The sequence below is a fragment of the Pseudomonas songnenensis genome (assembly GCF_003696315.1).
In the GTDB taxonomy this organism is placed as follows: Bacteria; Pseudomonadota; Gammaproteobacteria; order Pseudomonadales; family Pseudomonadaceae; genus Stutzerimonas; species Stutzerimonas songnenensis.
In genome coordinates, this window is record NZ_RFFN01000003.1 from 399320 (window position 1) to 456575 (window position 57256).

Below are 57256 nucleotides of genomic sequence, written 5' to 3' on the forward strand. Positions count from 1 at the left end.
CCGCCATGGCCGCGCTGTTCGCCAACGCCAAGCAGCTGAGGAAGTAAGCATGAGCGTTCAAGTCGAGGCGGTGGGCAGCTCCAGCGCCTTCGGCCGCCTGCTCGGCCTGGAAATTCACCAGGTCGGCAACGGCGAGGCGGTGCTCGGCCTGACCATGCACGATGGCTTGCGCAATCTGCATGGCAAGCTGCACGGTGGCGCGTTGTTCTCGCTGATCGACACCGCCATGGGCCAGGCCAGCCACAGCCTCGGCGATGGCTCGCCGAACAGCGTGACGCTGGAATGCAAGGTCAACTACATCCGCCCGGTGAGCGACGGCGAGCTGCGTTGCCGCGCCTGGGTGGTGCATGGCGGCCGGCGCACCCAGGTGCTGGAAGCCGAGGTCCATCAGGGCGAAAAACTGATCGCCAAGGCCCAGGCGACCTTCGCCTGCCTCTAGTGGCCGTTCGCGGAGCCGGCACGCGTCGACAGCGGTCGAAGCAACGCTGCCTCTTGTGAAGCGGCGCTTCCATCCCCATATTGGGCCGACTGTCGCGTGAAGGAATCCACAAGTTGAGCGCACTTCTCTCCCATCGCCTGGCATTGCTGGCCGAGCCCACCCACCTGCCACTGCTCAGCCAATGCCTGCACGGGATCGAACGCGAATGCCTGCGCGTCGACGCTCGCGGCCAGCTGGCGATGACGCCGCACCCCATCGCGCTGGGTTCGGCGCTGACTCACCCGCAGATCACCACCGATTATTCGGAAGCGCTGCTGGAGTTCATCACCGGCACCGACCAGGACCCGCAGAACACCCTGGCCGAACTCGAAGCGATCCACCGCTTCACCTATGCCAAGCTCGACGACGAATTCCTCTGGAGCCCTTCGATGCCCTGCCCGCTGCCAAGCGAGGCGGACATCCCGATCGCCGAATACGGCAGCTCCAATATCGGCCGGCTCAAGCACGTCTACCGCCAGGGTCTGGCCCTGCGCTACGGCAAGACCATGCAGTGCATCGCCGGCATCCACTACAACTTCTCGCTGCCCGAGGCGCTGTGGCCGGTGCTGCAGGCCGATGACGGCGACGCAAGTTCGGCGCAGGACTACCGTTCGACGCGCTACATCGCGGTGATCCGCAACTTCCGCCGTTACAGCTGGCTGCTGATGTACCTGTTCGGCGCGTCGCCGGCGCTGGATGCCGGTTTCCTGCGAGGGCGTGCGCATCAGCTGGAATCCCTCGACGCCGACACCCTGTATCTGCCTTACGCCACCAGCCTGCGCATGAGCGACCTGGGCTACCAGAACAACGCCCAGGCCGGCCTCACGCCCTGCTATGACAACCTGGAAAGCTACACCGAAAGCCTCTTCCGCGCCGTGTCCACGCCGTACGCCCCCTATGCGGCGATGGGCATCAAGGATGCCGCCGGCAACTGGCAGCAGCTCAACACCAACGTGCTGCAGATCGAAAACGAGTACTACTCCAACATCCGTCCCAAGCGCGTCACCGCCACCGGCGAGCGCCCGCTGCAGGCCCTGCGCGCCCGCGGCATCCAATACATCGAAGTGCGCTGCCTGGACATCAATCCATTCCTGCCGCTGGGCATCGACGCCAGCGAAGCGCATTTCCTCGATGCCTTCCTGCTGTTCTGTGCCCTGAATGACAGCCCCTGCCTTGCCGACGGCGAATGCGGCGTGGCCACCGACAACTTCCTCAAAGTGGTCAAGGAAGGCCGTCGGCCAGGACTCGAACTGCAACGCTGCGGCGAGAACGTGCTGCTGAGCGACTGGGCCAGGCAACTGCTCGACGAGATCGCTCAGGTCGCTGCCCTCCTCGATCGCAGCCATGGCGACGCTCGCCACGCCACGGCGCTTGCCGAGCAACGGGCCAAGGTCGCCGACAGCAGCCTGACGCCCTCGGCGCGCGTGCTCGACGAGCTGCGCCGCAACGGCGAGAGCTTCAGCCAGTTCGCCCTGCGCCAGACCCGGGCTCATGCCGACTACTTCCGCAGCCGGGCTCCGAGTGCCGCCGAGCTGGCGCAGTTCGAAGCCGCCGCACGGCAGTCCCTGGAGCGGCAGGCCGCAATGGAAGCGGCAGACGAACTGGATTTCGACAGCTTCGTCGCCGAATACCAGCGCAGCCTCAGCCTCTGACTGCCAGCCATCATCAGCCAGGCTTATAGGGCGTCATAGACGCTCTAGCCTAAGCGCCGCGTGGGCAGCCCCGCGCGGCGACGCCGCTCTACGAAATTTTCCCCGCCCAGCTTCGCTCTAACGTCCGGTCATGCGTACATCCGGGGCGCCTCGCCGCGTCTGCCCGGTCGACCGAAACAAGCCAGAACAACAACAAAAAGAGGTGCGTTATGTCCCTGCATTCGATGCTGCGCCGCCTGCGTGGCACATCCGTCGCCGTCCTGCTGGGTAGTCTGCTGGGGTTGAGCCAGCCTGCCACCGTCGACGCCGCCAGCCCCCCGATCGCCGGTGCGATCAGCGGCGGCGGGCCGGCACTCTCGGCCCTGCGCTACGACCTGACCATCACATCCTTCGATGGCACCCCGCTAGCAGTCACTGTCTTCCAGCCTGCACTGAGCAAAGGCCAGGCCGCGCCACTGCTGATGTACAGCCATGGCTGGGGCGGCAGCCGTTCCACCGATCTCAGCGAAAGCGACTCGCTAACCGCCACGGCACGCAAGGCCTGGGAGAACGGCTACTTCGTCATGACATTCGACCAGCGCGGGTTCGGCGAAAGCGGCGGTCGGGCTAACGTTCAGGATCCGCAGATCGAAGGACGCGACATCAAGACCCTGCTCGACTGGGCCGAGGGCGCGCTGACGCCGCATTTGGCCTATCTGCGTGGCGACCCGCTGGTGGGTGGCATCGGTCTGAGCTACGGCGGCGGCTTCCAGCTGATCGGCGCAGGTGTCGATCCGCGCTTCGATGCGCTGGTGCCGATGATCACCTGGAATGACCTGTCCTACAGCCTGACGCCCGGCACGGTTCCGAAAACCCTCTGGCTGACCTTCCTCAGCGCGATCGCGATCAACGACCAGGCGCCCTGGGTCACTCAGGCCTACGCCCAGTCGCTGGGCGGCAACGTCGACGAAAGCACCCGCCAGCGTCTGGCCGGTCACGGCCTCGGGGCATTCTGTGGCATGAACACGCCACGGGTGGATGCCTTCATCATTCAGGGCATCAACGACACCCTGTTCAACGGCAACGAGGCGGTGTGGAACTACAACTGCCTGCGCGAAGCCGGCAATGATGCCTATCTGCTGATGTCCGACGGTGGCCACGTACTGCCGGGCCTGCAGATCGGCCAGATCGGCTCGGTGGCCGCCCAGGTGCGCTGCGGCGCGCAGGACTATCAGGTCGCTGATCTGGCGTATGGCTTTCTCGATGGCAAGCTGCGCAAGCTGCAACAGCGCATCGAGATGCCGCGGGTGTGCTTCACCCAAGGCAACGAGCACGGCGTGATTGGCGATGAGGTCATGCGCGGCGGCCAGCGCTTCGCCACGCAGAGCGGCAGTCTGCTGGTCGGTCCGCCGTCCATCGATCTGGTGCTGAACCTGCTGCGCAAGCTCGATCCGGCGACGCTGTCGGACGTCCTCAGCCGCGTCTCGGCAGACGCGGTACGCGTACTGCTCGGGGCGCTGAGCGGGATCGGTTCCGGCAGTCCGGATCAGGTCAGCAAGATCCTCACCGAACTGGTCACCACGCTGCCTCCGCATCTGATCGCCGAACTCGGTACCGCACCACGCTTCGTGCCGCTGTACCAGGCCAGTGGCGAGCAGACCCTGGCAGGCATTCCCCTGGCAGACTTCAAAGTGGAAGGTCTCGGCAAGCTGGATCCGCGCGTGTTCGTCGGCATCGGTGTGAAGCGCATGGGCAGCGGCCGCACCGAACTGCTGAACGATCAGGTGCTACCGCTGCGCGGAGTCGGCAGCCGACAGACCGAGCTGATCGGCGTCAGCACGCGCCTCAATCACGGCGATCAGGTGGGGCTGATGCTTTATGGCTTCCATCCCCAGTACACGCTGAGCTTCTCCCGCGTACCGAGTACCGTGCAACTGAGCGGAACGGTCGAACTGCCCCTGCACTGACGGAAAAGGCGGGCCCATGGGCCCGCCTTCGGTTCAGAGCGGCTTCTCGAAGATCTTCGAGTTGCGCTGGAAGTTGTACAGCGAGGCGCGCGCGGCCGGCAGGCGATCGACGCTGATCGGCTCGAAGCCACGCTCGCGGAACCAGTGCGCGGTACGGGTGGTGAGGACGATGAGTTTCTTCAACCCCAGCGCCCGGGCGCGCTCCTCGATGCGTTCGAGCAGCTCGTCGCCGCGCCCGCCGTGACGGTACTCCGGATTGACCGCCAGACAGGCCAGCTCGCCGGCATCCGAATCGGCGATCGGATAAAGCGCCGCGCAGGCGATGATCAGCCCGTCGCGCTCGACGATGCTGAACTGCTCGACTTCCCGCTCCAGCACTTCGCGCGAGCGCCGTACCAGAATGCCCTGCTCTTCCAGTGGCGTGATCAGATCGATGAGACCGCCGACGTCCTCGATGGTCGCCTCGCGCAGCTGCTCGAACTGCTCCTGGGTCACCAGCGTGCCGCCGCCATCGCGGGTGAACAGTTCGTTGAGCAAGGCTCCGTCGTCGGCATAGCTGACCACATGACTGCGCCGCACACCGCCGCGGCACGCCTGCGCGGCGGCATCCAGCAGCTCGGCCTGGTACTGGCTGCCGAGGCGCTCGACGTAGGCCGGGATCTGTTGCGGGCGCAGCTCGCGCACCAGCTTGCCGCTCTCGTCGAGCAGGCCGGGCTCGGCGCCGTAGAGCACCAGCTTGTCGGCCTGCAGATCGATGGCCGCACGGGTGGCAACGTCTTCGCAGGCGAGGTTGAAGATCTCCCCGGTCGGCGAATAACCCAGCGGCGAGAGCAACACGATGGTGCGCTCGTCCAGCAATCGGCCGATGCCCTTGCGGTCGATACGGCGCACCTCGCCGGTGTGATGCAGGTCGACGCCATCGAGCACGCCGATCGGCCGCGCGGTAACGAAGTTGCCACCGGCCACGCGCAGCCGCGCGCCCTGCATCGGCGAGGCAGCCATGTCCATCGACAGACGTGCCTCGAGGGCGATGCGCAGCTGCCCGACCGCGTCGATCACGCATTCCATGGTCGGCGCATCGGTGACGCGCAGGTCGCGGTGGAAGCGCGGCTCGATGCCTCGCGCGGCCAGGCGCGCCTCGATCTGCGGACGCGAGCCGAACACCAGCACCAGGCGCACGCCGAGGCTGTGCAGCAGCACCAGGTCGTGGACGATGTTGGCGAAGTTGGCATGCTCCAGGCCATCGCCCGGCAGCATGACAACGAAGGTGCGGTCACGGTGCGAATTGATGTAGGGCGAGGAGTCGCGAAGCCAGGTGACGTAGTCGTGCATGAAAAAGCCTTCGTGGCGGTCTTGTTCGTCTGAAAGTAATCAGTTCGGGGCGGTCTGCGGCTGCAGGCAGTAGTGCTCGATCATCCGACGCAGCAGCTGCAGGGTCGGCTCGATGCGGTCGAGTTGCAGGTACTCGTCGGGCTGGTGCGCGCAGGCGATGTCACCCGGGCCCAGCACCAGCGTTTCGCAGCCGAGCTGCTGAAGATAAGGCGCTTCGGTGGCAAACGCCACCGCCTCGGCACGGTGACCGGTGAGACGCTCGGCCAGGCGCACCAGCTCGCTTTGCGCGGCCTGCTCGAACGGCGGCACCGCGGGGAACAGCGGCGCCAGGTCGATCTTCACCTGATGCTGCTCGGCCAGTGGCTGCAACCGCTGGCGGATGCTGGCACGCAGCTGTTGCGGGTCCATGCCCGGCAGCGGGCGCAGGTCGAACTCCAGCGAACACTGGCCGCAGATGCGGTTGGGGTTGTCGCCGCCGTGGATGCAGCCGAAGTTGAGTGTCGGCTTGGGCACGTCGAACAGCGGATTGTCGTATTCGCCCTGCCACTGCCGGCGCAGCGTCATCATCTCGCCCATCACGCCGTGCATCGCCTCCAGGGCACTGTGGCCGTAGGCCGGATTCGACGAATGACCGCTCTGCCCGAGGATGTCGATGCGCTCCATCATGATGCCCTTGTGCAGGCGTACCGGGCGCAGGCCGGTGGGCTCGCCGATCACCGCGGCGCGCCCGAGCGGCTTTCCGGCTTCGGCCAGGGCACGGGCGCCGGACATCGAGCTCTCTTCATCGCAGGTGGCGAGAATCAGCAATGGGCGGCGGAACGGCTGCTCCAGCAGCGGCCGAACCGCCTCGATGATCAGGGCGAAGAAACCCTTCATGTCACAGCTACCCAGGCCGTACCAGCGGCCGTCGGCCTCACGCAGCCTGAGCGGATCGGACGTCCACAACCCGGCATCGAACGGCACGGTATCGCTGTGCCCGGCCAGCACCAGCCCGCCCGGGCCGCTGCCGTAACTGGCCAGCAGGTTGAACTTGCCGGGCGCCACTTCCGGCGTTTCGCAGGCAAAGCCCAGCTCACCGAGCCAGGCCGCGAGCAGCTCGATCACCGGGCGGTTGCTCTGGTCCCAGCCAGGCTGCGTGCAGCTGACCGAAGGTGCCGCGAGGAGCTGCGCGAACTGCTCCTTGAACGAGGGAATAGGCACCGCTTACCTCCGTGATGCAATCGGAACGAGCCTGCAGTGAAGCATGAAACGCGCCACGGCGGGACCCGCAAACGAAAACGCCCCGTCAGATCGACGGGGCGTTTCGGCAGTCACGAGCCGCGCGAGGCGTCAGGTGAAGATGGCGCGCAGAATGAGGAAGAACACGATGGCCAGGCCGGCACCCACCGGCAGGGTCACCAGCCAGGACATGAAGATCTTGCCGACCACCCCCAGATTCAGCGCACCGATACCGCGAGCGATACCCACACCGAGCACCGCACCGACCAGCGTATGGGTGGTGGACACCGGCAGGCCGATGGCCGAGGCGCCGACCACGGTGGTGGCAGTAGCCAGTTCGGCGGCGAAACCGCGGCTTGGCGTCAGCTCGGTGATCTGCTTGCCGATGGTGGCGATCACCTTGTAACCGTAGGTCGCCAGGCCGATGACGATACCGATCGCGCCCAGCAGCAGCACCCAGCCCGGCACAGCGGCCTTGGCACCAATGGCGGCAGTACCTTCCGACTGCAGCACGCCAACCACTGCCGCCAGCGGACCCACCGCGTTGGCCACATCATTGGAGCCGTGGGCGAAGGCCATGGAACAGGCGGTGAAGATCATCAGTACGGCGAAGACCTTCTCCACGCTGGAGAAGTGGAACGCCTTGTCGGCTTCCACGTCGACCTTGATCCGCGTCAGCAAGGCGATACCGATCAGCATCACCAGTGCGCCGACGCCGACCGCCAACATGAAGCTCTGCCCGCTGCTCAGGTCCAGGCCGATGTGCTTGAGGCCCTTGGAAAGGGTCATCAGCGCAACCATGAAACCGGTGAGGAACATGTACAGCGGCACGAAACGCTTGGCGTTCTGGAACGGCTCATCGGTATCGATGATCAGGCGCTGCACGCTGATGAACAGACCGAAGGCGATGGTGCCCGAGAGCATGGGCGAGACGACCCAGCTGGCGACGATGGGGCCCACGCCGCTCCAGTGCACCGCATCCACCGAAATGCCCACCGCGGCGAAGCCGATCACGGCACCGACGATGGAGTGCGTGGTCGATACCGGCCAGCCCTTGACCGAGGCGATCAGCAGCCAGGTACCGGCTGCCAGCAGTGCCGACATCATGCCCAGCACCATCAGTTCCGGCGGAATGGCCGACGCGTCGACGATGCCGCTCTTGATCGTTTCGGTGACCTGGCCACCGGCCAGATACGCGCCGCAGAACTCGAAGACCATCGCCACGACGATCGCCTGCTTGATGGTCAGCGCGCGGGAGCCTACCGAGGTGCCCATGGCGTTGGCCACGTCGTTGGCGCCCACGCCCCAGGCCATGAAGAAACCGAACATGCAGGCGAGCACCAGGAGTACGAAGCCGTAATCCGCGATAAAGGACATAAGAATTACCTGTTGAACCCAGAAAGGACGCTGGCGCCTTAGCGCGCCAGCAATTGTTCCAGACGGTTGCCGACGCGCTCGGCGCGGTCGGCTACATCACCGATCCATTCGATGATCTTGTAGAGAAAGATCACGTCGACTGCTGGCAAGTCCTTTTCCAGATTGAACAGGGCACGGCGAACCGTGATCTGCATGCGGTCGGTTTCACGCTCGATTTCCTCGAGCTCCTCGACCATTTTTTCGACGAGAGTGGCTTCGCGGCCGCTGAAGCCGGTTTCCAGCAGCGAGTCCAGCTCTTTCAACGCCTTGAGCGCCTGGGCGCTGGCGTCGACGGTGCGCTGAACATAAGCCAGCATCTGCGGTTGCAGCGGCTGCGGGATGGTCATGCAGCGGCCCAGCATCAGGCCGGCGATGTCCTTGGCACGATTGGCGATCTTGTCCTGTACACTCAGCAGATCAAGAAGATCGGAACGCGGCACCGGCAGAAACAGGCTTTTCGGCAGGTGCTGACGGACGCTCTTCTTCAGCTTGTCGGCCTCGTTTTCCAGCTGCGCCATCTGCTGCTGGATCTGCTCGACCTTCTCCCAGTCTTCGGCCATGACCGCCTGGAACAGCGGTACCAGGTTCGCCGCACACTCATGCGACTTGGCCATATGCTGCTGCATCGGGCCGATTGGCGAACGTCCGAACAAGCTGACGAAAGGATTGACTGGCATAGGGTAAAGCCCCGGCTTGAAAGAGGCGGCAAGTATACGGACAGGCCATCACGCCTGCTACCGTGTGTCATCAGGCGGCAACACCAACACATCATAGGCACCCAGTCGGCATCATGCAGAAAGAAACCGAAATCAAGCTACGCGCCAGCCGCGAAACCCTGCTCGCCCTGCGCGAACACCCGTTGCTGAAGAAGCGCAACAAGAGCGGCTGGTCGCGCCATGAGCTGTTCAACCAGTATTACGACACCGCCGACCGCGCGCTTGCCCAGGCCCGCGTCGCGCTGCGCTTGCGCCGCGATGGCGAGCAGTTCATCCAGACCTTGAAGAGCCGCGGTCAAAGTGTCGCAGGCCTTTCCGAGCGCAACGAATGGGACTGGTATCTGGACAAGGCCAAGCTCGACATCAAGAAGCTCGGCGACGACTGCTGGCCGGCCAGCCTCGCCGAACTGGACAAGAAGACCCTGAAACCGATCTTCACCACCGACTTCGTTCGCGAAAAGGCCGAGATCGCCTGGGGCCGTGGCAAGACCAGGGTGATCATCGAGGCCGCGCTGGACCTGGGCCAGGTCAAGGCCGGCAAGCAGTCCGAGGAGATCTGCGAGCTGGAACTCGAACTGCGCCAGGGCGATCCCGAAGCGCTGTTGGAGCTGGCCGCCGAGCTGGCTGCCGACCTGCCGCTGATGCCCTGCGATATCAGCAAGGCTGAACGCGGCTATCGCCTGCACGACGCGGATGGCTACAGCCTGCAACTGCCGGCACCGGAACTCGACGCCACGATGCCGCTGGACGATGCGGTGGTCGCCCTGGGCTGGCAGCTGCTGGGTAACAGCCAGCGCCTGGCCGAACAGTACCGTTTCAATGGCCGCTGGAAACTGCTCGGCGAATGGCTGCAGCAGCTGATCGAGTTGCGCGCGCTGCTCGGCAGCCTCGGCCAGGCCGCCCCGCGCGCCAGCAGCCGCGAACTGCGCGAGCTGCTCGACGCGCTGATCCAGGACTGGCGCCCGCGTGTCGAGGCCGGCCAGGACGACGAGGGTCTGCGCAAGGCTGCGCCAGGACAGTTCGCCGAAGAACTTGGGCAGACCCGCTGGGGCCTGCTGTCGCTGAAAACCTCGCTGTGGCTGCTGCAACGCAGTTGGACCGAAGGCCGCAACGCCCGTGGCGACCGCCAGGGTGCGGCCGAGCTGGGCAAATGGCTGCTGCATCTGCTGGCCGAGGAAGCCAAGGCGCTGCAACTTCCGCGTTACCAGCAGCAACCCGAGGACCTCGCCGAACAGAGCCCGCGCATGGAGCGTCTGCTGGTCTGGCTGCACATGGCGCGCAGCGTGCTGGAGCTGCCTGAGGTCGATCGTCTGTATGGCGAGCTGGCCAAATTGCATGAGTTGGCCCGGCAACCGCTGGTCGAGGACGCGCTGGAGCGGCGCGTCGAGCAGGCGCACCTGGTCTGGACGCTCAAGGCCTGGAAGCTGCTGGAGAAATAAACGCCAGGACCGAGCCGGCTGCACAAAGTTGAATCCCGGCGGCAGACAACGCCGGGTATTTAGCGGCAAGCTTGGATTTCCCCGCCGCCGCATCGAAGGAATCCCATGTCCGTGTTGAACGCCCCCGCCCAGGACCGCCCTCTCGATCTCAACGATCTGTTGCGCGAGCTGGTCGCCCAGGGGCGGGTCGCACAGGACAGCGCCGAGCAATGCCTGACGGTCCGCCGCAGCGCGGTGGCCAACCAGCAGCATCCGCTGGAATTCCTCGCCGCGCAGCAGCTCGACGACCTGCAGCGGCCGGGCAAGAAGCTCGATCTGGAAACGCTGACCGTCTGGCTGGCAGAGCGTGCCGGTCAGCCTTACCTGCGCATCGATCCGCTGAAGATCGACGTCGCTGCCGTCACCCCGCTGATGTCCTATGCCTTTGCCCAGCGCCACAGCATCCTCGCCGTGGCGGTGGACGCCAGCGCCGTGACCATCGCCAGCAGCCAGCCGTTCGTGCACGGCTGGGAAGCCAACCTGACCCACGTGCTCAAGCGGCCGATCAAGCGCGTGGTGGCCAACCCGACGGACATCCAGCGCTTCACCGTCGAGTTCTACCGCCTGGCCAAGTCGGTCAGCGGCGCCAGCGGCACGGACCAGAAGATCAGCGGCGTCGGCAACTTCGAGCAATTGCTCAACCTCGGCGCCAGCGATCAGGAGCCGGACGCCAACGACTCGCACATCGTCAATATCGTCGACTGGCTGTTCCAGTACGCCTTCCAGCAGCGCGCCAGCGATATCCACATCGAACCGCGCCGCGAGCAGGGCACGGTGCGTTTCCGTATCGATGGCGTGCTGCACAACGTCTACCAGTTCCCGCCGCAGGTCACGATGGCGGTGGTCAGCCGGCTGAAGTCCCTCGGCCGCATGAACGTCGCCGAGAAGCGCAAGCCGCAGGACGGCCGGGTCAAGACCAAGACGCCGGACGGCGGCGAAGTCGAGCTGCGCCTGTCGACACTACCGACCGCCTTCGGCGAGAAGATGGTGATGCGCATCTTCGACCCCGAGGTGCTGCTCAAGGGCTTCGACCAGCTGGGCTTTTCCGCCGATGACCTGCGCCGCTGGCAGAGCATGACCAGCCAGCCCAACGGCATCATCCTGGTCACCGGGCCGACCGGTTCGGGCAAGACCACCACGCTCTACACCACGCTCAAGCAGCTGGCCACGCCGGAGGTGAACGTCTGCACCATCGAGGACCCGATCGAGATGATCGAGGGCGCCTTCAACCAGATGCAGGTGCAGCACAACATCGAGCTGACCTTCGCCAGCGGCGTGCGCGCGCTGATGCGTCAGGACCCGGACATCATCATGGTCGGCGAGATCCGCGACCTGGAAACCGCGGAGATGGCCATCCAGGCCGCGCTGACCGGCCACCTGGTGCTCTCCACGCTGCACACCAACGACGCGCCCAGCGCGATCACCCGCCTCCTGGAACTGGGTGTACCGCACTACCTGCTCAAGGCCACCCTGCTCGGCGTCATGGCCCAACGCCTGGTGCGCACGCTGTGCCCGCACTGCAAGGCGCCGATGCAGCTCGATGCAGACGACTGGGCCGCGCTGACCAAGCCCTGGAACGCCCCGCTGCCGACCACCGCGCAGCAGGCGGTGGGCTGCCTGGAATGTCGCGACACGGGCTTCCGCGGCCGGGCTGGGGTTTACGAGATCATGCTGCTGAACGATGCGATCAAACCGCTGATCACCGCCGATACCGATATCGTTGCCCTGCGCCGCCAGGCCTTCAAGGACGGCATGCGCAGCCTGCGCCTGTCCGGTGCGCAGAAGATCGCCGCCGGCCTGACCACCGTCGAAGAAGTGCTACGGGTGACGCCGCAGAGCGAGCAGAAGTAAACACAGGAAAGCCGGGCAGGCCCCACGGGCCTGCCAGCAAGCGCCTGCTCAGCCCTGGGCCGCGGCGAGAATGCTCGCCACCTGATTGGGCTTGCAGTTGAGATACGCCGAAGACTGCAACCATTGCTGATCGGGGTACCAGGAGAACATGAACTGGCCGCCCTTGAGGCTATCGACCACCATCCGCGCCACTTCGGGGCGAACCGCCGGGCAACCCTGGCTGCGACCGATGCGGCCTTGGGTGGCGATCCAGGACGGATTCACGTAGTCGGCCGGATGAATGACGATGGCCCGTTCGCGGGCGCGATCGTTGATGCCCGGCTCCAGCCCGTCCATGCGCAGCGAGTAGCCATGTTTGCCGCTGTAGCTTTCGGCGGTGCGGAACAGACCTATGCTGGACTGGTGACTGCCAACCGTATTGGAGAACTGGGTGGCGTGGTTGTCGCCAGACTTCTGCCCGTGGGCGACCAGGTCCTCGAGCAGCAACTGCTCCTTCTCCAGATCGAATATCCACAGACGGCGTTCGCTGGAAGGCAGCGAGAAGTCGATCACCGCCAGACGCTGGGCAGCACTCGCGCCATTGTTGACCGCGCACTGCATGGCGGCGACCGCGTGGGTCAGCACCTGCTTATCGAGCTTCGGTGCCAGCCGGGCCAGGCTGTCGACCATCGGCTGATACGATGCGTTGGCCGCCCATACAGGCGAGACGAAGACGAAAAGACCTGCAGCCAGGCAGGCGCGTCGAAGCATGGACATCATGAGCAAGCAACCTCATCGGGCACGGCGTGACGACTTCCTGTCCGGCCGGCGCCTTATACTCGCCGCAGCAGCAGCGCACACGAAGCCGGGCGGGATGAACGGCACCCCATGTCCGGCGCGATATGTTTTTATGATTCGAGTGGCCAACGGCGCTGCCGCGGCCACAGCCTCACAAGGGCGCAGTCTAGCAGCGACCGGAACGGTCTGGAGCGAAACATTGGTTAAAAAATGTGCACCCCGCCTGGCCATCTGGCTCTGCCTCATCACGGGCGCAGCCGTCGCCGAGCCAGTCGTCAGCCAGCCGACGCCGCTGGCAGTGTCGCTGCAAAGCCTGCCGCAGAGCTGCCCGTCACTGTCGGGCACGCTTGAACCGGACACGCTGCAGCGACTCTCGGCGTTCTACCAGGCCGTGCATCATCAGCCGGTATGGAATGCCTACGCCATGCTCGACGGCCTGCTGCAGCAACTGGCATCACTGGCCGACGATGGCCTGGACCCCGCGCAGTATCAGCCGGAGCGCATTCGCGCGCAGTTGCAGCGATCCCCGTCCGCACCGCTGCAGCGCGAGTGCAGCGATATCCTCGCCAGCCATGCCTACCTTGAAGCGCTCTATCACCTGTCCCATGGCCGTCTGCGTCAGGCGGACGTCGAACCGATCTGGCGCGATCCCGACATGCCGGAACCCGATGACACCGAACAGCTGGTGCAGATCGCCGTACAGGGCCTCAGCGACCTGCCGAGCGCCTTCGATCGCGCCCGCCCGGAGCATGCGCTCTACCGCGATCTGCGCGCAGCTTATGCGGCCGCGCGTCAGAACCCGCTGCCAGCCTGGCGACCCCTGCCGACCGGCCCGACGCTACGACCGGGGATGAGCGATGCGCGGGTGCCCCTGCTGCGCGAACTGCTGCTCGCCGGCGCCGGCAGTACGCCCGCCATGGAGCTGCGTTACGACGACGAGCTGGTCGAAGCGGTGAAGGGCTTCCAGCTGCAACACGGGCTGGAGGATGACGGCATCGTCGGTGCCGCCACGCTGGCCGCACTGAACGTCAGCCCGGCCAGCCGCCTGGACCAGCTGCGCATCAACCTCGAGCGGTTGCGCTGGATCACTGGCGACCTCGAGCCACAGTCGCTGCTGGTGGATATCGCCGGCGCGCGGTTGATCTATTTCCGCGACAGCTGCCCCTTCTGGCAGACCCGTACCCAGGTCGGGCGCGAGGCGCGCCAGACACCGCCACTCAAATCACGAGTCACGCGCCTGACGTTGAACCCCACCTGGACGGTGCCACCGACCATCCTGCGTCAGGACAAGCTGCCCCTTATCCGTCAGGACGTCAGCTACCTGGCGCGCCATCAGATGCGCGTACTCGACGCACAAGGCAACAGCCTGGACCCGCATAGCGTCGACTGGAACAACCCGCACGGCATTCTCCTGCGCCAGGATGCCGGCCCGGACAATCCGCTTGGCCAGGTGGCCATCCGTTTCGCCAACCCATTCTCCGTGTACCTGCACGACACACCGAGCCAGCCGCTGTTCGATCGTGCCTCGCGAGCGTTCAGCTCCGGCTGCGTACGGGTTGAAGCCGCCATGCAGCTGGCTGATCTGCTGCTCGAGCCCGGCGAACGGGAAACCGTTGCCGCGCTGTTGCAGACCGGCAAGACGCACGAATATCGACTGGCACGCCCGACGCCGATCCTGATGGCCTACTGGACAGCCGACACCGACGAGAATGGCCACCCGGTATACCGCCCGGACATCTACAAGCGTGATGCCGCGCTGCTGCGGGCATTGAATGCCGCGCGGCGGCTTTAGCCAGAAAGCGGCCGGTCGGCCGGCCAAAGGCCGCGCCGTTCGTCGGGGATTTTCTCGCCCGCCGTCTGAACCTCGTGCCCTCGGCGTAGTCTTTTGCTGACCCCTCGACAGCGGCTCCCGCTGCCGGGGGGGTTCTTACGAGACCCGTCTGAATTACTCAGCGCCATGGACAGCCGAGCAGGACATTTTGAACGCCGATTACAGCGCCCCCGCAGCGACCTGGAACGAAGCTGAACGGCTGGCCGCACTGGCTCGCTATCCCGCGCTGGACGACGCCTCCGACGCGGACTTTGCCGAGCTCGCCGCCATGGCTGCGCAGCTGTGTGCCTGTCCGGCCGCAGCGATCCACTTCATCGATGCACAGCTCCAGCACTGCAAGGCCGCCATCGGCCTGGCGCAGCTGCCGCTGGCTCGCGAACGTGCGCTGTGCGCCGAGGCCATTTTGCAAGCTGGGCCGCTGGTGGTGCACTGTGCACCCGGCACGGCCAGCCAGCTGGAATTGCCGCGTTTCGCCGATGGCGAAATTGCCGGCTTCTATGCCGCAGCCATCTTGCGTGACGACAACGGCCTGCCGCTGGGCACCCTCTGTGTCTGCGATCGCCAGCCTCGCGAGCTGACCGCCGGCCAGGCCGCACAGCTGCAGGCCGTGGCACGGCAGGTAATGGCATTGCTGGAGTTGCGCCGGCTACGCGCCGAGGAGGAGCGCAGCCGGCAGATCATCGACAGCGCTCAGGATTACGCCATCCTCGCCACCGACGCGAACGGCTACATCACCAGCTGGAACAGCGGTGCCCAGTTGCTGCTCGGCTGGTCCGCCGACGAAGCCTTCGGTCAGCACGCCAGCCTGATCTTCACCGACGAGGACCGCGCACGGAAGGTCGACGAACAGGAGATGCGTGCAGCACTCGAGCATGGCCGAGCCATCGATGAGCGCTGGCACCAGCGCAGTGACGGCTCACGCTTCTGGGGCAGCGGCATCCTCACCCCCCTTCTGGCCGATGGCCGCCCGCGGGGGTTCGTGAAGATTCTGCGCGACCTCACCGAAAGCCGCTTGCAACAGGCCCGAACGCGCGAAACCGAAGAGCGCTACCGCACCCTGGTCGATCTCAGCCCACAGATGGTCTGGCAGTGCGATGCGCAGGGACAGTTGAGTTTCTGTAACAGCTACTGGTGCGAGTTCACCGGGCTCGACCAGGCGCAATCGCTCGGTGAAGGCTGGCTGGCCGCGATTGCAGCCAGCGAGCGCGAGGCAACTGCCGAGCAATGGCGGCAGGCCATGCGCCGTGAGCTGCCATGCCGGCTCGAGCTGCCGCTACAAGATGTCGATGGCAGCCTGCGCTGGTTTCAGGCCAATGCCGCCCCCGTCTACGACGCGGATGGCTGCCTGCTGCACTGGATCTGCGTGGCTCAGGACGTCGACAGTCGCCGGCGTTCGGAAATGCAGCGCCTGGAAAGCGAGGCCTTCACCCGTCTGCTGCTCGACTCGGCCAACGAAGGTTTCTACTCCATCGACCGCAGCGGGGCGGTCACCCTGTGCAACGATGCCTTCCTCAACCTGCTCGGCTTCACCAGCCGGGACGAGGTACTTGGCCGCCAGCTGCACCAACTGATCCACCATAGCCATCCCGACGGCAGCCCGTACCCGGCCCAGGACTGCCCGATCCAGCATACGGCGATCACCGGCGAACCCCGCCATGTCGAACACGAGCTGTTCTTTCGCGTCGATGGCAGCAGCCTGCCGGTGGAGTATCGCGTCGCGCCGATCTACCGCGACGGCGAGCTGCAGGGTGCGATCTGCACGTTCAGCGACATCAGCGAGCGTACCCAGCATCAGGCCCTGCAGGCCTTCCTGCTGGAACTGAGCGATTGCCTGCAGGCGGAAAACGAACGCGTCGATCTCTGCTGCGTGCTCGACGAACGCTTGGCGCGGCTGACCCGTTGCGACTGCATCGCCTGGGGCCATGTCGAGAATGACGAGCTGATCGTGCAGCAGGAGTGGCTTGCGGCGGACGCACCGAGCCGTCTGGGTCATCACAGGCTGCAGGCGGACGCCATGCAGCAGCTCACCCGGCTGCCGCATGAACACATCATCGTGCCCGATGCCGGACAGGCCCTGCACCAGAGCCTTGCCAGCGCCACGCTGCTGATCAGCGAGCTGCCGACCGTCGACGCCGCCAAGCCGCAGGCAGTGCTCATCTTCGCCCGCAGCCAGGCACAGCCCTGGAGCCCGGACGACATCGCCCTGGCTCGCGAAGTGCTGGAGCGCCTGCGTGGTACCGCCGAACGCATACGGGCGAACAAGGCACTGCGCGACGCGGAGCAGCGCATCAGCCTGGCCAACGAGATCGCCTCGATCGGCGTCTGGGAATACCGCGACAGCCAGCATTCATTGCACTGGGATACCCAGCTCAAGGCCATGGCCGGGATACCGCCCGACCAGCCGGGACTGGACGTGCACGAAATTCTTGCCCGGGTGCACCCGGACGATCGCGGCAAGCTGCTCAAGGCGCTGGGCGACACCCTGGCCGGCAAAGGCGACGGCGAGTTCCAGCTCGACTACCGCATCTTCGATACCCGCATCAACGAGTTCGTCTGGCTGGCCAATCGGGGTCGCCGGCTGTTGGACCCCAGCGGTGCGGTGCGCATTCTCGGCACCGCGCGCAACATCACCGCCGAACGCAAAGCAGCCGAGCGCATGCTGCGCATGAACGAGATGCTCGAAGAGCAGATCAGGGACCGCCAGCAGGCCGAGCAACGGCAAACGGCGCTGATCGAGCTGGGAGATCTGCTGCGCGAACAGCATGACAGCCAGACCATCGCCCATGCCGCGGTCAGCGTGATCGGTCGCACCACCGGTGCCTCGCGTGTCCTGTTCGCCAGCGTCGACGCCTCCAGCCAGCGTGCCACCATCGAGCGCTACTGGAGTGACGGCAGCTCCGACAGCAGCACCGAGGTGGTGAATTTCGCCGATTATGGCGACTTCTTTTACGACCTCCAGGAAAACGAACTGGTGGTCATCGAGGACGTGCTGCATGACGCGCGTACCGCCAGTCACGCCGAGAACTTCGCCGAAAGCCAGATACGCAGCCTCGTCTGCGTGCCGCTGTTCGAGCAGGGACGCATTTCCGCCGTGTTCATGCTGCTGGAGGAACAGCCGCGCGGCTGGTTCGACGACGACATCTCGTTCATCCGCGAAGTCGCCGACCGCGCCTGGACCGCCGACGAACGCATGCGTGCCGAACGCGCCCTGCGCGAAAGCGAGGAGCAGTTCCGCACCCTGGCCGACAACATGAGCCAGTTCGCCTGGATGGCCGATCCCGCCGGGCGCATCTACTGGTACAACAAGCGCTGGTACGACTACACCGGCACCACCAGCGAGGCCATGCGCGCCCTGGGCTGGCGCGCCGTGAACCACCCGGATCACCATGAGCGGGTCAGTGCCTCGATGAAGCGCGCCTTCGCCATCGGCTCGATCTGGGAAGAAACCTTTCCGCTGCGCGGCAAGGACGGCAAATACCGCTGGTTCCTCTCCCGTGCACTGCCGATTCGCGACGATTTCGGCCAGGTTACCCACTGGTTCGGCACCAATACCGACGTCACCGCCCAGGTCGCGGCCGAAGAGGCGCTACGCGAACTCAACGACAGCCTCGAGCGCCGCGTGGCAGAGCGGACCCGCGAGCTGGCCGCGATCAATAGCCGTCTGCATATCGAAATGGCCGAGCGCGAGCGCGCCGAGGATGCGCTGCGCCACGCGCAGAAGATGGAAGCCATCGGCCAGCTCACCGGTGGTCTGGCGCACGATTTCAACAACATGCTGACCGGTGTGCTCGGCGCCCTCGACCTGATCCAGCGGCGCGTTGCCAACGGCGTGACAGGCGATCTGGATCGCTACATCGACGCCGCGACCACCTCGGCCAACCGCGCCGCCGCGCTGACGCATCGCCTGCTGGCCTTCGCGCGGCGGCAGTCGCTGGACCCCAGGCCGGTGGATGTGAATTTGCTGGTCGTGTCGATGGAGGACATGCTGCGTCGCACCATGGGTGAGCATATCCAGCTGGAAGTCGAGCTGCAGGCCGATGCCTGGATCGCCTATACCGACGGCCATCAGCTGGAGAATGCGCTGCTCAATCTGGTGATCAATGCCAGAGACGCGATGCCCGACGGTGGGCGGCTCGGCGTCAACACCTGCAATGTGCGTATCCAGCGTCACCAGCCGGACGCACCGGAACCCGGCGATTACGTGGTGCTCAGCGTCACCGACAATGGCTCCGGCATGTCCGCGCAGACCATCGCCAAGGCATTCGATCCGTTCTTCACCACCAAGCCGATCGGCCAGGGCACCGGCCTCGGTCTATCCATGGTCTACGGCTTCGCCAAGCAGACCGGTGGTCACGTGCGCATCGACAGCAGGCTGGGTGAAGGCACCCGGGTCATCCTCTACCTGCCGCGTAACCTGGCCGACGATGATCGGCTGCCCGGGCCGCAGCAGCAGACGGAGGTGCCCAGCGCCATACACGGCGAGACCGTGCTGGTGGTGGAGGATGAAGCGGCGGTGCGCATGCTCGTCGTGGAAGTGCTGAACGAGCTCGGCTATCAGGTGCTTGAAGCCTGTGACGCCGGCAGCGCCCTGCCGTACCTGCACAGCGAGCAGCACCTCGATCTGCTGATCACCGATTTCGGCCTGCCGGGCCTCAACGGACGGCAGCTGGTGGAAAGTGCCCGCCAGCACCGTCCCGAGCTGAAGGTGCTGTTCATCACCGGCTACGTGCCGGACGAGGAGATGCGCAACGACTTCCTCGGACCGGGCATGGACATCCTTCCCAAGCCGTTCAGCATCGACATTCTGGCTGCACGTATTCGCAAACTCATCGACGGCGCAAGCTGAGCGGCAACCGGAACTCTCGTCCGCGCATCGCACTCTCAGAAGTACGACAGCACGGAGGTTCCGCTCATGCGCAAGACACTTTTGGTGGCGTGCACCCTGGCCTTGGCCCCTATCGGCAGCGCCATGGCCGATGGCCTGGTACGTGACATCCTGTCCTCCGGGGCAACCACCGCATCGACCTACCTGACCTTCAAGGACAACAAGCTGGTGATCCCGGCGCGCGAAGAAGCGGGCAGCTTCGTCGCCAGCAACGGTGAGATCCGCGGTCCGTATCTGGAAGCCATGCTCAAGCAACTGCGCAGCGAACAGCCGCAACTGCAAGCGACCGACATGGAGCTGGCAAGCGCCATTCTGGCGGCCGAGCAGTCCCGCTGAACGGCGCGTACTGAACCATCCACCCACTTACGCGAGGACAGTTCATGAAGAAGAGCGCTTCCGCCGTCTGGCAAGGCGGCCTGAAAGACGGCAAAGGCACGATCACCACTGAAAGCGGTGCATTGAAGGACAATCCCTACGGGTTCAATACCCGCTTCGAAGGTGCACCTGGCACCAATCCGGAAGAGCTGATCGGTGCCGCTCATGCCGGTTGCTTCTCGATGGCGCTGTCAATGATGCTCGGCCAGGCCGGGCTCACGGCCGAACGCATCGACACTCGCGCGGAGGTCACGCTCGACAAGGATGGCGAAGGGTTCAGCATCACCGCGATCGACCTGACCCTCAAGGCCAGAATCCCGGGCGCGGACGAGGCGCAGTTCCAGCAGATCGCCAACCAGGCGAAGGAAGGCTGCCCGGTTTCCAAGGTGCTCAACGCCCGCATCAGGTTGAGCGCCACGCTGGAGGGCTGACCGGCGGAACAGGCGGCTCAACCGATTCCGCTGACGCATAAAAAAACGCCACCCCGTAGCCGGGGTGGCGTTTTTGCATCCAGCCGAATCAGCCGCGGATGTTGTAGATGTCTTTCTCGTTCAGCTCGGCATACTCATACAGCCGCTTGAGATAGGCGCTCTGCTGCTCCCACACCTTGGACGCGACCGGGTCCGCCTTGGCGGAAGCATCCACCACTTCAGCGGCCACCTGCTTGAGACGCGCCAGCACTTCGTCCGGCAGGCGACGCACTTCCACACCCTGCTCGCGCAGCTGCTCAAGCGCTTCCATGTTCTTGGCGTTGTAGTCGTCGAGCATGTCGCCGTTGACGTCGCGGGCAGCGGCACGAACGATGGCTTTCAGATCATCCGGCAGCGTGTCCCAGGCCTTGAGGTTGACGTCCAGCTCGAAGGTGACGTTCGGCTCCTGCCAGCCTGGCGTGTAGTAGTACTTGGATGCCTTGTGCAGGCCCAGCGCCAGATCGTTGTATGGGCCGATCCATTCGGTGGCGTCGATCGCACCGGTCTGCAGGGCAGTGAAGATCTCACCGGCCGGCATGTTCACCACGGTCCCGCCCATCTTGGTCAGCACTTCGCCGCCAAGACCCGGGGTGCGCATCTTCAGACCCTTGAAGTCATCGACCGAGTTGATTTCCTTGTTGAACCAGCCCGCGGTCTGCACGCCAGTGGCACCACAGGCCATCGGCAGCACGCCGTAGGGCTTGTAGACCTCTTCCCAGAGCTGCATGCCGCCGCCACGATGCAGCCAGGCATTCATTTCCTGAGCGTTCGGGCCGAACGGCAGGGCGCAGAAGAACTGCGCAGCCGGCACCTTGCCCTTCCAGTAGTACGGCGCGCCATGGCCCATTTCGGCTGTGCCACGCGATACCGCGTCGAATACTTCGAGCGCCGGAACCAGTTCGCCTGCGGCGTAGACCTTGATCTTCAGCCGGCCACCGCTCATCTCGTTGACCAGATTGGCGAAGCGCTCGGCACCCACGCCGACACCTGGGAAGTTCTTCGGCCAGGAGGTGACCATCTTCCAGTTGAATGTCTGCTGCTCGGCCTGCTTGCTGTCGCCCGCTACCGGCTTGTCGCTCTTGTCGTTGCAGCCGGCCAGGGCGGTGGCCGCCAGGCCTACGCCAGCGGCGGTGAGAATGTCACGACGTTTCATGCGGTTACTCCTTGTTATTTGTTCTTATTGCGCAACGGCAAGGCCACGCTTTTCTTGCCGGACCGCCGCGTTCTTTTCATTCCGTGTACGCCCAAGCCACGCTGGCTGCGGACGCATGCGGCGAAACCTGCGCCGGATGCGCAGACGGCATTCCGGGCTCGACTAACATTAGAGCCTCCGGCGCCTCAAGCCTAGCGTATAAGCTAAAAGTCGTAGGCCGATTGCTGCCAAGCGCCAGTGCTGCAAGAATCGCCGCTCCCGCCAACCTTGCGTCTACTAAGAAGGACTACAAATGTCCCACAGCCCCTCGCCCTTGCTGCGCGTGGCTGGCCTCATCGATGCGTGCAACATGCGCCTCGGCCAGTTATGTGCCTGGATCACCCTGTTTCTTGTCATCGGCACCGCCATCGTGGTGGTGCTGCGCTACGGTTTCGGTATCGGCGCAATCGCCCTGCAGGAAGCGGTCATGTACGGCCATGCGCTGGTGTTCATGGGCGCCGCCGCCTGGACCCTGCAGCGCAACGGCCATGTTCGCGTCGACATCTTCTATCAGAAGTTCAGCGGCCGTCGGCAGGCGACCGTAGACGGCGTCGGCCACCTGCTGTTCCTGCTGCCGGTATGCCTGTTCCTCGGCTGGAACAGCTGGGACTACGTCAGCAACTCATGGTCGACGCTGGAGGGTTCGAATGAGTCTGGCGGGCTGAAGTTCGTCTACCTGCAGAAGAGCATCATCCTGCTGCTGGTCGGCAGCCTCGCCCTGCAGGCCGTTTCTGACCTGATCAAGGTGGGCTACCGCATCGCCGGCCGACTGCCGGAAGCGGAGGTGAAGCATGGCTGAGTTCATGGCCATTCTGCTGTTCATCAGCATCTGCTTCGCCCTGATGTCGGGCTACCCGGTCGCCTTCACCCTCGGCGGCATGGCGCTGCTGTTCGCCGGTATCGGCGTGGTCACCGGCTCCTTCGACGTCGGTTACCTGCATGCCCTGCCGAATCGCATTTTCGGCATCATGAACAACCAGACGATGCTGGCAGTACCTTTGTTCGTCTTCATGGGTGTGATGCTGGAGAAATCCCGCGTCGCCGAAGACCTGCTGGAGTCGATGTCGCGGCTGTTCGGCACCATGCGGGGCGGCCTGGCGATCTCCGTCTGCGTGGTCGGCGCACTGCTCGCTGCCAGTACCGGCATCGTCGGCGCCACCGTGGTGACCATGGGCCTGCTGGCGCTGCCGACCATGCTGCGCCGCGGCTACGATCCGGCCATCGCCACCGGCACTCTCGCGGCTACCGGCACGCTCGGACAGATCATCCCGCCATCGATCATCCTGGTTCTGCTCGGGGATGTGATGTCCAGTGCCTTCCAGCAGGCGCAGCTGAAGATGGGCATCTTTTCGCCCAAGACCGTCTCGGTCGGTGACCTGTTCGTCGGCGCACTGATTCCGGGCCTGGTGCTGGTCGGCATGTACATCCTCTACCTGATCGCCGTCGCCATCTTCCAGCCGAAGAAGCTGCCCGCCCTGCCGCAGGAAGAGCTGGGGCCGATCGAATGGGGCAAGCTGATCGGTGCGCTGCTGCCACCGCTGGCGCTGATCACCGCAGTGCTCGGCTCGATTCTCGCCGGCTACGCCACGCCGACCGAGGCCGCCGCCATCGGCGCGCTGGGCGCGACGCTGCTGTCGATCGCCAAGGGCCAGCTGAATTTCAGCCAGCTCAAGCAGGTCGCCTTCGGCACCACCGAGATCACCTCGATGGTGTTCCTGATCCTCATCGGTGCTTCGCTGTTCTCCCTGGTATTCCGCGGCTTCGGTGGTGAAGCGCTGATCGAGGATGCCCTGCACTCGCTGCCTGGCGGCGTGCTTGGCGCCTTCCTGGTGGTGATGCTGGTCATCTTCCTGCTGGGCTTCATCCTCGATTTCATCGAGATCATCTTCGTCGTGGTGCCCATCGTCGGCCCGATCCTGCTCGCCATGGGCCTGGACCCGGTGTGGCTCGGTGTGATGTTTGCGATCAACCTGCAGACGTCATTCCTCACCCCGCCGTTCGGCTTCTCGCTGTTCTACCTGCGCGGCGTCACGCCACGCAGCGTACCTACCAGCGTGATGTACAAAGGCGTACTGCCGTTCATCATGATCCAGATCGGCATGCTGGTGGTGGCGTACATGTGGCCGGGAATCGTCACCTGGCTGCCTGAGCAGGTCTACGGCAAGTAATAGCCCAGCAACGCCCGTCCACGACGGGCGTTGTGCTTTCTGCAGTACCGTCCCGCTACAATCGGCTCCCAGTCGAACGCCTGCCCCCGACGATGTCCACAGCCCCCAGCCTGCACGAGCGCTTCCATGCGCTGGACCGTTTCCTCACCGAGCATCAGTCGCTGTGGCGGCCGCGTCCGTTCGTCTGCCGAACACTGCCTTGGGAAGCCGATTACCGCGAACTCGCCGGCTGGCTCCGTGCCCGCTCGCTCGCCGATGCCGAGGCTGCGCACAATCAACCGGCCACTCTGGCGGCACCCGCTCCCTTCCCGCAACTGGCCGCCATTGCCCAGCGCCTGAGCCACACTGACGAGCTACCGGCCGACGACTGGCGACCCGCCGATCACCGGCAAAGCGTCGACGTGCCGGGACGCAAGTCGCTGCAGATCCAGGCATTCGGCGCGCGCCTGCGGTTTCGCGAAAAGCCGCTTCACTGGCTGGACTGGTGTGCGGGCAAAGGGCACCTCGGTCGTCATCTGGCTCGCGACGGAGCCGCTCTGACGTGTCTGGAATGGGATGAGTCCCTGGTCGAAGCGGGCGCGCAACTCAGCCAGCGCCTCGGCATCGCGGCGAGTCATCACTGCCAGGACGTGCTGGCCGCCAGCGCTGCCGAGCGGCTGCACGCCAGCCACACGGCGGTCGCCCTGCATGCCTGTGGCGACCTGCATGTCCGGCTGCTGCAGCTGGCCATCGAAAAACAGTGTCGCCAGCTCGCGGTGGCGCCCTGCTGCTACAACCGCACCGCCGACGAGCGCTACACCCCGCTGTCGCAGGCGGGCAGGACGTCATCGCTGCTGCTGAGCCGCGACGATCTGGGTCTGCCACTGAGCGAAACCGTCACCGCTGGCGCCCGCGAGCGGCGCAACCGCGATCAATCCATGGCCTGGCGACTGGCGTTCGACATGCTGCAACGGCGCCTGCGCCAGCAGGACGACTATCTACCGACGCCGTCGCTACCCAGCGCCTGGCTGAAAAAAGACTTCGCCGACTACTGCCGCGACCTCGCCATGCTCAAGCAACTACCGGCACCCGGCGAAGAGAACTGGGCGGCGCTGGAACGCGCCGGCTGGCAGCGCCTGGCCGAAGTTCGCAACCTGGAACTGGTGCGCAGCCTGTTCCGCCGGCCGCTGGAGCTTTGGCTGCTGCTCGACCGCGCCCTGCTGCTGGAAGAGCAGGGCTTCCGTGTTCGCTTGGGCACATTCTGCGCAAGCGAACTGACCCCGCGGAACCTGCTGCTGCTCGCCGAGCGCGATTAGGCCTCGACGAATGTGAAGCGGCCTGAATAAGGGCCTGCAAGTCACCGTAATCAAACGGTTTACTCGCCGCGCGCAATGGATATAATGGCGACCCTCACTTGCCGGTATAGCTCAGCTGGTAGAGCAACTGACTTGTAATCAGTAGGTCCCGGGTTCGACTCCTGGTGCCGGCACCACGATTCAAAGGCTCGCAGAAATGCGGGCCTTTTTCGTTTCTGCGCCGCATTCTGGCGGCGAATCTCGTCTTTTCCCCACCGCCGCGTTGCCTGTTGGACCTGAGCGTGTAGAATCCCGCGCCCCAAAATCAGGAGACAGAACGTTGGTGATTCATTACTCCGCCTCCAATGGCAATGTCGCATGTGGGCGCACGGGATCGAGCCTGAACAGCTCGGCGGACACCGCTCGGGTTTCATGCAAGCTCTGCCTGCGCAGCGTGGAAAAGGCGGTAAGCGAGCCAGTGCGCAAGACGCCGAGCCTCGCTGAACTGCGCGCTGCCGCGAAGGCGGCGAAGATTGCCGCGGTTGCACCCGAAACGGCAGTGAAGACTGCAACCACCGCTTCCGCTGCAGTGACGAAACCCGCGACGACGCGAACACCCGCAGCGGCGGTCCAAGCCGCTCCGACTGCAGCGGCAGCCAAGCCGGCTTCCGTCCTGACCGCACGTGCTGAATGGCAGAAGCGCCTGGAGCAGCTGCCGGGGCGCAATCGTCTGCCTCGCGGCATATCGCGGCAGGCGTTCATCTAGCGCGCAAGCTGGGCTGGACGGCGCATCGGCCAGGAGCGGCTTTCAAGCAGCCCTCCCAGGCCGATCCGATGCCTCGCGATCCAGTCGAAAGCTCGTTCAGCCAGTTTTCAGCGATGCCCCTCCCCGCCCGTCTGCGGTAGCCGCCCATTGGATCAGCGGTTCGTCGGCATCACGTCGCTGGCAACCCATAAGCCGCCTCATCGAACCGCGCCTCTGCACCGCACTCTAAAAACGCAACCCACAGCAGAGGAGCCGCACATGAACAACTATCACATCAGTGCCACCGAGTCGGGTTGGGAGCTGCGCAAGGTGGGGGCGACGCGCGCCTCGAAAAGCGCCGCGACCAAGGATGAAATGCTGCAGGTGACCGCAGCGTTTCTCGAGGGCAAGACGGCCTCGGTGAAGATCCACAAGAAGGACGGCACAATTCAGGAAGAGCGCACCTACCCGCGCAGCGCCGACCCGCGTGAGAGCAAGGGCTGAGGCGTGCAGGAGACAGATACGCGACATTTCCCCGCCCGAACAACACTGTTAGCCAACCGTAGGGGCAGCCGGCCCGGCAGAATTCGGTACACCTGAAGCCCGGCCGGAGAAGCCGGACTGACGGCATCTATCATGCGTTTTCAGCACGGCAGGCAAGCGTATCTCCGGTACCAGCCTGGGCGGGCTGGCCGGCCTGCGTTGCATCGTAGCGCCCAAGGGCAACACATCGGGAAAAAGCCGGCGATGCGGAGCGCTTCACACCACATCCGTCACGCTATCGCCGACGCAGCGCCGCGACCACTGCCAAACCAGGCGAGACAGACGGGCGGCTATTTCATCGATCTCTGCTTCGGAGCAGATCAAAGCCGGCAGCAGGCGGATCGTCCGTTCCCGCGAAACGCTGATCAGCAAGGCCTCATCCTTCAATGCGCAGGTCAACAGCTCCGTACATGGACGATCGAGCTCGATGCCTACCATCAGCCCCAGTGCGCGAATCGCTACAACGCCTTCACACCCCGCGAGCCCCTGGCGGAGAGCGCCTTCCAGGCGCTGCCCCATGACTCTCGCACGTTGCGGTATGCGATCTCGCTCCATCACATCGACGACGGTGCAGCCAATTCGACAGGCCATCGGGTTGCCGCCAAAAGTAGAGCCGTGGTGGCCAGGCGAGAAGAGGTCCGCCGCGGTGCCTCTGGCTAGACATGCACCGATTGGATAGCCGTTACCAAGGCCCTTGGCCAAGGTGATCACGTCCGGCAACACTCCCGCATGCTGATACCCGAACCATGCCCCGGTGCGGCCGAAGCCGGTCTGTACCTCATCGACCATGAACAGCCAGTCGTTCGCCGTGCAAAGGTCGCGCAGCGCCTGCATGTACTCAATCGGTGCAATGCGTACGCCGCTCTCGCCTTGGACTGGCTCGACCAGCACTGCGACGATATTGGGGAACTGCGACGCGAGGGTCCTTACCGCTTCGATGTCGGCGTATGGCACCCGCATGAATCCCGGCATAAGTGGCTCGAAGCCACGCTGCACGCCCGGGTTACCGGTTGCGGCCAGCGTTGCGAGTGTGCGGCCGTGAAAGCTGTTCTCCATTACCACTACAAGCGGATGGGCCACGCCTCGCCGGCTTGCGTGCAAGCGCGCCAGTTTCAGCGCCGTCTCGTTTGCCTCCGCTCCCGAGTTGCAGAAAAACGCCCGACGCATTCCGGATATCGCGCAAAGCCTCGAACCGAGCGAGTCCTGCCACTCGATGCCGAACAGATTCGAGGTGTGCATCAAACGGCCCGCCTGATCGGCAATGGCTGCGGTTATTTCAGGGTGAGAGTGGCCGAGATTGGTTACGGCAACTCCCGCAATCGCATCGAGATACTCGCGCCCGTGTGTGTCCCAAAGCCGGGCGCCCTGCCCGCGGGTGAAGTAAACCGGCTGCCTGGCATAGGCATGCATCAGGTGTGAATTCTGATCGTCCATGAACCCTTACTCCACCGGTGCTAGAAGCGCAGAACGCTGTGTGACTGGCCGGAAGCTGTGCTCGGTACCCAGCACTCGGATTCCACTGGGCCCGACCTCCAGGTAGCGGCGCTCGCCATCAGATACCTGCATCTCGATGCAATAGCCCTCGGCTGCAGGCAGACGTTGAGCGATGTCTTGCACCGCTTCCAGCGCCCATGGCGTATCGGATTCGAAATGGCCAAGGTGCTTTTGGTCACGGCGAATGTTCAGACGATAGATAGGCATGACGGTCATTCCTTGGCGCAGAGAGAGGATCCGTTCGCTGGTAAGCGCAGCTCGGTCGAGTTGCTTTGAAGTGTGAGGGCAAGAGACTCAATAACCTGGCGGCAGGCCGCCTCAACGGCATTGGTAAGTTCCGCGCCCTTTAACAGTGAGGCGGCCAGAGCTGCACTGAAGAAATCTCCGGTGCCCTTGGGCGATACGTTGACGCGCTCATGCTCGATTACCTGCGCGTATTCCTTCGTCACCACCACCACGTACATGCGCTCGCCTGGCCATTCATGTTGAGCTGCACTGGTGACAACGACCCATTGAGTCCGCCCGGTGATCAGGCTGCGTGCGGCGTCGATAACCTGCTCGACAGTTTCAACACAGCGGCCGGACAGACGAGCCAGCTCGAATGCGTTGGGCGTGAGCCCGTGGGCGAACCGAAGCAAATGAGCCTGAAAGGCATTCACCATAGCCGGCTCTACATACATACCGCAGTCGTCATCACCCAGAACTGGGTCCAACTGAACGCGTATATCGGGAAATTTCTCCAATACCGTGCCCAACCAACGGGCCAGGACCGCCGCCTGCGTGGTGCTGCCCAGATAACCCACGAGGACAGTTCTCACCGAACGCAAGGCACCGCGCGCCTCCAGATCTTTCAGGTAACCGGCGAACCAGCTGGTCGGAAGCGCACCGCCATGGTGGGTTAGGTAGTGGGGCGTATTGCTGAGTACGACGGTGGGCACGGCGCCGGCGCAGAGACCGCTTGCCTGCAGGACAGGCACCGCGATGCTGTTACCAACGCACCCATAGACCACCTGCGATTGAATCGAGATCACGTCCAGAGGAAGCGGCTCAGTACCCGACACGTCGGCGAAATCGATGCTCACAGCCATCACACATACTCCAATTGCAGCCTGCTGGTGATCCACGGCTGAAGCGGTTCGCAGCTCTAGCTGCGTCGATCCGATTGCCCCTGAGGTAGCAACCGCTCTGGCAAAGTGTAAGATTGTCCTGTGCTCAAGTAAACATTGTCATAGGACAATATGAAAATTATAAGCAAGACCGCAAACGACATCTTCGAAGCGATACGAAGCCAGGTGCAGGCGCAACAGCTGAGTCCCGGCCAGACATTGCCGCCCGTTCGCCAACTGGCATCGGAGCTGGGGGTCAATCGCAATACCGTCGCCGCTGCATATAAGCGCCTGGTCGCGGCAGGCGTTGCCGAGACCCGAGGTCGCCTGGGCACGGTTATTTGCGAAACAGTCGGGCCCGGTGAGCAGGAAGGCGGTATCGGTCATTCTCGACTGACCGACTTGTCGAGCGGTAACCCAAATCCGATGTGGCTACCCGACCCGGCGCTCGCACTGGCACAGCGGCAACCGCGCCTGCGACTCTATGGCGACGCACCGGTTGATCCGGGCTTTCAGGACGTGGCCTATCGATGGTTGGCCGACGACTGCCCCTCGCCTCCAGAGATCGACCTGGCCCACGGGGCTGTGGACGCTGTCGAGCGTCTTCTGGCCGCCTACCTGGTGCCTGGCGACAAGGTTGTGGTCGAGAGCCCGTGCTTCATCAGTAGCATCAACACGCTGCGCATCGCTGGCTTGCAGGCAGTCGGCGTACCTGTCGACGAGCAAGGGATGCAGGCTGATGTGCTGGAGGCTGCCCTGGCGAAGGGCGCACAGGCCGTACTGATCACACCTCGCGCCCACAACCCAACCGGCGCGAGCGTGAGCGCCGAGCGGGCAGCAGAAATACGCGCCGTGCTTGAACGACACCCGCAGGTGCTGGTGCTCGTGGATGATCACTTCGCATTGTTATCCAACGCGAAATTTCACCAGGTCATTCCCCCCGCCAGCCGACGCTGGGCGCTGATCCGCTCGGTATCCAAAGCGCTGGGTCCGGATCTGCGGCTCGCGGCTATCGGCAGCGATCGGGAAACATCGCTGCGGCTTCGGTTACGGCTGGCTTCAGGCACTTGTTGGGTGAGCCACCTTCTGCAGGACATCGCGCATACCTGCCTGACTTCGCCCCTGGTCACAGAGCAGATCGAGCGTGCTCGAACGGATTACACACATCGCCGAAATCTTCTGATCAACGCGTTGAGCAGTCAGGGAATTCAGCTTGGCCAGCCATGTGACGGGCTCAACATATGGGTGCCGATTAATGAGGACGTCGAGCCGATCATCCTGCATCTGGCCCAGAGAGGCTGGGTCGTGCGCAGCGGGATGGGCTTCACTGTTCAGGAGCCGGTGCGCGGCATTCGTGTAACCGTTTCGATGATGGACGCGGACCAGGCCGCCCGCTTCGCCGAAGATCTAAGTCTCTGTATCCATTGACTCGGCGCAGCGAGCGGTTTCCTGCCCCGCTCAATTCACCGCGCGGCGACGCTGCTTCAAGGCGTGCGCAACATCGCGCGCCAATGCCGGCACACTGATAGGGTTCAGGTTACCGATGCTGATCCTAACGGCCGCCGGGCTTTCCAGCCTGAACGGCGAACCCGCCTGGACGGCCCAGCCCAGCGATGCCAGCGTCTGGACAACGGAGGTTTCGTCCGCGACAGGCAACCACACGTGCAAGCCCTCCCCCTGAGCAGGCACAGCTATGCCCAAATCGTTGAGCCCCTGAATCAGCGCCGAACGCCGCCCCAAGTACTCGGCTCCCACCGCCGCCAGGCGACTGCTATCGAGCATCTTCTGCCATAGATGCCCTGCAAGCCTTTGCAGCAACAGGCTGACCCAGCGGGGGCCGAGCGTCTGCTGATGGTGCATGCTCTTGAGCACGCTGGGGCTGCCAGTTACCACCGAAACGCGCAGGTCAGGCCCCAGGAACTTGCTGACCGACACGACGTAGAGCCAACTGAGAGGTTCGCGAGTGAAACTCAAGGGGTTGGCAGCACTGAGCGGCCCCCAATGGTCATCGAGGATGAGCAGCGTATCGGGCGCGCCTGCAAGGTTGTCGAGCCATTCTTTCCATCGGCGCTCGCTTATGCAAAACCCGGTGGGGTTGTGAGCACGCGGGGTAAGAATGACGGCAGCGGCCGAGCGGAGGACTTCGGCAGATGGAGCCAACGCGCCTTCCGCATCTACCGGGACAGGAACGGCCTTGAGTCGCAAGCTTGCCAGTAACGCAAGCGCCGGCGGCCAGCAGGGATCTTCCACAATCACTTTGTTGCCTGGGCGGCACCGAAGGCGCAGCGCGCGCTCTACGGCATCGAGCGCTCCCGAGTAAATGCCCAGCTGCTGGCACGGAACCCCCTGCTCAGCCAACCACTGGCCTGCAACATCAAGCAGCAGTGGATCATTGCTTTGCACGTCATAACCGGACTGGCTCTCGGTGAGCCAGCCCGCCTCGATGGCGGGCAGCGTAGCCCCATCGATATTTCCCGAGGCCATGTCTCGCAAACCCTCAGGAATGGTGGTTTGCGTTTCGGCCGTGGGCATCTCGCTTGCTACACGCGTTCCGCGCCGTCCGTCGGTCACTATCAGGGCGGCATCACGCAGCAGCTTATAGGCCGCCGCCACAGTGTTTGGGCTGACTTGAAGCTGCTGCGCGAGTGCTCTGACGGCAGGCAGCATGGCGCCATCCCGGTAAAAACCCGCACGAATTTGCTGTTCGATCGACTCAGCGATCTCGACAGCGGTCGATCCGCTAGCTATTGTATTCATACATTCATTGTATTGTATTGGTACATAAATGCAAACCGCCCTTGTCATTCGCTTTCTTGCTTTCGAAGATCTCGGCTCGCTGCAGCAGATTCTTGATGGCCGCCGATACCAGATCGAAACCCTAGACGCGAACCTCGACTCGTTTGCCGGCCTCGATCCGTCAGCCCACGATCTGGTCATCGTTCTCGGCGGCCCGATCGGGGCTTTCGACGAAGCGAAGTACCCGTTCCTGAAGCCCGTCCTCTCATTCGTCGAACAACGGCTTCAGTGCGGTAAGAAAATACTGGGAGTTTGCCTTGGCGCTCAGCTGATAGCACGGGCACTGGGCAGCAACGTTGGTCCAATGGAAAAGAAAGAGATCGGCTTTGCGCCGATATCGCTCACGGACGAGGGCCTGCAGTCCTGCCTTGAGCCCTTGAGTAGCGGCGTGCCGGTACTGCACTGGCATGGCGATCAGTTCGAAATTCCAGCGGGAGCGACGCGCCTGGCAGCAACCGACACCTGCCCGAACCAGGCGTTTTCGGTAGGCAACTCGGTTCTCGCCCTGCAATTCCACCTTGAGGCCAATGCGCAGCGTATCGAGCACTGGCTGGTCGGCCATGCAGGTGAGCTCGACAGCATCAAGCTCGATCCGCGCGTCATCAGAGATCAGGCCCAGGCATGCGCAGACGAACTGCTCGCGGCCGCACAGACGGTGTTTGCGTCCTGGCTGGACAGGCACTGACGGAGCCGCATAGATGCTACTCGGGAAGATTCAAACCATCATGACCGGAACAGCTGTGCCATTCACGCGGCCCGAGACCTTCAGTGGAATCGATAAAAGACCGCGCACAGGGGCGGTCAGGGTAGGGTTTGAGGGGCTCGAAGGTGACGAGCAAGGTGATAGGCGTGTGCATGGCGGGCCGGACAAGGCCATCCACCACTACCCGTACGAGCATTATCACCACTGGAGGCAGACGTTCGGCAATCGGCCGCTACTAAGCGCTCCCGGCGCCTTTGGCGAAAACCTATCGACCGTAGGGCTAACCGAAGAAAACATTTGCATGGGCGACATCCTCTCGTGCGGAACCACAGTGCTGGAGGTTTCCCAGACTCGCCAACCCTGCTGGAAGCTCGATGATCGGCTTGGCACGAAGGGCGCAGCACTCGAAATGCAGCGTAGCGGCAAGGTTGGCTGGTACTACCGAGTGCTTGAGCCGGGCGTGATCGAAGCCGGCGCGACGCTGAACCTGCTCGTTCGCCCACACCCCGAGTGGCCACTGCGCAGCGTGCTGCAACTCCTCTACATCAACACGCTGGACCTGGACGCACTGGTGCGTTTGCAGTCGCTTCGATTGCCACCCTCCTGGGAGAAGATTGTGGCAAATCGCATCAGTACCAGCACCGTTGAGTCCTGGGCCAAGCGCCTGGGTGGGCCGGAATCCAGCAGCTAGCAAAACAATTGGCCACACGCGCTCCCGCTCGGATATCCGCCTTCATTCTCGAGATCCAAATGTCCAATAACAGTCAGTCAGCCCCCATTCCATCCAAGATGGCGTTCAGTCGAATCGATCGCCTTCCTGCTTATGTTTTCAATGTCACAGCGGAGCTGAAGCTCGAAGCGAGACGCAGAGGAGAGGACATCGTCGATCTCAGCATGGGCAACCCGGACGGCGCGACGCCGCCACATATCGTGGCAAAGCTCTGTGAGGTCGCTCAGCGGGACGATACGCACGGGTATTCGAGTTCAAAAGGCATTCCCCGGCTGCGCCGCACGATCACCCAGTGGTACCAGAGCAGATACGACGTCGAGATCGACCCGGAAACCGAGGCGATCGTGACGATCGGCTCGAAGGAAGGGCTGGCGCACTTGATGCTCGCAACGCTAGATGCCGGGGACACGGTGCTCGTGCCCAACCCGAGCTATCCCATTCATATCTACGGCGCGGTGATTGCGGGCGCTCAAGTTCGCTCTGTTCCACTGGTGGCTGGGGTGGACTTTTTCATCGAACTGGAGCGGGCCATTCGTGAGTCCATTCCGACACCCAAGATGATGATCTTTGGCTTTCCATCGAACCCAACCGCGCAATGCGTCGAGCTCGATTTCTTCGAACGGGTGATCGCGCTCGCCAAGCAGTACGGCATCTTGGTCGTGCATGACCTTGCTTACGCAGACATCGTGTTCGATGGCTGGAAAGCCCCTTCGATCATGCAGGTGCCTGGCGCCAAGGATGTTGCGGTCGAATTCTTCACGCTGTCGAAAAGCTACAACATGGCCGGATGGCGCGTTGGTTTCATGGTGGGCAATGCCGAACTCGTCAACGCGCTTGCGCGAATCAAGAGCTACCACGACTACGGCATGTTCACCCCGCTTCAGGTTGCCGCAATAGCCGCACTGGAGGGTGACCAGGGCTGCGTGAAAGAGATCGCTGAAACCTACCAAGTCCGCCGAGATGTACTGGTTTCAGGATTGCGAGCCATCGGCTGGATGGTCGAGCAACCCAAGGCAACCATGTACGTCTGGGCAAAAATTCCCGAGCAATACCAGCATCTGGGCTCGCTGGAGTTCGCCAAGAAATTGATGACAGAAGCCAAAGTCGCGGTTTCTCCCGGGATCGGTTTTGGCGAGTATGGCGATGATCACGTCCGCTTCGCGCTGATCGAGAACCAGAGCCGCATCCGCCAGGCGCTGCGCGGGATTCGCTCGATGCTGAGGGCTGACGGCATTGTGCAATTGGGCCTCAACGTATCATCAGGCGTTTAACGCGGAGGTTGGTAGTCGGGCGGCGCCGTTGGTGTTGCGACCGCCCTCTGGCATATGCAGATGCAGCACCTCACGACGAAACCTTCATCGTGTGCACGCCAAAAATGACTGGCCGCCGAGCGACCTCCGGCCTGCTACAGCTTGGCGATCGACACTTCGGTGGATTTGACGAAGGCGATCACCTCGCTGCCGACTTGCAGCTCCAGCTCGCGGACCGAGCGGGTGGTGATCACCGAGGTGACGATGCCGGCGGCGGTCTGCACGTCGATTTCCGAGAGCACATCGCCCTGGACGATCTCCTTGATGGTGCCCTTGAACTGGTTGCGCACGTTGATGGCTTTGATGGTCATGTCGTTGCTCCGTCTGTATGAAATTGTGATTCGGTCATAGCGCCCAGCGCAGCTGGGTTGGCAGGGGGGATAGCGCCTGTGCCTGAGGCGGCGACGCCGGTAAGGCCAGGACACGGTCGAGTACCTGCGCCTCCAGCACCGCCAGATGCGCATCGCCGCGGTGACGCGGGCGTGGCAGGTCGATGGGCAGGTCCAGGCCAATGCGGCCGTCTTCGATCAGGATCACCCGGTCGGCCACCGCCACCGCTTCGCTGACATCGTGAGTGACCAGCAGCACGGTGAAGCCATGCCGCTGCCACAACCGTTCGATCAGCTGCTGCATCTCGATGCGGGTCAGCGCATCCAGCGCACCGAGTGGCTCGTCGAGCAACAGCAGGTGTGGACGATGGATCAGCGCCCGGGCCAGCGCGACGCGCTGCTTCTGCCCGCCGGACAGCGCCGCCGGCCAGTCATGGGCCCGCTCGCCCAGGCCAACCGCGGCCAGCGCTTCCTCGGCCTGCTGGCGCCAGTTGCCGGAAAGCCCCAGACCGACGTTGTCGATCACCCGCTTCCAGGGCAGCAGGCGCGCATCCTGGAACATCAGGCGAATGTCCTCGCGCACCGCGTTGAGCGAGCCGCTGCCGGCCAGCAGCTGGCCGCCGCTGGGTTGATCCAGCCCGGCCAGCAGGCGCAGCAGCGTGCTCTTGCCGCAGCCGCTGCGGCCGACCACGGCGACGAACTGGCCAGCCGGGATATGCAGGTCGATGCCCTTGAGCACCCGACGCTCACCGAAGGATTTCTCGATCCTCTCGATTGCCAACGGGATGCCCTGGCGGATGCTGTGCAGTGCAGTCATTGGCCACCTGCCTTGGCCTGGTAGGCCGGGTGCCAGCGCAACCACACACGCTCCAGGCCCCTGGCCGCGACGTCGGCCAGCTTGCCGAGCACGGCGTAGAGCAGGATCGCCAGCACCACCACGTCGGTCTGCAGAAACTCGCGGGCGTTCATCGCCAGGTAACCGATGCCGGCACTGGCCGAGATCGTCTCGGCGACGATCAGGGTCAGCCACATGAAACCGAGGGCGAAGCGCACGCCAACCAGAATCGACGGCAGCGCGCCGGGCAGGATCACCTGGCGAAACAGGGCGAATCCGCTGAGTCCATAGCTGCGCGCCATTTCCACCAGCGCCGGGTCGACGTTGCGGATGCCGTGGTAGGTGTTCAGATAGATGGGGAACAGGGTGCCGAGCGCAACGAGAAAGACCTTTGCGCTCTCGTCGATGCCGAACCAGAGAATCACCAGCGGGATCAGCGCCAGGTGCGGCACATTGCGGATCATCTGCACCGAGCTGTCGAGCAGACGCTCGCCCCAGGTCGACAAGCCGGTGATGAAACCGAGCAGCAGGCCGATGCCGCCGCCGATGGCGAAGCCGACGCCGGCGCGCCAGCCGCTGATGGCCAGATGGGTCCAGAGCTCGCCGCTGCCGAGCAGCTCCCAGCCGGCCGCAAGCACAGCGCTGGGCGCCGGCAGGATGCGGGTGGACAGCAGCCCGAGGACCACCGCGCCCTGCCAGGCCGCCAGCAGCGCGACCGGCAAGGCCCACGGCGCCAGACGCTGACCAAGAGAATTGAAGGTCATGGTTTTGCTCCGTATGTTCGATTTCGCTGACGTATGGTTTGCGGTCGGTCGCTCTCACCAACGGCTCAATGTGCACAGGCCGACCGCAGGGGCGGGGACTTACCCCGTAGGACGGGGTTCAGCCCACCACACCCACTCAGCTCGCTGCTGCCGCCTTCGGCAGGATGTCGCTGGAGATCATTTCGCCGAACGGGCTGACATAGCCACGGCTCGCCGGGCGCTCGGGCTGGGCGATGTCCAGGTGCGGGAACAGCAGCTCGGCGACCCGATAGCTCTCTTCCAGGTGCGGGTAGCCGGAAAAGATGAAGGTGTCGATGCCGAGATTCGCGTATTCCCTGACCCGTGCCGCCACGGTCGGGCCGTCGCCCACCAGCGCGGTACCAGCGCCGCCGCGGACCAGGCCGACACCGGCCCAGAGGTTCGGCGCCACCACCAGGCGGTCGCGCCGCCCGCCATGCAGCGCGGCCATGCGCTGCTGGCCGACCGAATCGAAGCGCGCCAGGGAGGCCTGGGCGCGGGCGATGGTGTCGTCGTCCAGGTGGCTGATCAGCCGGTCGGCGGCGGCCCAGGCTTCTGCATCCGTTTCCCGCACGATCACATGCAGGCGAATGCCGAAGCGCACCGTGCGACCATGCCGGGCCGCCTTCTCGCGGACCTGGGCGATCTTCTCGGCCACGGCTTCCAGCGGCTCGCCCCAGGTCAGGTACAGGTCCACCTGCTCCCCGGCCAGCTCGTGCGCGGCGTCGGATGAACCGCCGAAATACAACGGCGGGCGTGGCTGCTGAATCGGCGGGTAGAGCAGCTTGGCGCCCTTGACCTGCAGGTGCTTGCCGTCATAGTCGACGGTGTCGCCCTCCAGCACACGCCGCCAGATGCGGGTGAATTCCACCGAAGCCTCGTAGCGCTCGGCATGGCTCAGGTGCAGGCCGTCACCGGCCAGCTCATCCGGGTCACCGCCGGTAACCAGGTTGAACAGCGCGCGACCGCCCGAGAGCCGATCCAGCGTTGCCGCCTGGCGCGCCGCCACGGTGGGCGAAATGATCCCCGGGCGCAGTGCGACGAGGAATTTCAGGCGCTGGGTGAGCGGGATCAGCGAGGCAGCCACCAGCCAGGAATCCTCGCAGGAGCGGCCGGTGGGAATCAGCACGCCACCAAAACCGAGGCGGTCGGCGGCCTGGGCGATCTGGCCGAGGTAGCCGTGGTCGACGGCGCGGGCGCCTTCGCTGGTACCGAGGTACTTGCCGTCGCCATGGGTGGGCAGGAACCAGAAGATGTTGAGACTCATGGGTAGAACTCCGTTTTGTTCGTCGGGCGTACCGTGGGCAATGAGGGTTATTCCGGGTACTGGGCTATGCGCTTCGGCGCCGCCCAGACCGCGTCCTGGATGACCAGCTTTCGGGGGATCAGCTTGAGTTCGGCGAAGGTGTCGGCGATGCGCTGCTGGGCACGGACCACCTCTGGCGTGATCGGCCGGGCGCCGTACCCCTGGCGGATCACCGCCTTGCGGGTAATTTCGCGGGACAGGCCGAGCAGCGGCGCCACCTGCTCGGTGGCCTGGTCCGGATTGGCCTCGACCCAGCGGCCGATATCTCGGATTTCGCCGATCAGGGTGCTGATGACCGCAGGATTGCGCTCGGCGAACGGACGCGCCGCGAGGTAGAACTGATGGTTGCTGACCAGCCCCTGGCCGTCGCGCAGGGTGCGCGCCTGCAGCTGCGCCTCGGCGGCGGCCTGGAACGGATCCCAGATCACCCAGGCATCGACGCTGCCGCGCTCGAAGGCGGCGCGGGCATCGGCTGGCGGCAGGTACACCGGCTGGATGTCGCGGTACTGCAGCCCCGCCGATTCCAGCGCGCGGACCAGCAGGTAGTGCACATTGGAGCCCTTGTTCAGCGCGATCTTCTTGCCCTTGAGCTCGGCCACCGAGCGGATCGGTGAATCCTTCGGCACCAGGATCGCTTCGCCACTGGGCGCTGGCGGCTCATGGGCGACGTAGAGCAGATCGGCACCGGCGGCCTGGGCGAACACCGGCGGGGTTTCGCCGGTCACACCGAAGTCGATGGAGCCGACATTGAGCCCTTCCAGCAGCTGCGGGCCGCCGGGGAACTCCGTCCACTGAACGTCGAAGCCCTGCCCGGCGAGCCGCTGCTCCAGCGTGCCACGGGCCTTGAGCAGCACCAGCGTGCCGTATTTCTGGTAGCCGATCCGTAGGGTTTCGGCCTGGACATGGAAAGCGCCGATGGACAGGGTCGCGGCAAGCAGGGCGACCAGTCCTCGACGCAGGTTGCGAGTGCTCATGGGCACGCTCCTCTGCGATCGGATTGGGAAGCAACCTGCTCACCCGTTGGCGGGGGAGTAAGGCGAGGTGTAGCGTCAGGGGGCCGGAGCCCGGGTTTTCAGATACTCCAGCGGGCGTTGGCCAGCCGGTCGTTCAACAGGTGCGGATCGAGTGGCCGCGGACATCGCGCCAGCGCCGCGAGCAGTTGTGACGCGGCGGCTTCGAGGCGCTCACGCAGCGCGTCATCCAGTCGCGCCGGCTGGTTGCCCTCGGCATAGGCGATCTGCCGGTCCACGGCGTACACGCCGTGCAGGATCTCCTGTGCCTTGAGCGCCGCCAGCACGGGCTTGAGCGCGTAGTCCAGCGCCAGCATGTGCGCCGCGCTGCCACCGCTGGCCAGCGGCAGCACCGCCTTGTTCGCCAGCGCCCGCTCCGGCAGCAGGTCCAGCAGCGTCTTGAGCGCACCGGCGAACGACGCCTTGTACACCGGCGTGGCCACCAGCAGACCATCGGCCTGCTCGACGTGCTCGGCGAAACGCTGCACCACCGGGCTGTCGAAGCGGGCGTGAATCAGGTCGGCCGGCTCGAAATCGCGTACGGCGTAGCGCACCACCTCCACGCCGTGGCGCTGCAGCCAGCCACCCGCCGCATCCAGCAGCACGCCGGAGCGCGAGCGCTGGCTGGGGCTGCCGGCCAGGGAAACGACCATCATCGGTGATCGTCCTCGCTCAGCGGTTAGGTTGCGACGTCAGGCGCAGGTACGGCTTGACCGCGCGATAGCCCTTGGGAAAGCGCTGCTTGATCTCCTCCTCGTCCTTGAGCGAGGGCACGATCACCACCTCGTCGCCGTCCTGCCAGTTGGCCGGGGTCGCGACCTTGTGGTTGTCGGTGAGCTGCAGCGAATCGATCACCCGCAGGATCTCGTGGAAGTTGCGCCCGGTGCTCGCCGGGTAGGTGATGGTCAGACGCACCTTCTTGTTCGGATCGATGACGAACAATGAGCGCACCGTCAGGGTGTCGTTGGCGTTGGGATGAATCAGGTCGTACAGCTCGGAGACCTTGCGGTCGGCATCAGCCAGGATCGGGAAGTTGACGCGGGTGTTCTGCGTCTCGTTGATATCGTCGATCCACTTGATGTGCGAATCCACCGGGTCCACGGACAAGGCGATGGCCTTGACGTTGCGCTTGGCGAACTCGTCCTTCAGCTTGGCGGTGAAGCCCAGTTCGGTGGTGCACACCGGGGTGAAGTCGGCCGGGTGCGAGAACAGCACACCCCAGCTGTCACCCAGCCACTCGTGGAAGCGGATGCGGCCTTCGCTGGAATCCTGTTCGAAATCGGGGGCGATGTCGCCGAGGCGGATGCTCATCTTCGTTCTCCTTTCTTGCGTGGGTTGCGGCATTGGTTGATAGCGATTTAGGCGCGCCGTTGCGCCTGTCGCTCGATCCGGCTCTGCAAGCGGTACAGGCTGGCGAAGCCCTGCTCCCAGCGCCGATGTCCGGAGGCCACGTTGATATGCCCGGCACCGGCCAAAATCGTGGTCTCGCTGCCCCAGGCGTGGCCCATCTCGACGGCACGCGCGGCACTGGCGGCAGTGTCGTTGTCCGAGCCGATCAGCAGGCTGGCGAATGGCAAAGGCTGGCGAGGGATCGGGGCGAAGTTGCGTAATGCTTCCGGGCAGCCGCTGCGTTCGACATCCGCGGGGGCCACCAGCAGGGCGCCGCGCACCCGTTGCAGCAGCTGCGCAGGTGCCTGAGCCGCCCAGTGCGCAACCGTGATGCAGCCCAGGCTGTGCGCCACCAGAATGACCGGTTCGGTATGGCCGGCAATGCTGCACTGCAGCTCGGCGACCCAGTCTTCGCGACGCGGAAGGAGCCAGTCCTGCTGCTCCACTCGGGCGCTGCCCGGCAGGGTGCGTTGCCAATGGCTTTGCCAATGCTCATCGGGCGAGCCGTGCCAGCCCGGCACGATCAGATAACGGATGCTGCGCATATCGGCGCCTCCTGTGATTCATGGCGGCCAGTCTAGACAGCAGATCGATTCGCTTAAAAAGAATAAAGAATTCTTTATTTATTCTTTTTAAGAATATGAGGTCGTCTGATAAAGAATCTTCTTGTTATTCCATAAAGATCTATAAATGTTCTTAAACAATATTTTTAAGAATATTTCGCCCACACCTATGATCCGCTCCACGCCTTGCTGGCTACGGCCGTTCCGGTCGTCACGAAAGGCTTTCACGGAGAACAGCAATGACCGCGACCATTCGCAACCTCGAGGGGCAGGACGAAGCCAGCATCCTGCGCGAGATCCACAGTGCCCTGAGCGGCCTCAAGTTCGGCTCGGTTGAAATCACCGTGCACAACGGCCAGGTCGTGCAGATCGAGCGCAAGGAGAAGTTCCGCCTGCAGCCGACCGGCAAGAACGCCTGACCCCGACTACCCCATCCATCAGCCCGACTGGACCACCGGAGGGCGTGACCATGAAACGAGCCGAGACCATGAACACGCACCGGTACTGCAGCTGTCGTCCGCGAATGCGGAGCTAATCGAGTCACTGAAAACCACCGGACACAGCTAGACCAGGTTGCAACCCGCCGGGCTGCTTCTGCCTCGCGCTGCCTGTCTTCCAGCGTGATTTCAGCGACCGCCCCTGAAGCGCCAACACATACCAAATTAGTTTTTTCAGGAGCTGCACCATGTCCATTCGTCGCTTCGCCCTCGCCGCCCTGGCGAGCGCGCTGATCGCCGGCCCCGCACTGGCCGCCGATACCCTGCTCAACGTGTCCTACGATCCGACGCGCGAGCTCTATGTGGAATTCAACGACGCCTTCAACAAGCACTGGCAGGCCCAGGGCCATGAGCCGATCAAGATCCAGCAATCCCATGGCGGCTCGGGCAAGCAGGCCCGTGCCGTCATCGATGGTCTGCGCGCCGATGTGGTGACGCTGGCCCTCGCTGGCGATATCGATGAGCTGCATCGCCTCGGCAAGCTGATCCCCGAGGATTGGCAGACCCGTTTGCCGGACGCCAGCACCCCCTACACCTCGACCATTGTTTTCCTGGTGCGCAAGGGCAACCCGAAAGGCATCAAGGACTGGGACGATCTGATCAAGACGGGGGTCGAGGTGATCACGCCGAACCCGAAGACCTCCGGCGGCGCACGCTGGAACTTCCTTGCCGCCTGGGCCTATGCGCAGCAGAAATACGGCACTGAGGAACAAGCACAGGAATTCGTCGGGACGCTGTACAAGAACGTGCCCGTACTGGACACCGGAGCTCGCGGCTCGACCGTCACCTTCGTCAACAACGGCATCGGCGACGTGCTGCTGGCCTGGGAGAACGAGGCCTTCCTGGCCCTGAAGGAACAGGGCGGTGAAGATTTCGAGATCATCGCGCCTTCGCTGTCGATCCTTGCCGAGCCACCGGTGGCTGTGGTGGACAAGAACGTCGAGCGTAAGGGCACGCGGGCGCTAGCCGAGGCCTATTTGAACTACCTGTACAGCGAGGAAGGCCAGCGCATCGCGGCGAAGAACTTCTACCGGCCACGCAACGAGGCCGTGGCGGCCGAATTCAAGGATCAGTTCCCGGCGCTGAAGCTGGTCACCATCGACGGGGATTTCGGCGGCTGGAAGGCCGCACAACCGAAGTTCTTCAATGATGGCGGCGTTTTCGACCAGATCTATCAGGCCGAATGAAGCTACTGCGCTTGCTCATACTTCGTTGAAGACCGGCTCGGGCCTGCTCATTTACAGCCCGTAAACTCCGCGCCCTCGCCGGTCTTCGCCTTGCCTGAGCTGCGCTCGTGACGCTTCAGCCGAACCTCCTCAATCGGATCGCGATGACCACGGCGGATTCTTTTCCGCCCTGTCGAAGGAATAGTCATGTCCCGCCGAACCTCCTCCGTCATACCCGGCTTCGGGCTGACGCTGGGTTACACCCTGGTGTACCTCAGCCTGTTGGTGCTGATTCCCCTGGGTGCGCTGTTTCTCAAGACCACCGAGCTCTCCTGGGCGCAGTTCATCGCCATCGTCAGCGCGCCGCGCGTGCTGGCGGCGCTCAAGCTGAGCTTCGGCACCGCCTTCGCTGCCGCCGTGCTCAATGGCGTGATCGGCACGCTGCTGGCCTGGGTGCTGGTGCGCTATCGCTTCCCCGGCCGCAAGATCATCGAGGCGATGATCGACCTGCCCTTCGCCCTGCCGACCGCGGTGGCAGGCATCGCCCTCACCGCGCTGTACGCGCCTAACGGACCGATCGGCCAGTTCGCTACCGAGCTGGGCTTCAAGATCGCCTACAGTCCGCTGGGCATCACCCTGGCGCTGACCTTCGTCACCCTGCCCTTCGTGGTGCGCACCATTCAGCCGGTGCTCGCCGATATCCCGCGTGAAGTGGAAGAAGCCGCGGCCTGCCTCGGCGCCCGGCCGCTGCAGGTTGTTCGCCATGTGCTGCTGCCAGCGCTGCTGCCAGCCTGGCTGACCGGCTTCGCCCTGGCCTTTGCCCGCGGCGTCGGCGAGTACGGCTCGGTGATCTTCATCGCCGGCAACATGCCGATGAAGACCGAGATCCTGCCGCTGCTGATCATGGTCAAGCTGGATCAGTACGACTACGCCGGCGCCACCGCCATCGGCGTGCTGATGCTGGTGGTGTCGTTTGTCCTGCTGCTGTTCATCAACCTGCTGCAGCGCCGCATCGCGCGTTCCTGAAGAGGCCACCGACATGACTTCCGCTTCCCTATCGGTGACTGCAAACAGCACCGCCAACGCAACGCGCCGCGGCAACGCCCTTGGCCGCCGGCTGCTGATCGTCGCCGCCTGGCTGGTCTTCGCGCTGTTTCTGCTGCTGCCCCTGTTGATCGTCGTCAGCGAGGCACTGAAGCAGGGCTTCGGCACATTTTTCACCGCCATCTTCGAGCCCGACGCCCTGGCGGCGCTCAAGCTCACCCTGCTTGCCGTGGGCATCTCGGTGCCACTCAATCTGGTGTTCGGCGTCGCCGCCGCCTGGTGCGTGAGCAAGTACGAGTTCCGCGGCAAGAGCCTGCTCGTCACCCTGATAGACCTGCCGTTCTCGGTCTCCCCGGTCATCGCCGGCCTGATCTACGTGCTCCTGTTCGGCGCCCAGGGCTATTTCGGCGAGTGGCTGAGTGATCGCGATATCCAGATCATCTTCGCCGTGCCCGGCATCGTCCTCGCGACTCTGTTCGTCACCGTGCCCTTCGTCGCCCGCGAGCTGATCCCGCTGATGCAGGAGCAGGGCAGTACCGAAGAGGAAGCCGCGCGGCTTCTCGGCGCCAGCGGCTGGCAGATGTTCTGGCACATCACCCTGCCGAACATCAAATGGGGCCTGATCTACGGCGTGGTGCTCTGCACCGCGCGGGCGATGGGCGAGTTCGGCGCCGTGTCGGTGGTCTCCGGGCATATCCGCGGGCTGACCAACACCCTGCCGCTGCACGTCGAGATTCTCTACAACGAATACAACCATGTCGCCGCGTTCAGCGTGGCCAGCCTGCTGCTGGCCCTGGCGCTGGTGATCCTGCTGCTCAAGCAGTGGAGCGAATCGCGCATCGCGCGCCTGAAAACCGGAGCACAGCCATGAGTATCGAAGTCCGTGACGTCAACAAGCGCTTCGGCCAGTTCCAGGCGTTGAAGGCGATCGACCTGCACATCCAGAGCGGCGAATTGGTCGCCCTGCTCGGCCCGTCCGGCTGCGGCAAGACCAGCCTGCTGCGCATCATCGCCGGGCTGGAAACGCCGGACAGCGGCAACATCGTATTCCATGGCGAGGACGTTTCCAGCCGCGACGTGCGCGACCGCAACGTCGGCTTCGTCTTCCAGCACTACGCACTGTTCCGCCACATGACGGTGTTCGAGAACGTCGCCTTTGGCCTGCGCATGAAGCCAAAGAAGCAGCGCCCGAGCGAAGCGGTAATCGCCGCCAAGGTTCACGAGTTGCTGAACCTAGTGCAGCTGGACTGGCTCGCCGATCGCTACCCCGAGCAGCTCTCCGGCGGCCAGCGCCAGCGCATCGCCCTGGCCCGCGCGCTGGCGGTGGAGCCCAAGGTGTTGCTGCTCGATGAGCCGTTCGGCGCGCTGGACGCCAAGGTGCGCAAGGAACTGCGCCGCTGGCTGGCGCGGCTGCACGAGGACGTGCACCTGACCTCCGTGTTCGTTACCCACGACCAGGAGGAGGCGATGGAGGTCGCCGATCGCATCGTGGTGATGAACAAGGGGGTGATCGAGCAGATCGGCACGCCGGCGGAGGTGTACGCCAACCCCGCCAGCGAGTTCGTCTACCACTTCCTCGGCGACGCCAATCGGCTGCAGCTGGATGAACAGCACAGTGTGCTGTTCCGCCCGCATGAGGTTTCCCTGAGCCGTGAAGCGGTGGCCGAGCACCTGGCCGGCGAGGTGCGCGACATCCGCCCGCTCGGCGCGCTGACCCGGGTCACGCTGAAAGTCGCAGGGCAAGCCGAGCCGATCGAAGCGGAGGTCGGCAACGATCACGCCAGCCTGGTGGGCGTGCAACGCGGCAGCACGCTGTACTTCCAGCCCAAGGGGCAGGCACTGCGCGCAGGCTGATGCGTGCCGCCGGTCATATCGGGCGACAGAAGCGACTTGGCCGCGGCGGGCAACTGTCGCACCCTGTCGGCAGTCGCCCCTTATCGCGAGGCACCCATGCGCATCACCCTGTTCAGCAGCAAGCCCTATGACCGTGACAGCTTCCAGGCCGCCAACCGCTCCCACGGCTTCGAGCTGCACTTTCTCGAGACCCGCCTAGACCCTGACACCGCGGCCCTGGCGACGGGCGCCGAAGTGGTCTGCCCGTTCGTCAACGACGTGCTCTCTGCCCCCGTGCTGGAGCAGCTCGCGGCCGGCGGCACGCGGCTGATCGCACTGCGCTCGGCCGGTTACAACCATGTCGATCTGCCCTGCGCCAGGCGTCTCGGCCTGCCGGTGGTACGGGTGCCGGCCTACTCGCCGCATGCCGTGGCCGAGCACACCGTGGCACTGATCCTGGCGCTCAATCGCCGCCTGCCGCGTGCCTACAACCGCACCCGCGAAGGCAACTTCTCGCTGCAGGGGCTGACCGGCTTCGATCTGGTCGGCAAGCGCGTCGGTGTGGTCGGCAGTGGGCAGATCGGCGCGGTGTTCGCGCGGATCATGCAGGGCTTCGGCTGCGAGGTGCAGCTCTATGACCCCTACCCCAACCCGGAGCTGGAACGCCTCGGCATGCGTTACGTGGCGATCGACGAGCTACTGGCCGGCAGCGATATCGTCAGCCTGCATTGCCCGCTCACCGAAGCGACCCGTCACCTGATCAACCAGCAGAGCCTGGCGACCATGAAACCGCACGCCATGCTGATCAACACCGGCCGCGGCGCGCTGATCGACACGCCGGCGCTGATCGGCGCGCTGAAGAGCGGCCAGCTCGGCTATCTGGGGCTGGATGTCTACGAGGAAGAAGCCGGGCTGTTCTTCGAGGATCACTCCGGCCTGCCGCTGCAGGACGATGTGCTGGCGCGGCTGCTGTCGTTCCCCAACGTGATCGTCACCGCCCACCAGGCCTTCCTCACCGAGGAGGCGCTGGCGGCCATCGCCGGCACCACCCTGGGCAACGTCGCTGCCTGGCAGGCCGGGCAGCTCGCCAATCAGGTCAGCGACTAGCGTCGAGCTGGCGCAGGCGCGCTTCCAGCAACGCGGGGAAGCGTTTGAACCAGGTCTGGTTCAGCGGCGAGGGGTGCGGCAGCGGGTGCAGGGTGAAGGTTCGTGCATGGCCTTGCGCGTCCTGCAGATCGATATCGAGGTTGGCCGTAAAGCGATCCTCACGCTGCCAGAACGCCTCCAGGCGCTGGCGCGCCTCGCGCGGCTGGCCGATGGCGAACCAGAGAAAGGCCTCGCGACCGAGAGTGACGATATGCCGGCCATGCCAGCTGTCGATCAGCAACTGGCGCATCAGCGGCTGGAAGCGGCGCTTCACCGCCATGGACCAGGCCTTGTTGCCGATGGGCTTGTACGGCACGGTGTTGATCCAGAAGTAGTGCCGGCCCAGCGCCCGTCCCGCCTCGAAGTCCGGCATCTCTGCGCCGTGCAGGTGGCGATAGAGCACGCGCCGGACGATCTGTCCGCCGGCGCCGATGAAGGGCTCGCCGTGACGCACTTCCTCGCGGCCCGGGTCGCGGCCGAAGAAGCAGAGCGGCGCATCGGCATCGCCGAGGCCGATGATCGGCTCCAGCGGATCACGGTCGTAGGTTGCATAGATCGCCGTATCGATGCCGTCGGTGTCGGCAGCGAGGTCACGCAGCGCCTGGCGCAGCGATGCAGGCACGCGGTTCAATAGTCGTCTTCTTCGACCAGTTCGACCGCCGCGGCGTCCAGGGCATAAGCGGCATCGGCCAGGTCGTTGCTGACCGGCTCGATCTGCAGGCGACCGTCGACCCACAGCGGCGCGTAGATATCTTCCAGGGCGATGCCCTTCGGGTAGCGCACCAGCACGATCTGGTTCGGCGGCGGCGGCGGCACGTGGATGCACGCGCCCGGATAGGGCACCAGGAAAAACTCGGTGCTGCGCCCGCGGGCATCGCTTTCCAGCGGCACCGGATAGCCACCGAGGCGGATCTCGCGGCCGTTCAGCTCGGCGACCGTCTTGGCCGAATACATCACCGCCGGCAGTCCGGCCTCCTGCTTGAGCCCGCCCTGATCGCTGAAACCCAGGTCCTCGGGCGTCGCGTGGTCGATCTCCGGCATCTCCTCCAGCGCCTGGCGATCCTCGGGCGGCATCAGTTCCAGCCAGTCGAGTTCGGGCGGCGTGGCGAGGGCGTGAGAGGCGAAGGCGAGACAGCAGAGCAGCGAAAGGAAGGATTTGCGCATAGGGCAACTACATGAGAAGGGAACGGGGCCGCAGGGCGCGGCCCCGCAGTGAATCAGTGCTTGCGGCTGGTGACCATGCCGTAGATGACCAGCAGGATGATCGCACCGACCACGGCGCCGATAAAGCCCGCGCCCTCGCCCGCCTGGTACAGGCCGAGCGCCTGACCCCCGTAGGTTGCCAGCAGCGAACCGCCGATACCGAGCAGGATGGTCATGATCCAGCCCATGCTGTCGTCGCCGGGTTTCAGGAAGCGTGCGATAAGGCCGACGATAAGGCCGATGATGATGGTGCCGATGATGCCCATTGGATGAATCTCCTCAGGTCCGAAAGGTAGGTAACCAATGGACCCGAGGGCTCTGCGGCGGTTCGCCGAAGCCAGACGGCCGGGCGTCAGGCGTGAGGGATCAGCGTCTCGACAGCGGTGATCTGGCGGTCCAGCGTGGCGCGATCAGGGCAACGCAGCGTGGCGTGACCCACCTTGCGGCCGACCTTGAAGGCCTTGCCGTAGTGGTGCAGATGGCAGTCCTCGATGGCGATCACCTTGTCCACCGGCGGCACTTCGCCGATGAAGTTGAGCATGGCGCTCTCGCCCAGCTTGGCGGTCGAGCCCAGCGGCAGGCCGGCGACGGCGCGCAGGTGATTCTCGAACTGGCTGCACTCGGCGCCTTCGATGGTCCAGTGGCCGGAGTTGTGAACGCGCGGGGCGATCTCGTTGGCCTTCAGGCCGCCATCGACTTCGAAGAACTCGAAGGCCAGCACGCCGACATAATCGAGCTTCGCGAGCACGCGACCGACATAGTCCTCGGCCAGCGCCTGCAGCGGATGGTTGCTGCTGGCCACTGACAACCGCAGGATGCCGCTCTCGTGGCTGTTGTGCACCAGCGGATAGAAACAGGTTTCACCATCGCGGCCACGCACGGCGATCAGCGAGACTTCACCGGTGAACGGTACGAAGCCCTCGAGGATGCACGGCACGCTGCCCAGTTCGGCGAAGGCATTGCCGACGTCGGCCGGCTTGCGCAGCAGTTTCTGGCCCTTGCCGTCATAGCCCAGGGTGCGGGTCTTGAGCACCGCAGGCAGGCCGATGCTGGCCACCGCGGCGTCGAGATCGGCCTGGGACTGGATATCGGCGAAATCCGGGGTGGGGATGCCGAGGTCCTTGAACATGGATTTTTCGAACCAGCGATCGCGGGCGATGCGCAGCGATTCGGCGCTCGGGTAGACCGGCACGAACTGCGAGAGGAAGGCCACCGTCTCGGCCGGCACGCTCTCGAACTCGAAGGTGACCAGGTCCACCTCGTCGGCCAGCCGGCGCAGATGATCCTTGTCGTCGTAGTCGGCGCGGATGTGCTCACCGAGGGCCTGGGCGCAGGCATCCGGCGCCGGGTCGAGGAAGGCGAAGCTCATGCCCAGCGGAGTGCCCGCCAGGGCCAGCATGCGGCCCAGCTGGCCGCCACCGATCACACCAATTTTCATATCAACGGCCCTTCATTAGGCGGCAGATCAAGCGCGCGACAGGCGCGGCGCCAGGAAGCAGAGTTTAGTCCCGGCTCAACCACGCGGGTCCGGGTTGTCGAGCACCGTCTGGGTCTGCTCGTCACGGAATTTCTTCAGCGCCTGGTGATACTCGGGGAATTCATGGCCGAGGATGCTTGCCGAGAGCAGCGCGGCGTTGATCGCACCGGCCTTGCCGATGGCCAGGGTGGCGACCGGCACGCCGGCCGGCATCTGCACGATCGACAGGAGCGAATCGACACCGGAGAGCATCGACGACTGCACCGGTACGCCAAGGACCGGCAGGTGCGTCTTGGCCGCGCACATGCCAGGCAGATGGGCGGCACCACCGGCGCCAGCGATGATCACGCGCAACCCGCGCGCTTCGGCCTGTTCGGCGTACTGGAAGAGCAGATCCGGGGTGCGGTGGGCGGACACCACCGTCACTTCATGGGGGATGCCCAGCTTTTCCAGCATGTCGGCGGTGTGGCTCAGGGTGGACCAGTCGGACTTGGAGCCCATGATCACGCCTACCAGTGCGCTCATCGTCGTGCCTCTCATCGGGCGCCCGCGGGCGCGTCAAGAACAACAAACCACGCAAAAGAGCGTGGCCTGGGTGGGCGCGATCCGACCACAGGCCGCCCGCGCGAAAGCCGCGCAGTATAGCGCAAGGCGTGACCGGCCAGTACCCCGCGCCACTGGCGTTATTGAAGCGGCGCCGGCGCCACGCGCGGCAGTTCGATCCAGAAGCGGCTGCCGACGCCCGGCTCGCTGTGCAGCCCCAGCTGACCGTTCATCAGACGGGCGAACTCCAGGCACAGCGACAGGCCGATACCGGTGCCCTGGATCATGCTGTTTTCCCGCCCGAGCCGCTGGAAAGGCTCGAATACCTGCGCCTGCTGCGCGGGGTCGATGCCCAGGCCGGTGTCCTCGACCAGGATGCGCACGTGCTCCGGGCTGCTTTCGGCACGCAGGCTGATATGACCGTTGGGCACGTTGTACTTCATCGCATTGGACAGCAGGTTGAGCAGGACCTGACGCAGCCGGCGCGGCTCGGCCAGCACCAGCAGGCCGTCGTCCGGCAGGTTCAGATCGAGCTGCAACCCGCGCTGCTGGACTTCCAGAGCAACCAGCTCGGCGCATTCGCGCATCAGGCTGCACACGTCCACCGGCTGCAGCTCCAGCTGCGGACGCTCCTTCTGCAGACTGGACCATTCGAGAATCTCGCCCAGCAGCTGGTTGAGATGCCGGCTGGCGAGCAGGATCTCGTCGAGGTACTCGGCCGCTTCGGATTGACTGCTGTCATCGCAGTCCATGCGCATCAGCTGGGCGAAGCCGAGGATCGCATTGAGCGGCGTGCGCAGCTCGTGGCTGATGCCCGAGAGCAGCCGCCCCTTCGCTTCGCTGGCGGCCTCGGCCTGCAGCGTCGCCGCGCGCAGTTCGGCCTCGACACGCTTGAGCGCGTCGATATCCACATGGGTGCCGGCCAGCACCCGCACCATGCCGGTTTGCGGGTCCTGCTCCAGTACCCGGCCCCGGCTGAGCAGCCAGTGGTACTCGCCCAGCGCATCGGCAAAACGGTATTCGGCTTCGTAGCGCTGCTGCAGGCCCTGCTGGATCCGCTCGATCTGCGCCAGCGCCTGGGGCAGGTCGTCCGGATGGATGCGCTGGCGGAACTCGCGATCGCTGAGCACGCCGGAGGGCAGGCCGAAGCGGCCCAGCATGCTGCCGCGCAGACGCAGCGTGTGATTGGGCATGTCGTATTCCCAGAGGCTCTCGGTCGCGCTCTCCAGCACCAGCTCAAGACGCCGCTGTGCCTCCCAGCGTTCGGATTCGCTGTGGGCCAGACGACTGCCGATGTCCTGGGTATGCCGGGACATCTCGTCGAGCTCGCGGATCGGCGCATGCACCGGCTCCGGTCGCCAGCGGCCCAGGCCGATATCGCCGAGCATCCGCGAGATGCCCGCGATGGGCGCCAGCAGCGCCTGGCTGAGCTGGCGCGCGCGCAGCCACATGACGGCAAAGAAGCCGATGTAGAACAGCACCAGCCCGGCGATCAGCAGGTAGCCGATCTGCTGGTAGCGGCTGGCCAGGGCGTTGGTCTGGCGAAACACCGCCGCCTCGTCGACCACCGCCAGCAGATGCCAGCCGGTTTGCGCCACGGTCGTCCACGCCACCAGCTGCGGCCGTCCGCCCAGCATCACCCGCTGCACGCCGCTTGGCGCACCGGATATCGCCGCGGCCAGCTCCGCCGTTTCAGGACGGCGATCGAGCTGGAAGTCCTCAGGCTTGAACATCTCGCTGCGTATCGCTTCCAGATAGGAGTGATCGGTCAGCTCCGCAAGACCGAAATCCACTTCGCCCGGTTCCGGCAATGCCATGATCGACAGGTCGTCGCTGACCAGCATGGCGTAGCCGCCCCAGGGCACCTGCAACTGGTCGATCTGCTCGAGAATGACGCTGACGGTGATGTCGATGCCGACCACGCCTTCGAGGAAAGCATCCCGGTAGACCGGCGCAATGGCCGACATCATCCAGCCGTGCCCGGCCGGGTCCAGATAGACGTCGGTCCACACCACGCCGCGCGAGGGGTTGTGCTCGGCATCGGCCAGGTAATAGAAGTTGTACTGCGGGATGTTCATATCCGCCGGGTACTGATCGACGGTGAAAAACCACGGATAGATGTGGTTGAAGCTGTCCCAGCTGTTGAAATACAGGCTTGCTACCAGCGGGTTGCGCGTCTCGATTTCCTTCATCAGCGGTTCCAGCTGGCGCAGCCTGGCGATCTTCTGCAGATCATGCTGCTCGGCTGGCGTCGCGCCGGAATAGAACACCGCCGCGCCACCGTTATCGTCGGGGCTGTAGCGCACGCCGTCGGCGCTGAGAGCGAGTTCCGGCAACTGCGCAGGCGCTCCGTCCTGCAGGGCCTTCGCGGTGAGATTGCGGTAGAGCTGGGTAAGCGAGCCGACCTGGGCAAGCTGCTCGCTGATCAGGCGCGATTCGAGGCTGGCCGAGGCCTGCAGATCATTGAGTGCGGTCTGGCGAAGGTGGTCGATCTGCGCGTCGCGGATCGCGCCGTTGGTCAGCAGATAGATCGCGATCAACGCGGTTTCCACCAGGACCAGCGGAATCAGCGCGCTGCGAACGAAGGCTCGCCAGATCCATTGACGCAAGCCGATTGGTTTGGGGATGGGCACGATCGGGCTCCAGCAGCCGCGCAAGGCACGCCATCAGCAGTAGGCGCGGCAGGGTCGCGATCATAGCACCGCAGCCGCGGCGGCAAACCATCACCTTCGCCGCATGCACCGCCGCGGTTTCAGGAGACGCTGGCCAGAGCGGTCGCGGCGGGCGCGCTGCGGCGACACTGCTTGGCCATGGCGGCCAGGCGTACCGCCACGTTGGGCGTGCCGTAGCCGGCGTAACCGTTGCAGCGCTGCAGGATCTCGAAGAAGAAGCGTCCCTCGAACGGCTCGGTATAGACGTGGAACAGCTCGCCCCCTTCGGCATCGCGGTCGTACAGCACGTTGTAACGCGCCAGTTCGGCGAGCAGCGAGTCGTCGAAGTCGAAACGCGCAGCCAGGTCGTCGTAGTAGTTGCGCGGAATCTGCAGCAGCGGCACCCCGGCCGCCTGCGCGCGAGCCACCTCGGCAAAGATGTCGTCACAGGCGAAGGCCACGTGGTGCACGCCGGCGCCACGGTAGCTGGACAGTGCCTGGGCGATCACCGTGTCGCGATCCTGCGAGGTGTTCAACGGCAGGCGGACCCGGCCGCAAGGGCTGCGCATGGCGCGGCATTTCATCAGGCCATAGGGATCGGGCAGCAGCAGCTCGTCGTCGGCCTCGAAATCGAACAGGCTACGGTAGAACAGCACCCAGCTGGCCAGGCTCTCGGCCGGCAGCGCAGTGGCCATGTGATCGATCCGCTGCAGGCCGGCGCCCGCGGGTGCCACGGCGTGCAGGCGGAAATCGATATCGTAGTTGCTCTGGCCCGGCGCCCCGGATTCGAGCAGGTAGATCAACCCGCCATCCGGCGCCCGCACCGCCGGGATCTGCCGCTCGTTCGGCCCGATTAGCCCGCGATAGGGCTGCCCGCCGAAGGCGCAGGCGCGCGCCAGCGCCGATGCTTCGTCATCGATCTTCAGCGCCATGGCACACACCGAAGGACCGTGTGCCTCGAAGTAGTTGTGCGCGAAGGAATAGGGTTCGGCGTTGAGCACGATGTTGATTTCGCCCTGACGATACAACTGCACATCTTTCGAGCGGTGCTGGCCGACATGGGCGAAGCCGAGCTGCTGCAGCCAACTGCCGAGGCGCACCGCGTGCGGCTCGTCTACCGCGAACTCGAGAAAATCGATGCCCTCGTAGCGCGGTGCCCCTGGCGCCGTGAACAGCGACGGTACGACGGCTGCGGACGGCGCCGAAGCGTTCAGTCGCTGGCCGGTCTTTTCTTCCAGGTGCCGCAGCGCGCGCAAGCCATCGGCCGCGATGCCAAGCGGCGGTGCGGCACGGAAGCCGTCGTTGAATACCTCCAACGACAACGGGCCGCTGTAGCCGGCCTGCAGCACCGGCGCGAGAAAGCCGGCCAGATCGAACTCGCCCTGGCCGGGGAAGCAGCGGAAATGCCGGCTCCACTCCAGCACGTCCATGGCCAGCACGGGCGCATCGGCCAGCTGCACGAAGAAGATCCGCTCGCCGGGAATCTCGACGATGCCGCTCGGGTCGTCGCCCAGGGCCAGGGTATGGAAGCTGTCGAGAATCACCCCCAGCGCCGGATGATCGACCTGCTGCACCAGCGTCCAGACATCACGCCAGGTCTTCACGTGGCGACCCCAGGCCAGCGCCTCGTAGCCGACCCGCAGACCACGTGCGCCAGCCCGCTCGGCGATGAGGCCGAGGTCGCCGAGCAGCGTCTCGCGGTCGCCCAGCGCATCGGCCTGCACATTGCTGCACAACAGCATCAGCTCGGCGCCGAGTTCCTGCATCAGGTCGAACTTGCGCTCGGCGCGATCAAGATTGCGCTGCAGCCGCTCGCGCGGGCAGCCCTCGAAGTCGCGGAATGGCTGGAACAGCGTCACCGTCAGCCCCAGCGCCTCGCAGCGCCGGCGAACATCCAGCGGGCTGCCGGAGTGATACAGCAGATCGTTCTCGAACAGTTCGATGCCGTCGAACCCGGCAGCCGCTGCGGCCTCGAGTTTTTCCGGCAGCGTACCGCTGAGGGACACGGTGGCGATGGAGCGCTTCATTCGGTTACTCCTGTTACCGGGGGCCGCGGCCGTGCAGGCCGCCGACGGATAGGCGAAGCCAGGGTCATGTTCAAGGCACCAGACCGTCCCGCTTGGCCGGATCGGTCAGGGGCAGCCTCAGACCGCTCTGAGCGGGCATCGGCGCTGCCGAATCCTCCAGCAGTGCGCGCAGCGGCGTGGCAATGGAGGCGGTGTAGTCCTTGACGCAGCGATGATGGCCACCGAGCACGTCATAGCTTTCGAAGCTCGCGCCCATGTTGCGCCAGGCCCGGCTGGTGTAATCGGCAGAGAAATAGACCACCGGCGCATCGATACGCTGCGGCAGGTAGCGCGCCATCACCAACGAGTACTGCAGGAAGCGCACTCGCACTTCGCGGTCCCGTGCGGTGGGGGGCGGCGGCACATGGCCGGCCAGCCGTTGCTGCACCATGCGCGTACTGCGGTGCGTGAGCTTCCAGGCCAGGTTGGCCAGGCGCTTCGGATAGGGCCATTTGCTGGTTTCGCCGAAGCGACTCAGCGCTTCGTAGGCACGGGCGAGGTAGCTATCCGGCAATACGCGGTCCAGGGTGCGCAGAATGGCCCGCGACCAGGGCCGCACATTGGCGGTGGGCGGGTCGATCAGCGCGACGATTTCCACGCTGTGCCCGGCCTCGATGAGCAGGCGAGCCGCTTCGAAGGCCACCAGCGCGCCGTTGCAGTAGCCGCCGATGCGATACGGCCCTTCCGGCTGCCGCTCGAGGATCAGCGGCAGGCGCTCGCGGGCCATCTGCTGCACCGATTCGGGAATCGGCTCGTCGCCCATGCCATGCGGGGCAATGGCGGTCAGCGGCTGCTGCGAGCCGAGCAGCCTGGCCAGGCGACGGATGTAGTAGCCGCCATGGGCGAAATCGCCGTGGAACCAGAACAGCGCCGTCCGCCCCGGCTGCGCGTTGAAGTCGATGACCGGGATGACATGCGCCGCGAGATTTTCCAGGCGCTCGGCCAGCTCACGTGCGGTTTCGGCCTCCACCAGCACCGACTCGGGAATCACCCGGCCGAGCATCTGCTCCAGTTCGGTCAGCATCTCGGTGGCCAGCAGCGAATCGCCGCCGCAATCGAGGAAATTGTCCTGCGGGCCTACCGCTTCGGTTTTCAGCAGGCGGCGCCAGAGCGCCAGCACTTGCTGCTCCAGCGGCGAGGCGGCCTCGCTGGCGCCGGCCTGACGGGCTCGCTCGCTGCGCTGCTCGACATACGCATCCGCCAGGCGATGGCGCAGCACCTTGCCCGTCAGCCCGCGTGGCAAGGCGTCGATGACCTGTACGCGTCGCGGCACCTTGAAATACACCAGCTCACCGCGCAGGAAGTTCTGCAGTTCGTTGGGCGAGACGCTCATCTGCGGATGCAGCACAACCGCCGCGGCCACGTCCTGCCCGAGGCGCGGATGCGGCACCGCGAACGCGGCGGCATCCGCCACCGCCGGATGGCGCAGCAGAGCCGCGTCGACTTCCGGCAGGCTGACCTTTTCACCACCGCGGTTGATGACTTCGCGCAGGCGCCCGTGCAGGTAAAGAAAGCCGTCCTCGTCGAGACTGCCGATGTCACCGGTGTGGAACCAGCCGTCACGCAGCACATCATTCAGCGCGGCATCGCCGAGATAGCCGGGCATGACCGTTGCGCCACGCACGCGGATTTCGCCGCGCTGGCCGCTCGGCACCGGCAGGCCTTGCTCGTCGACGATGCTCAACGTTTCCGGCCACGGCCGGCCTACGCTGCCGCTCTTGCGCTCAGCAGGGGTATTGACGGCGATCTGCGCTGCTTCGCTGGAACCGTAATGCTCCAGCAGCGGGAAGCCCATGGTCTGCTCGAAGGCATCGATGATGTCCTGCCCCAGCGGCGCGCCACCGGAAGAGGCGAAGCGCGGTCGGTGTGCGCCGAGGCCTTCGGGATGGGTAGTGGCGGCCTCGAGGACTGCGCGATGCAGCGCCGGGCCGGCCGAATACCAGCTCGGGCGCAGGGCTTCGAACCACTCGTGCAGGTCCACCACCGCCGGGCTGAGCGGAAAAGCGACGCTGCCGCCAGTGAGCAGCGGCGTGAGGATGGTGACCTTCAGCCCGTGGGAGTAATAGGGCGCCGATACACACAGGCAGCGGTCGCCGGCAGCCAGGCCGAACCAGCGCTGCCATTTGCGCGCTGCGGTCAGCATGTTGCGATGGGTGAAGGGAATCAGCTTGGGCAGTGCGGTGGTGCCGGAGCTGCGCAGGATGAATGCCGGAGCGTCAGGCAGCGGCAGCTCGTCGGCGGCCGGCTGCGCGGCGACCGGCATGTCGAGCAGCAACGCCGGCGTGCCGTCTTCGGCCGCTTCGGCGGTGATCAGCGTCAGCCCATGGCGCTCGGCTGCGGCCCGGCCCTGCTGATCGCCATCGCTGCCGATCAGCAGGGCATCGAGCGGCAACTGGTTGAGAAACTGGTCCAGCTCGGCCGTGCCGAGGCGCGGATCGAGCGGTACGGCAACCGCCGAACAGGCGATGGCAATGATCGCGACCGCCGCCTGTGGGGCTTCCGGCAGCAACACGCCGATCCGCGCGTCGCGGCCAAAGCCGGCCAGGCGCAACTGGCGACGGGTCTGCTCGATCATCTGCTGCAGGCCGCGATGGTCCAGCGGCGCGAAGCGGGTGGAAACCACAGCAGGCTGCTCGGGCCCCATGCGGGCAGCATGAACGAGCGCAGCGTGGAGGGTGGTCGCTCCGGCGTTCGCTGCGGCATCGCCCAGCACTGGGGAGGCCGCGCCCGAACGGGGCACGGCCGGATCTAGGTCGTGGGTCACGCTGTCTGTCCTTGGCTGAGATCCGGCCGGGCCATGGCACGGATTGCACACCTAGGACAGCGAGACGGCGAGAAGTTGCCAAATGTTGCGCAACAAAATGTGTGCAGTTCGACTCACAATAACCGCCCGTTCCCGGACCGCAGCCGAAATTGAACTTCACCACTGC

At 64.8% G+C, this 57256-nt stretch carries 51 protein-coding genes and 1 tRNA gene (1 of these 52 only partly in view); 26 read left to right on the forward strand and 26 right to left on the reverse strand.

From position 1 onward, the window contains the following. From EA798_RS10530 to EA798_RS10545, 4 genes are all read left to right on the forward strand, one after another. Positions 1–47, forward strand: the final stretch of a protein-coding gene (locus tag EA798_RS10530; RefSeq protein WP_122098908.1) for a Tex family protein. The gene continues 2287 nt to the left of window position 1, outside the view; the window shows 47 of its 2334 coding nt (coding positions 2288–2334); its start codon lies beyond the left edge, outside the window; it ends in the stop codon at positions 45–47. A gap of 2 nt (positions 48–49) precedes the next feature. Then, the gene (locus EA798_RS10535; RefSeq protein WP_106156323.1) at positions 50–439 is read left to right on the forward strand and encodes a PaaI family thioesterase; all 390 of its coding nucleotides are present in this window, start codon (positions 50–52) and stop codon (positions 437–439) included. Positions 440–552: 113 nt separating this feature from the next. Then, a complete protein-coding gene (gene gshA, locus EA798_RS10540; protein WP_122098909.1) occupies positions 553–2130 on the forward strand; it encodes a glutamate--cysteine ligase in 1578 nt (525 codons plus the stop codon). A 209-nt stretch (positions 2131–2339) separates the two neighbouring features. After that, positions 2340–4076 carry a CocE/NonD family hydrolase gene (locus tag EA798_RS10545; protein ID WP_122098910.1) on the forward strand — a complete coding sequence of 579 codons (1737 nt, stop codon included), beginning with the start codon at positions 2340–2342 and terminating at the stop codon, positions 4074–4076. A gap of 33 nt (positions 4077–4109) precedes the next feature. Here EA798_RS10545 and argA read toward each other — a convergent pair whose 3' ends face one another. The 4 genes from argA to EA798_RS10565 form a co-directional block, all read right to left on the reverse strand. Continuing rightward, positions 4110–5408, reverse strand: a complete 1299-nt coding sequence (gene argA / locus EA798_RS10550) for an amino-acid N-acetyltransferase (protein WP_106156329.1) — start codon at positions 5406–5408, stop codon at positions 4110–4112. 39 nt (positions 5409–5447) lie between these two features. Then, positions 5448–6608, reverse strand: a complete 1161-nt coding sequence (gene argE, locus EA798_RS10555) for an acetylornithine deacetylase (protein WP_122098911.1) — start codon at positions 6606–6608, stop codon at positions 5448–5450. Positions 6609–6737: 129 nt separating this feature from the next. Then, positions 6738–8003: an inorganic phosphate transporter gene (locus tag EA798_RS10560; protein WP_106156333.1), complete on the reverse strand. Its 1266-nt coding sequence runs from the start codon at positions 8001–8003 to the stop codon at positions 6738–6740. Positions 8004–8041: 38 nt separating this feature from the next. Beyond that, positions 8042–8719: a TIGR00153 family protein gene (locus EA798_RS10565; protein ID WP_015278654.1), complete on the reverse strand. Its 678-nt coding sequence runs from the start codon at positions 8717–8719 to the stop codon at positions 8042–8044. A gap of 113 nt (positions 8720–8832) precedes the next feature. Between EA798_RS10565 and EA798_RS10570 the strand changes: the two genes are divergently transcribed. Together EA798_RS10570 and tfpB are read left to right on the forward strand one after the other, a co-directional pair. Next, a complete protein-coding gene (locus tag EA798_RS10570) occupies positions 8833–10197 on the forward strand; it encodes a CYTH domain-containing protein (RefSeq protein WP_122098912.1) in 1365 nt (454 codons plus the stop codon). Between the two features lie 105 nt (positions 10198–10302). Further along, positions 10303–12087 (forward strand): type IV pilus assembly ATPase TfpB, encoded by a 1785-nt coding sequence (gene tfpB / locus EA798_RS10575; protein ID WP_106156338.1) that lies wholly within the window; start codon positions 10303–10305, stop codon positions 12085–12087. A 48-nt stretch (positions 12088–12135) separates the two neighbouring features. Here tfpB and EA798_RS10580 read toward each other — a convergent pair whose 3' ends face one another. Further along, positions 12136–12846, reverse strand: coding sequence for a murein L,D-transpeptidase catalytic domain family protein (locus EA798_RS10580; RefSeq protein ID WP_122098913.1), 711 nt, complete (start codon positions 12844–12846; stop codon positions 12136–12138). Positions 12847–13063: 217 nt separating this feature from the next. On the opposite strand from EA798_RS10580, the gene EA798_RS10585 reads away from it, so the two are divergent. The 4 genes from EA798_RS10585 to EA798_RS10600 all read left to right on the forward strand — a co-directional run bounded on the left by EA798_RS10585 (position 13064) and on the right by EA798_RS10600 (position 20386). Further along, positions 13064–14656, forward strand: coding sequence for a L,D-transpeptidase family protein (locus tag EA798_RS10585; RefSeq protein ID WP_122098914.1), 1593 nt, complete (start codon positions 13064–13066; stop codon positions 14654–14656). 187 nt (positions 14657–14843) lie between these two features. Continuing rightward, positions 14844–19541, forward strand: coding sequence for a PAS domain S-box protein (locus EA798_RS10590; RefSeq protein WP_122098915.1), 4698 nt, complete (start codon positions 14844–14846; stop codon positions 19539–19541). Between the two features lie 66 nt (positions 19542–19607). Further along, entirely contained in the window at positions 19608–19916 is a 309-nt protein-coding gene (locus EA798_RS10595; RefSeq protein WP_106156347.1) for a DUF2388 domain-containing protein, read from the forward strand. Positions 19917–19960: 44 nt separating this feature from the next. After that, a complete protein-coding gene (locus EA798_RS10600) occupies positions 19961–20386 on the forward strand; it encodes an OsmC family protein (RefSeq protein WP_122098916.1) in 426 nt (141 codons plus the stop codon). A gap of 88 nt (positions 20387–20474) precedes the next feature. Here the strand turns inward: EA798_RS10600 and EA798_RS10605 are convergent, their stop codons facing one another. Next, positions 20475–21578: a TRAP transporter substrate-binding protein gene (locus EA798_RS10605; RefSeq protein WP_122098917.1), complete on the reverse strand. Its 1104-nt coding sequence runs from the start codon at positions 21576–21578 to the stop codon at positions 20475–20477. 292 nt (positions 21579–21870) lie between these two features. Here EA798_RS10605 and EA798_RS10610 point away from each other — a divergent pair, with 292 nt between their 5' ends. From EA798_RS10610 to EA798_RS10635, 6 genes are all read left to right on the forward strand, one after another. Further along, positions 21871–22416, forward strand: a complete 546-nt coding sequence (locus EA798_RS10610) for a TRAP transporter small permease subunit (RefSeq protein WP_106156353.1) — start codon at positions 21871–21873, stop codon at positions 22414–22416. Continuing rightward, positions 22409–23785, forward strand: a complete 1377-nt coding sequence (locus tag EA798_RS10615) for a TRAP transporter large permease (RefSeq protein ID WP_106156355.1) — start codon at positions 22409–22411, stop codon at positions 23783–23785. The genes EA798_RS10610 and EA798_RS10615 overlap by 8 nt, the downstream gene beginning before the upstream one ends. A 92-nt stretch (positions 23786–23877) precedes the next feature. Next, entirely contained in the window at positions 23878–25080 is a 1203-nt protein-coding gene (locus tag EA798_RS10620; RefSeq protein WP_122098918.1) for a methyltransferase, read from the forward strand. 100 nt (positions 25081–25180) lie between these two features. Continuing rightward, positions 25181–25256, forward strand: a tRNA-Thr gene (locus EA798_RS10625). 143 nt (positions 25257–25399) lie between these two features. After that, positions 25400–25825: a hypothetical protein gene (locus EA798_RS10630; protein ID WP_106156360.1), complete on the forward strand. Its 426-nt coding sequence runs from the start codon at positions 25400–25402 to the stop codon at positions 25823–25825. 258 nt (positions 25826–26083) lie between these two features. Next, positions 26084–26308: a DUF2188 domain-containing protein gene (locus EA798_RS10635; RefSeq protein ID WP_122098919.1), complete on the forward strand. Its 225-nt coding sequence runs from the start codon at positions 26084–26086 to the stop codon at positions 26306–26308. 255 nt (positions 26309–26563) lie between these two features. Here the strand turns inward: EA798_RS10635 and EA798_RS10640 are convergent, their stop codons facing one another. From EA798_RS10640 to pdxK, 3 genes are read right to left on the reverse strand one after another with little or no spacing between them, the layout of a single operon-like run. After that, complete coding sequence (locus EA798_RS10640) at positions 26564–27781, reverse strand: aspartate aminotransferase family protein (RefSeq protein WP_106156364.1); 1218 nt, start codon at positions 27779–27781, stop codon at positions 26564–26566. Positions 27782–27787: 6 nt separating this feature from the next. Next, positions 27788–28048: a hypothetical protein gene (locus EA798_RS10645; RefSeq protein ID WP_058063472.1), complete on the reverse strand. Its 261-nt coding sequence runs from the start codon at positions 28046–28048 to the stop codon at positions 27788–27790. Positions 28049–28053: 5 nt separating this feature from the next. Next, positions 28054–28929, reverse strand: coding sequence for a pyridoxine/pyridoxal/pyridoxamine kinase (pdxK, locus tag EA798_RS10650; protein ID WP_122098920.1), 876 nt, complete (start codon positions 28927–28929; stop codon positions 28054–28056). A gap of 150 nt (positions 28930–29079) precedes the next feature. Between pdxK and ptsJ the strand changes: the two genes are divergently transcribed. Then, a complete protein-coding gene (gene ptsJ, locus EA798_RS10655; protein ID WP_122098921.1) occupies positions 29080–30375 on the forward strand; it encodes a MocR-like B6 salvage transcription factor PtsJ in 1296 nt (431 codons plus the stop codon). A gap of 30 nt (positions 30376–30405) precedes the next feature. Here the strand turns inward: ptsJ and EA798_RS10660 are convergent, their stop codons facing one another. After that, entirely contained in the window at positions 30406–31704 is a 1299-nt protein-coding gene (locus EA798_RS10660; RefSeq protein ID WP_122098922.1) for an aminotransferase class I/II-fold pyridoxal phosphate-dependent enzyme, read from the reverse strand. Between the two features lie 28 nt (positions 31705–31732). On the opposite strand from EA798_RS10660, the gene EA798_RS10665 reads away from it, so the two are divergent. The 3 genes from EA798_RS10665 to alaC all read left to right on the forward strand — a co-directional run bounded on the left by EA798_RS10665 (position 31733) and on the right by alaC (position 34447). Further along, positions 31733–32428 carry a glutamine amidotransferase gene (locus tag EA798_RS10665; RefSeq protein WP_122098923.1) on the forward strand — a complete coding sequence of 232 codons (696 nt, stop codon included), beginning with the start codon at positions 31733–31735 and terminating at the stop codon, positions 32426–32428. Between the two features lie 13 nt (positions 32429–32441). Next, a complete protein-coding gene (locus EA798_RS10670) occupies positions 32442–33137 on the forward strand; it encodes an MOSC domain-containing protein (RefSeq protein WP_122098924.1) in 696 nt (231 codons plus the stop codon). A gap of 98 nt (positions 33138–33235) precedes the next feature. Further along, a complete protein-coding gene (alaC, locus tag EA798_RS10675; RefSeq protein ID WP_122099128.1) occupies positions 33236–34447 on the forward strand; it encodes an alanine transaminase in 1212 nt (403 codons plus the stop codon). Positions 34448–34581: 134 nt separating this feature from the next. Here the strand turns inward: alaC and EA798_RS10680 are convergent, their stop codons facing one another. The 8 genes from EA798_RS10680 to EA798_RS10715 form a co-directional block, all read right to left on the reverse strand. Next, the gene (locus tag EA798_RS10680; RefSeq protein ID WP_014595507.1) at positions 34582–34797 is read right to left on the reverse strand and encodes a TOBE domain-containing protein; all 216 of its coding nucleotides are present in this window, start codon (positions 34795–34797) and stop codon (positions 34582–34584) included. 34 nt (positions 34798–34831) lie between these two features. Continuing rightward, a complete protein-coding gene (gene ssuB / locus EA798_RS10685; RefSeq protein WP_122098925.1) occupies positions 34832–35632 on the reverse strand; it encodes an aliphatic sulfonates ABC transporter ATP-binding protein in 801 nt (266 codons plus the stop codon). After that, on the reverse strand, positions 35629–36414 hold the full coding sequence (gene ssuC, locus EA798_RS10690; protein ID WP_122098926.1) for an aliphatic sulfonate ABC transporter permease SsuC: 786 nt from the start codon (positions 36412–36414) through the stop codon (positions 35629–35631). The genes ssuB and ssuC overlap by 4 nt, the downstream gene beginning before the upstream one ends. Positions 36415–36550: 136 nt before the next feature. Then, complete coding sequence (gene ssuD / locus EA798_RS10695) at positions 36551–37699, reverse strand: FMNH2-dependent alkanesulfonate monooxygenase (protein ID WP_122098927.1); 1149 nt, start codon at positions 37697–37699, stop codon at positions 36551–36553. A 47-nt stretch (positions 37700–37746) separates the two neighbouring features. After that, positions 37747–38712, reverse strand: coding sequence for a sulfonate ABC transporter substrate-binding protein (locus EA798_RS10700; RefSeq protein WP_122098928.1), 966 nt, complete (start codon positions 38710–38712; stop codon positions 37747–37749). Positions 38713–38810: 98 nt separating this feature from the next. Next, positions 38811–39404 carry an NADPH-dependent FMN reductase gene (gene ssuE, locus EA798_RS10705; RefSeq protein ID WP_122098929.1) on the reverse strand — a complete coding sequence of 198 codons (594 nt, stop codon included), beginning with the start codon at positions 39402–39404 and terminating at the stop codon, positions 38811–38813. A gap of 16 nt (positions 39405–39420) precedes the next feature. Then, the gene (locus EA798_RS10710) at positions 39421–40059 is read right to left on the reverse strand and encodes a peroxiredoxin (protein ID WP_122098930.1); all 639 of its coding nucleotides are present in this window, start codon (positions 40057–40059) and stop codon (positions 39421–39423) included. A gap of 47 nt (positions 40060–40106) precedes the next feature. Continuing rightward, on the reverse strand, positions 40107–40682 hold the full coding sequence (locus EA798_RS10715) for an RBBP9/YdeN family alpha/beta hydrolase (protein WP_102820307.1): 576 nt from the start codon (positions 40680–40682) through the stop codon (positions 40107–40109). Positions 40683–40939: 257 nt separating this feature from the next. Here EA798_RS10715 and oscA point away from each other — a divergent pair, with 257 nt between their 5' ends. The 6 genes from oscA (at position 40940) to EA798_RS10745 (ending at position 46347) form a co-directional block, all read left to right on the forward strand. Further along, positions 40940–41119: a sulfur starvation response protein OscA gene (gene oscA / locus EA798_RS10720; protein WP_011911457.1), complete on the forward strand. Its 180-nt coding sequence runs from the start codon at positions 40940–40942 to the stop codon at positions 41117–41119. Between the two features lie 266 nt (positions 41120–41385). Continuing rightward, entirely contained in the window at positions 41386–42384 is a 999-nt protein-coding gene (locus tag EA798_RS10725) for a sulfate ABC transporter substrate-binding protein (protein WP_122098931.1), read from the forward strand. 186 nt (positions 42385–42570) lie between these two features. Further along, on the forward strand, positions 42571–43389 hold the full coding sequence (cysT, locus tag EA798_RS10730; protein WP_122098932.1) for a sulfate ABC transporter permease subunit CysT: 819 nt from the start codon (positions 42571–42573) through the stop codon (positions 43387–43389). Between the two features lie 13 nt (positions 43390–43402). Continuing rightward, entirely contained in the window at positions 43403–44278 is an 876-nt protein-coding gene (cysW, locus tag EA798_RS10735; RefSeq protein WP_106156392.1) for a sulfate ABC transporter permease subunit CysW, read from the forward strand. Then, positions 44275–45261 (forward strand): sulfate/molybdate ABC transporter ATP-binding protein, encoded by a 987-nt coding sequence (locus EA798_RS10740; protein ID WP_122098933.1) that lies wholly within the window; start codon positions 44275–44277, stop codon positions 45259–45261. The genes cysW and EA798_RS10740 overlap by 4 nt, the downstream gene beginning before the upstream one ends. A 96-nt stretch (positions 45262–45357) precedes the next feature. Next, positions 45358–46347 (forward strand): 2-hydroxyacid dehydrogenase, encoded by a 990-nt coding sequence (locus EA798_RS10745; RefSeq protein WP_122098934.1) that lies wholly within the window; start codon positions 45358–45360, stop codon positions 46345–46347. On the opposite strand, the gene EA798_RS10750 is transcribed toward EA798_RS10745, so the two are convergent. The 8 genes from EA798_RS10750 to EA798_RS10785 form a co-directional block, all read right to left on the reverse strand. Next, positions 46337–47017: a uracil-DNA glycosylase family protein gene (locus EA798_RS10750; RefSeq protein WP_106156399.1), complete on the reverse strand. Its 681-nt coding sequence runs from the start codon at positions 47015–47017 to the stop codon at positions 46337–46339. The genes EA798_RS10745 and EA798_RS10750 overlap by 11 nt on opposite strands. Continuing rightward, positions 47014–47550, reverse strand: coding sequence for a DUF3299 domain-containing protein (locus tag EA798_RS10755; RefSeq protein WP_122098935.1), 537 nt, complete (start codon positions 47548–47550; stop codon positions 47014–47016). The genes EA798_RS10750 and EA798_RS10755 overlap by 4 nt, the downstream gene beginning before the upstream one ends. 53 nt (positions 47551–47603) lie before the next feature. After that, positions 47604–47855 carry a GlsB/YeaQ/YmgE family stress response membrane protein gene (locus tag EA798_RS10760; RefSeq protein WP_003297756.1) on the reverse strand — a complete coding sequence of 84 codons (252 nt, stop codon included), beginning with the start codon at positions 47853–47855 and terminating at the stop codon, positions 47604–47606. Positions 47856–47941: 86 nt separating this feature from the next. Further along, on the reverse strand, positions 47942–49027 hold the full coding sequence (locus EA798_RS10765) for a 5-(carboxyamino)imidazole ribonucleotide synthase (RefSeq protein WP_106156404.1): 1086 nt from the start codon (positions 49025–49027) through the stop codon (positions 47942–47944). Positions 49028–49102: 75 nt separating this feature from the next. Further along, a complete protein-coding gene (gene purE / locus EA798_RS10770) occupies positions 49103–49591 on the reverse strand; it encodes a 5-(carboxyamino)imidazole ribonucleotide mutase (protein ID WP_013981400.1) in 489 nt (162 codons plus the stop codon). A 158-nt stretch (positions 49592–49749) separates the two neighbouring features. After that, entirely contained in the window at positions 49750–52242 is a 2493-nt protein-coding gene (locus EA798_RS10775; RefSeq protein ID WP_122098936.1) for a sensor histidine kinase, read from the reverse strand. Positions 52243–52361: 119 nt separating this feature from the next. After that, the gene (locus EA798_RS10780; protein ID WP_122098937.1) at positions 52362–54287 is read right to left on the reverse strand and encodes a bifunctional sugar phosphate isomerase/epimerase/4-hydroxyphenylpyruvate dioxygenase family protein; all 1926 of its coding nucleotides are present in this window, start codon (positions 54285–54287) and stop codon (positions 52362–52364) included. 70 nt (positions 54288–54357) lie between these two features. Then, positions 54358–57090, reverse strand: a complete 2733-nt coding sequence (locus tag EA798_RS10785) for an AMP-binding protein (RefSeq protein WP_122098938.1) — start codon at positions 57088–57090, stop codon at positions 54358–54360. Positions 57091–57256: the final 166 nt, after the last annotated feature.

Coding starts and splice junctions, on each gene's coding strand:
- EA798_RS10535 (WP_106156323.1), top strand. CDS start 50: ATGAGCGTTCAAGTCGAGGCGGTGGGCAGCTCCAGCGCCTTCGGCCGC.
- EA798_RS10545 (WP_122098910.1), top strand. CDS start 2,340: ATGTCCCTGCATTCGATGCTGCGCCGCCTGCGTGGCACATCCGTCGCC.
- argA (WP_106156329.1), bottom strand. CDS start 5,408: ATGCACGACTACGTCACCTGGCTTCGCGACTCCTCGCCCTACATCAAT.
- EA798_RS10560 (WP_106156333.1), bottom strand. CDS start 8,003: ATGTCCTTTATCGCGGATTACGGCTTCGTACTCCTGGTGCTCGCCTGC.
- EA798_RS10565 (WP_015278654.1), bottom strand. CDS start 8,719: ATGCCAGTCAATCCTTTCGTCAGCTTGTTCGGACGTTCGCCAATCGGC.
- EA798_RS10570 (WP_122098912.1), top strand. CDS start 8,833: ATGCAGAAAGAAACCGAAATCAAGCTACGCGCCAGCCGCGAAACCCTG.
- tfpB (WP_106156338.1), top strand. CDS start 10,303: ATGTCCGTGTTGAACGCCCCCGCCCAGGACCGCCCTCTCGATCTCAAC.
- EA798_RS10580 (WP_122098913.1), bottom strand. CDS start 12,846: ATGATGTCCATGCTTCGACGCGCCTGCCTGGCTGCAGGTCTTTTCGTC.
- EA798_RS10595 (WP_106156347.1), top strand. CDS start 19,608: ATGCGCAAGACACTTTTGGTGGCGTGCACCCTGGCCTTGGCCCCTATC.
- EA798_RS10600 (WP_122098916.1), top strand. CDS start 19,961: ATGAAGAAGAGCGCTTCCGCCGTCTGGCAAGGCGGCCTGAAAGACGGC.
- EA798_RS10605 (WP_122098917.1), bottom strand. CDS start 21,578: ATGAAACGTCGTGACATTCTCACCGCCGCTGGCGTAGGCCTGGCGGCC.
- EA798_RS10610 (WP_106156353.1), top strand. CDS start 21,871: ATGTCCCACAGCCCCTCGCCCTTGCTGCGCGTGGCTGGCCTCATCGAT.
- EA798_RS10615 (WP_106156355.1), top strand. CDS start 22,409: ATGGCTGAGTTCATGGCCATTCTGCTGTTCATCAGCATCTGCTTCGCC.
- EA798_RS10620 (WP_122098918.1), top strand. CDS start 23,878: ATGTCCACAGCCCCCAGCCTGCACGAGCGCTTCCATGCGCTGGACCGT.
- EA798_RS10635 (WP_122098919.1), top strand. CDS start 26,084: ATGAACAACTATCACATCAGTGCCACCGAGTCGGGTTGGGAGCTGCGC.
- EA798_RS10640 (WP_106156364.1), bottom strand. CDS start 27,781: ATGGACGATCAGAATTCACACCTGATGCATGCCTATGCCAGGCAGCCG.
- EA798_RS10645 (WP_058063472.1), bottom strand. CDS start 28,048: ATGCCTATCTATCGTCTGAACATTCGCCGTGACCAAAAGCACCTTGGC.
- pdxK (WP_122098920.1), bottom strand. CDS start 28,929: ATGGCTGTGAGCATCGATTTCGCCGACGTGTCGGGTACTGAGCCGCTT.
- ptsJ (WP_122098921.1), top strand. CDS start 29,080: ATGAAAATTATAAGCAAGACCGCAAACGACATCTTCGAAGCGATACGA.
- EA798_RS10660 (WP_122098922.1), bottom strand. CDS start 31,704: ATGAATACAATAGCTAGCGGATCGACCGCTGTCGAGATCGCTGAGTCG.
- EA798_RS10665 (WP_122098923.1), top strand. CDS start 31,733: ATGCAAACCGCCCTTGTCATTCGCTTTCTTGCTTTCGAAGATCTCGGC.
- EA798_RS10670 (WP_122098924.1), top strand. CDS start 32,442: ATGCTACTCGGGAAGATTCAAACCATCATGACCGGAACAGCTGTGCCA.
- alaC (WP_122099128.1), top strand. CDS start 33,236: ATGGCGTTCAGTCGAATCGATCGCCTTCCTGCTTATGTTTTCAATGTC.
- EA798_RS10680 (WP_014595507.1), bottom strand. CDS start 34,797: ATGACCATCAAAGCCATCAACGTGCGCAACCAGTTCAAGGGCACCATC.
- ssuB (WP_122098925.1), bottom strand. CDS start 35,632: ATGACTGCACTGCACAGCATCCGCCAGGGCATCCCGTTGGCAATCGAG.
- ssuC (WP_122098926.1), bottom strand. CDS start 36,414: ATGACCTTCAATTCTCTTGGTCAGCGTCTGGCGCCGTGGGCCTTGCCG.
- ssuD (WP_122098927.1), bottom strand. CDS start 37,699: ATGAGTCTCAACATCTTCTGGTTCCTGCCCACCCATGGCGACGGCAAG.
- EA798_RS10700 (WP_122098928.1), bottom strand. CDS start 38,712: ATGAGCACTCGCAACCTGCGTCGAGGACTGGTCGCCCTGCTTGCCGCG.
- ssuE (WP_122098929.1), bottom strand. CDS start 39,404: ATGATGGTCGTTTCCCTGGCCGGCAGCCCCAGCCAGCGCTCGCGCTCC.
- EA798_RS10710 (WP_122098930.1), bottom strand. CDS start 40,059: ATGAGCATCCGCCTCGGCGACATCGCCCCCGATTTCGAACAGGATTCC.
- EA798_RS10715 (WP_102820307.1), bottom strand. CDS start 40,682: ATGCGCAGCATCCGTTATCTGATCGTGCCGGGCTGGCACGGCTCGCCC.
- oscA (WP_011911457.1), top strand. CDS start 40,940: ATGACCGCGACCATTCGCAACCTCGAGGGGCAGGACGAAGCCAGCATC.
- EA798_RS10725 (WP_122098931.1), top strand. CDS start 41,386: ATGTCCATTCGTCGCTTCGCCCTCGCCGCCCTGGCGAGCGCGCTGATC.
- cysT (WP_122098932.1), top strand. CDS start 42,571: ATGTCCCGCCGAACCTCCTCCGTCATACCCGGCTTCGGGCTGACGCTG.
- cysW (WP_106156392.1), top strand. CDS start 43,403: ATGACTTCCGCTTCCCTATCGGTGACTGCAAACAGCACCGCCAACGCA.
- EA798_RS10740 (WP_122098933.1), top strand. CDS start 44,275: ATGAGTATCGAAGTCCGTGACGTCAACAAGCGCTTCGGCCAGTTCCAG.
- EA798_RS10745 (WP_122098934.1), top strand. CDS start 45,358: ATGCGCATCACCCTGTTCAGCAGCAAGCCCTATGACCGTGACAGCTTC.
- EA798_RS10755 (WP_122098935.1), bottom strand. CDS start 47,550: ATGCGCAAATCCTTCCTTTCGCTGCTCTGCTGTCTCGCCTTCGCCTCT.
- EA798_RS10760 (WP_003297756.1), bottom strand. CDS start 47,855: ATGGGCATCATCGGCACCATCATCATCGGCCTTATCGTCGGCCTTATC.
- EA798_RS10765 (WP_106156404.1), bottom strand. CDS start 49,027: ATGAAAATTGGTGTGATCGGTGGCGGCCAGCTGGGCCGCATGCTGGCC.
- purE (WP_013981400.1), bottom strand. CDS start 49,591: ATGAGCGCACTGGTAGGCGTGATCATGGGCTCCAAGTCCGACTGGTCC.
- EA798_RS10780 (WP_122098937.1), bottom strand. CDS start 54,287: ATGAAGCGCTCCATCGCCACCGTGTCCCTCAGCGGTACGCTGCCGGAA.